Below are 45,121 nucleotides of genomic sequence, written 5' to 3'. Positions count from 1 at the left end.
GATACTTTGTTCAGTTTTCAAAGATCTACTGAAGTTGTCCTCTAAGTGACAACTTAATTAGTTTACCACGTTCAAGCAATTTGTCAACTACTTTTTTGAATATTTATTCATCTAAGTAATTGTTCATTTCCTGAAGCAGCTTTATTAGTATATCAAGTCATTTCAAGGAAGTCAACTACTTTTTTTAAGCTGTTATTTCCTTGCGACTCAACGTTTACTATAGTACCAAGTAGCAGCCGCTTTGTCAATTCGAATGAAAGCGGCTTAAATGATGAACATTTATTAGTGAATGCCATTTTAATGTTCATTTATCATTGGTGTATGCAACCTGAATATTCATATTTATGCATTTACAACGGCTAAATATGTAAACATTCCCGAATCAGGGCACAAAAAAAGCATGCGAATTCCGCACACTTTTTTTATTTTTTTAATTATAATTCATCTTCGCTCAGTTTCTTTTCTGGACGCATGGTTGGGAAAAGAAGCACATCACGGATCGAAGGTGCATCTGTCAGCAGCATGACCATGCGATCAATTCCGATCCCAAGACCACCTGTCGGCGGCAAACCATATTCCAAAGCTTCAACATAATCTTCATCAATGCCATGTGCTTCGTCGTTGCCTTCTTCACGTTCCTTAGCTTGTGCTTCGAACCGTTCCCGCTGATCGATCGGATCATTTAATTCGGTAAAGGCATTGCCGTATTCGTTGCCATCGATGAATAATTCAAAGCGTTGTACAAAGCGTGGATCTTTCGGGTCCTTCTTTGCCAATGGCGAAATTTCAATTGGATGACCATAGATAAAGGTTGGCTGCTTCAAAGTTGGTTCAACAAATTGTTCAAAGAACGCATTGATGATGTGCCCTGTTTGCCAGAAGTCTTCATAATGAACACCCTTTTCATCGGCCAGTTTCTTGGCATCTTCGGTGGACATCGGTGTCCAGAAATCAATTCCAGTGACACGTTTGATGGCATCGACCATATGTTCACGGGCAAACGGTTTGTCTAAATCGACATCTTGTCCTTGATAAGTGATCTTGCCGGTGCCAAGCACTTTATTCGAAACCGAACGGAATAATTCTTCTGTTTCGGTCATGACATCGCTCAAATCCCAGTAAGCAGCGTAAGTTTCCAGTTCGGTAAACTCTGGATTGTGTTTTGTATCGATTCCTTCATTTCTGAAGACCCGACCAATTTCATAAACACGTTCCATGCCGCCGACGATCAAACGCTTGAGGTGGAGTTCCAACGCAATCCGGAGATAAAGGTCAATATCCAGCGCATTAGAATGGGTAATAAATGGGCGTGCACTCGCACCACCAGCCGAAGTATGCAAAACAGGTGTTTCGACTTCTAAGAAGCCATTGCCGTCCAAATAGGAACGAACGGCTGAAACAATCTGAGTCCGCTTCTTGAACCGGTCCATGCTATCCGGGTTAGAAATCAGATCCAGATAACGCTGACGGTACTTTTGTTCTACATTCGTTAAACCATGGTATTTATCTGGTAACGGACGGAGCGCCTTCGTCAGGAAGGTCACGTGACTGGCCCGGACGGTCAATTCACCCGTATCTGTCATCATCACATCACCATGAATGCCGAGAATATCCCCAATATCAGCTTTCTTGAAAATCAGGTAATTATCATCCCCGACGACATCTTTACGGACGTAGATCTGAATCCGGCCGTCACGGTCCTGCAAATCGGCAAAACCGACCTTGCCCTTGCCACGCTTAGTCATCATCCGGCCAGCGATGGCAACCTCAACGTGTTCTTTTTCGAGCTGTTCCTTGCTCATTTCACCATATTTTTCATGGAGCTGTGCGGTTGTATCGGTCCGGTCAAAACGATGGCCGTAAGGATCGATGCCCTTATCGCGCAGAGCCTGCATTTTATCCCGACGGACCCGCATCTGATCATTCAAGCCATCGTCTTGGCCCTTCTTTTGTCCCTTGTTTGCCAAAAAAATTCCTCCATTTCTGCCGCAAAGGCGCTTTATAGTTAAATCATGCCAATAATGACCGCAAAAAGCAAATCATTTTGTGAATTTTACTTTTGAGCCGCCTTACGTGCTGCCCGTGCTTCGGTCTTAGCGACAAAATCATCGAGCAGACTGTCAACCTCAGCTTCTGTTTCAACTTCATTGACCGCTGCCTTTGTACGAGCAGCGTGCGGAATGCCTTTCAAGTAGTAAGCTGCCTGCTTACGGAATTCACGGACAGCGACATTTTCGTTGCCTTTTAAATCGACTAAGCTGTCTAATTGCTTCTTGGCTATCGCAATTTTTTCACGTGCCGATGGTTCTGGCAGCAATTTCCCGTCATCCAGATATTCGACCATCTGTTTAACGACCCATGGATTGCCTAAAGCAGCCCGTCCGACCATCACAGCATCAGCACCAACATAATCAAGCATTCTTTGTGCATCTTCTGGTGTCCGCACATCCCCATTGCCGATAAACGGCACATGAAGGTTGGCTTTAACTTCTTTTAAAATATCCCAGTTGGCGTGGCCGGCATACATTTGATCACGGGTGCGACCATGCATCGTAATGGCGGCTGCTCCGCCCCGTTCAGCGGCCAAAGCATTTTCAACGGCATAAATATGGTCGTCGTCCCAGCCAGTCCGCATTTTAACGGTAACTGGTTTGTCGACGGCTGCGGTAACCGCACTGACGACATCTTCGATTGCATCCGGATCCAGCAGCCAGTGCGAACCAGAATTCGTCTTAGTGATTTTGTGGACTGGGCAACCCATATTGATATCGATAATATCCGCTGCCGTGTGCTTATCGATGTATTTGGCTGCTTCAACCAGTGTTTCCTTCGAACCGCCGAATAATTGAATACTCATCGGATGTTCAGTCGGATCGACTGTCAGCATGTTCATCGTCTTTTCATTGCGATGCAGAATCGCCCGGTCGCTGACCATTTCACAGACCACAAGCCCGGCGCCGAATTGTTTGCAAATAACCCGAAACGCTGCATTGGTAATTCCGGCCATCGGTGCTACGACCACCTGGTTGGGAATCGTTACATCGCCTATCTGCCACTTCATATCCACATTTCTCCTTTAATCATAAACCTGTTATTTTATTCTGAAATATCATAGCACAAAAACAGCGTGTGAGAAAGAACCTCTAAACTATGAGCATGAACGCTGCTTTGCAAAACGGTTCGTTTTCTGAAACAATTTCAAAACACGTTAACCGGAATTCACAATTTTTTGGAGCGCCATCAAAAGAAGGACTCCCCTCTAAACGACGGCGAGTCCTTCTCGTTTTAATCTTGCTGAGTATCTTTGCTGCTCAGAATGTCCTTTAATTCAGCTTCTGTGAATTCATATTTGTTGCCGCAGAATTTGCAGACCGTTTCAGCCCCATGATCTTCATCAATCATACTGTGCAGTTCTTTATCTGACAAAGTGGCCAAGCCCTTGGCAAACCGGTCTTTCGAACAGTCGCACTGGAAGGAAACGGGCTCTTTGGCAATCACCTTGACCTCACCGGCACCGAAAATCCGGTCCAATAACTGTTCGGGTGTCGTGCCGTCCCGTAACAAGTCAGAGACTTGCGGCAGTTTCTTTAAATTGGCTTCCAACCGGCTGATTGTGGCGTCATCGGCACCGGGCATGACTTGAATCATGAACCCGCCGGCCACGCCGATTGAACCGTCAGCATTGACGTAGACGGACACTCCGACGGCGGATGGAATCTGTTCGGACGAAGCTAGATAATAGGTAAAATCATCGCCGATCTCGCCTGAGGCCAATTCAACGGTGCCGCTATACGGTTCCTTCAAGCCGAGGTCTTTGGTCACCGTCAGTGTCCCGTTTTTTCCGACAGCACCGCCGACATCGATATGGCCGTTTTCTTTCAGCGGCAAATCAACGTGTGGCACCTGAATGTAGCCTTTAACATGTCCGTGTGCATCAGCATCGGCAACGATTCCGCCGACGGGACCATCGCCTAAGACACGGACGGTCATTTTTTCGTCGCCCTTCATTTCGGCAGCACTCAGTAGCAAAGTGGCGACCAAGGTACGCCCTAATGCTGCTGAAGCAGTCGGAAAGGTATCGTGCCGTTTTTGGGCTTCACGGACAACATCGGTAGCGTCGATTGCAAAGGCACGCAGCTGATCGTTATCAGCCATGGCCCGGACTAAATAATCACTCATTTTCGCAACTCCTTTATGCTATAAAGAAAGAGGCCGGTTTGCACCGGACCTCTTTCCAATCTTTAACGTTCAGAAAAACAACTTAATCATCATGTTCCTGGTCGTCTTTTTTAGCTTCACTTTGTGGATTTACCGTTTCATCCGGTTTCTCCGCCAAATCATCATCACTTGCTGCAGAAGATGCAGCTGATGCGGCCCGTGAATCAGCAATCGACATTTCACTTGATTCAGCTGCTGAATCAGTTGCGTCGCTTGCTTCAGACTTCAGCATGGCATCGTCGCTGTTTTCTTCTTGCTGCTTCTGACGATCTTTTTCTTCTAAGGCACGCTTGGATTCTTCGTAAGTAGCCGCCTTTTCGCTTGGAAATTGCGACTTGTCGTTGTCTGGCATCTTGCCAGTGTTGAACAAGCTCAAGATTTCCTTTTCGTTCAAGGTTTCGTACTTCAACAGCATCTCAGCGATCAATTTATGCTGAGCACGGTGCGCTTCGATAATATCATGCGCCTGTTTGTGCGCATCATCAATAATCCGCCGTACTTCATCATCGATCGCCGCCGCTGTCCGTTCGGAATAGCTTGGCATTTGCCCATATTGCTGCTGGCCGGCTTTTTCAAGCTGGACAGTGCCCAAACGATCGCTCATCCCATATTGGGTGACCATACTCCGAGCCAGCTGTGTGGCCTGCTCGAAATCGTTTGAAGCACCGGTGGATTCGACACCGAAGATAATTTCTTCGGCAGTCCGGCCACCCATCAGCCCAACGATCTGTTCCATCATATCCTTCTTAGATAATAAGAACTGATCGCTCTTCGGCAATGTGATCGCATAACCGCCGGCCCGGCCACGCGGAACAATCGTAACCTTCCGCACGACACGTGAATCGTTTAAGACTAACCCAATCAAAGCATGTCCGGCTTCATGGTAAGCCACCATATTCCGTTCCTTCGGACTGATGACTTGATCCTTCTTAGCTGGCCCAGCAATGACACGGTCTTCGGCTTCATCAATATCGGAAGCATCAATTTTAGTCTTGCCACGACGGGCAGCAACTAAGGCTGCTTCGTTCAGCAGGTTTTCCAAATCGGCCCCAACGAATCCTGGTGTCTGTTGTGCAATCATCTTTAAATCAACATCATCGGCTAACGGCTTGTTCTTGGCATGAACCTTCAGAATTGCTTCACGGCCCTTAACGTCCGGACGACCGACTAAAATCTTCCGGTCGAAACGGCCTGGACGTAGCAAGGCTGGATCGAGGACATCGGCACGGTTTGTCGCCGCCATGACGATGACCCCTTCGTTACCCGTGAACCCATCCATTTCAACCAGCAACTGGTTTAAGGTTTGTTCACGTTCATCATGTCCGCCGCCCATTCCAGCGCCACGCTGACGCCCAACGGCATCAATTTCATCGATGAAGATGATTGCTGGAGCATTCTTCTTCGCCGTGTCGAACAAATCACGAACACGTGAAGCACCAACCCCAACGAACATTTCAACGAAGTCTGGCCCTGAAATGGAATAGAACGGCACACCAGCTTCACCGGCAACCGCTTTGGCTAACAATGTTTTCCCAGTACCAGGCGGGCCCTCTAGCAATACCCCAGATGGGATACGGGCACCCAGCGCTGAAAACTTACGTGGATCTTTTAAGAATTCAACAACTTCGACTAATTCCTGTTTTTCTTCCTCTTCACCAGCAACATCGGAGAAACGAACTTTGTTAGCTTTTTTATCAGCCTTTTGGGCTTTCGACTTCCCAAAGTTCATCACTCGGCCATTGCCGCCGCCTTGACCAGCTTGACCCATCATCATGTAGAAGAATACAAAGATGATGATCATCGGCAAGAATAAGGAGAGGATCTGGATCCACCAGCCGGACTGCGATTCCTGCTGAGTCTCCATCGGCACTTTTTCATCGGCTGCTGCCTTAGTGATCTGTGCAACAGTAGAGTCGCTTGCTAAGACAGATGTCGTAAAGGTCTTCACCTTCGAGGTGTTTCCAGAAATCAGGCCAAAGCCTGCATTATTGGAAGTTTTATCAGCCGCTTGGGCGGTCTTATAATCCCCAGTAATCTTGTAAACACCATTAGAAGGTTGGATTGAAAAGCTCTTTACTTTGTCATCTTTCAGCTCGGTAATAAAAGTACTCGATTTGATTGTCTTTGTTTGTTGACTGCTATTGCCGCTATTCATAAAGAATGTGACCACACCTAACAGTGCCACAAAGATAATCACGTAAAACAGACCGTTGTTGAATAGTCCGTTCTTTTTGTTCTTCATACGCGACCTCCTGAACCTCGATATACAGAATCAATGACACTCACTCGGCGTATCATCTTTTAAATCATACCATATTTGACTTTCATTGACCAATTATTTATTTTCATAAATTTCAGGCTTCAAAACGCCGATATACGGGAGATTCCGATAGTGCTGTGCGTAGTCCAAACCATAGCCGACGACAAATTCATTCGGAACTTCAAAACCAATGTAATCAGCCTTGACATTCATGACCCGCCGATCCTGTTTGTCCATTAACGTACAAATCTTAATTGACTTGGCTTCACGGGTCTTGAGCAGCTTCATCAAGTAGCTCAGTGTCCGGCCAGTATCGACGATATCTTCAACGATCAGCACGTTCCGCTGGAAAACACTCGTATCCAAATCCTTCAAAATCCGGACTTCACCAGACGAAACGGTCCCATCGCCATAACTGGAGACATCCATAAAGTCGATTTCCAATGGAATGTCCATTTCCCGCACCAAATCGGTCATAAATAAAATCGCGCCCTTCAGGACACAAATGACTAATGGATTTTTGTCGGCATAATCGACGGAAAGCTGCTTGCCTAAACGCTGTGCTACTTTATGCAAGTCTTCTTCGGAAAATAAAACACGTTCAATATCGGGTTTCATACTCATTTTCTCTTCTGCTCCTCTTGATTGTTCCAAACACGAATGATTTTTTAATATCAGGTGTCAGCGACGGTCTAGTAATATGTATGGTATTTTACCGCTTTGCGGGCGAATAAACAACCGTGCAACCGCGATTTCCGGCACCCAAATGACCGTTTGTGAAGTGCGGACGACCCACAAAGCCTGCCGTTTTCCGTTCGGTATTTTACGATCAATTAAGATTTTTTTTAGTTTTTGTTCGTGTTGAGCATCCATTTTGAGCCGATCCCCTGTTTGGCGATGGGTTATTTGCAGCGGCAAGTCGTCCGCCGCCAGATAAACGGTCACTTGCTGATCGTCCGCCTGCGGAACGGGTGCCTGTTGAAAAAGACCGATTTGACGGCCATCCGGCAGTCCCACCCATTGGCCTGGTTGCAATGAAAAACGTTGTGGTTCCGGCTGTGGCCGTGTCATCGTCCGGACCCATTCAAACGTTTGATACTGCTTGCGAACCACAAAATGAGCACCAATTGTAAGGGTTCCTTGCGGTTTAGCCGGATTCAGCAATAAATGCAGAATTTCCTGCTGCTGGCTAGTCGTCGGCAGCGGCCGCAAGTCAGACTGCCGAAACAGTTGTTCCAAAGTCAGACGCTGCAAAATCGGTGCCAGAGCTGCGAGCGGCTGCCATTCAGCTTGATAGCCATTGGCAATTGCAGTCACGTTCATCGCTGTAACGACCGGCTGCAATTGTCGCTGTGTCACATCCAGCAGCTCCGTCAAATCCTGCGTGAATTGGTCCGCATGACTCACAACCTGCGGATTTTCCTGCTTAAGCTGCGGCACAATCAAATGGCGAATGCGATTACGGGTCATCGCTAACGAGGAATTGGTCGCATCTTCAAAATACTGAATACTGTGCTGCTGGGCATACTGACGGATTTCTGCCTTCGTAAACGGCAGCAGCGGCCGCAATAACCAGCCCGTTCCGAATTGCTGTTTGGCTAAGATGCCCCGCATTTCGGCCAAATCGCCGCTGCGCGCCAGCTTCATCAAAACGGTTTCCAATTGATCGTCGCCATGATGAGCCGTCACAATCGCATCGGCTTGCTGCTGGGCCAAGGTTGTTTTGAAAAAAGCGTACCGAAATTGGCGAGCCGCCGCTTCGGTCCCAGTCTGAGGATGCTGGTCCTGCGGCCACGTTTTGACAAAAAACGGCAGCCGGTGCTGGTCGCAATAATTGTTCAAATAAGTAGTTTCAACCGCACTTTCGGCCCGCAGCTGATGATCGACATAGACTACGCCTAAATGGAGCCGCAATTCTGGTGCGATTCGCTGCAGCAGTTCCAGCAACACCATCGAATCGACGCCGGTCGAAACGGCGATGAGCAATTTGGCCTGTGGGACGATGAGTCCTGTTGTCAAAATGTGCTGGCGAAAACGTTGATAAAGTGCCATGGTTATCCTCCTGCTATGTACAAAAAAAGACGGTTTACCCCGTCTTCTTATGCGCTTACTGATTAGCTGCGCCGGCCGCCACGGCCGCCGCGTTTGCCTTCTGTATTGTGCTTGATCACTGCTAAGCGTTCATCGCTTTCCTTTAAGAAACCAGAGAGCAATTGATCAAAGTCTTCTTTGCCACCTTTATTGTTATGGTGGGCGCCCCCATGACCGTGGTTGTTGCCGCCACGATGATCATAGCTGCCACCGTTGCTGTGGTGGTTGCTGCTGCTATGACTGTTATTGCCGCCATGGTTGTTGCCGTGAAAACTGTGATTGCTAGGACCATGACTGGAATGATGGTGCTGTTGAGCTGGCTTATCTTGTGCCGCACGAATCGACAAACCGATTTTGCCATCCTTGATGGATAATACTTTGACGGTGACTTCATCACCGACCGAAAGGACATCATGAATATCCTTCACATAGCTATCCGAGATCTGACTGATATGGACCAATCCAGTTTGATGATTGCCAATATCAACGAACGCACCAAAATTTGTGATCCCTGTTACCTTACCATTCACCTTTTCGCCAACTTCAATCGACATAGAAAAAAGAGTCCTCCTTGAATATTTCACCGACTTGTCCGGTCGTTATTACAATAAAACGAGGTCATGCAACCTCGTTTTTTAAAAGTTAATTTTAGTATAGCACTCAAAATAACGGTCGTAAAGTATCAGCCCTGACTTATTTTGCCTTCTGATTCAGGACCGGCGTGTTGTCTTGCGGCAAACTATAAACTTTCTCACCCTTCTTCGAGTAATAATATTTATAGCGAATCAGCTTGCCGACATAATCGTCATTTTTTAATTCTTTGACTTCAATTTTCAGATCGTCTTGCTTGCCTTTAATGTTATTCAGTTTCTTTTTTTGAACGACCACCTGCTGATTGGTTGTAGCCAGGGTCTGGTGGCTCCGAATCAATTGGAATCCGCCGATGAGGAAAATCACCAGCAAAATACCAGTCAGCAGCCAGATGCGGCGCTTGTGAACGCTGCGCACGTAGTCAGTCCGCTGCGCATGCTGCTGCTGATCCTGAAATTGCTCCGTGTACGCATTACGCAGGGAAGCAACTTTCCCCGATGAACTTTTTTTGGTCACTGTGATCGCCCCTAATTTGTTATTTTTCCGCTTTCATTATAACAAGTTAACGCTTGAGCGTCCATTGAAAGCTGAACAATCTTAATCTTTTTTCGGGTAATCTTCGCTGACGATTTCATACATCTGATCAGCATCCGCCTTTTTAGTCGTTTCAACGATGGCGGTCACTTTGACCGTCAAAGTTTTGTTGCCGAAACCGATGACCAGCACATCGCCGACTGTGACGTCGCTCGATGATTTTGCCACCCGGCCGTTGATCGTGATGCGGCCTTTATCAGCAATTTCTTTGGCGACAGAACGCCGTTTGATGATTCGTGATACTTTCAAATATTTATCTAAACGCATATTGCTTCTCCTTTTATTTTTGATTCCGTTTTGAGAGCCATTTCAAGAAACGCCGTCCATATGGGATCGACAGCCATTCCCGAATGGTAAATAAATGCCACCGCAGTGCCAAAAAGATAAACGTGCCGGCCCCAATCGCCGCCACAAAGACGGTCACGACGCCTGCTTTCAGCCGTCCCAATGTCACTGGATTGAATCCGAACACACTCGTCGTCAATCCGACCACAAAACTCATAATCAGACAGATAATCAGCAGTTTGAAAATAAAGCCCTTCTCGAACAACGCTTTTTTCATCGGTTCTGATGACTTGGCATAAATAATCAGGAACACTGCCAGTAAGCTGAGGGCGGTGATGAAGCTCGAGCCGGTCGTCCCGAAATGGCGGACGAACCACTCATTAAAGATAATTTTGACAAGCAGGCCGCCGAATAAGGCAACCGTCGTCAGCCGGAATTCGTTCTGACTCTGCAGCACACTATTATACGAATTGATTAATGCGACTAAAATGATGCTTAGCATGTACATACATAATGCTGTGTTGCCGCTCGTATCGCCGAACAGCAGCCGGTTGATGAACGGCATCAGGGCAATCAAACCGCTGGTAGCTGCCACTGACAGTGCCGAGCTTGTGTGCACCATTTCTTGAGCGATTCGATAGAACTCATAATGACGCCGCTGCTGGTACGCATGCGTCAGGCTGGGGAGCAACGCCGACGAAAAGGCCGTTGAAATCACCAGTCCCAACTGGACCAGCGGCTGGCCCCGGTCGTAAATCCCTTTTAAGCCTTTGGCCAGATTCTCCGGTACACCGCTTTGGACGAGTCCCCGTTTGACGGTGAAGGAATCGACCAGCTGCAGCAAGACAATCATCGAGGCAAACAGACAGATGGAGCCGCCTTCGATGAAAAACCGTTTCAGCAGCCGTCCGTAAACTTCGAATTTTCGGGTCCAGCTTTCATGGATTACTTCCCGACTATCAGGGGCGTAGAAAAATTGTTTGTGAAACGCACGTGCTAGGACCAGCGTCCCGCCGATTGCCCCAAACGTTGCGCCGCTCATCGCCCAAGTCCCCATTTTGTAAACACCCCAAGGCACTTTGATTGATAAATAGGCGGCCACCAGAATAACCCCGACTCGAATCAGCTGTTCCGTCACCTGCGATACCGCTGTCGGCACCATGTTGAATGTCCCCTGAAAATAACCGCGTGTCGTCGCCAGAAACGGCATCGTCAAAAACATAAATGAAACTGACCGAATAATCGGGGCCAGCTGGACATCGGACATCATGGCAGCGATCGGCACGGCTCCGATTTGCAGAAATCCGAAAATTAGCACGCCAAAAAAGGCCAGCAGAACAAACGAACGTTTCGTCACTTCCCGTTGGGCGGGCATCCCGTCCTGTTCGGCGATCAGCTTCGAAATAAAAACCGGAAAGCCGCTCAGGGCAAAGGTCATGCCGATTCCATAAATCGGATAGATCTGCTGATAGACATAAAAGCCGGTGTTGCCGACCATATTTTGAAACGGCACTCGGTAAACGGCACTTAAAATTTTGGCAATCAATGATGATAACGACAAAATCAAAGCGCCCTTCATCAAATGCTGCATCCACTTGTTTTTCATCCCATGACCCCTTTGAAACACATTACGACGTTTTATTCAGAACCCCCATTATGCCACAAATTCGGTTTTAAATAACATTTCGGCCAAATCCTAACCAAATTTTAAGCTTGTGGCTGTTTTTCGGAGTCGCCGGTTTGGCCCTGCAAAATATCTTTGAGACCGCTCAAAAAGGCACCGAGTTCTTTCAGCCAATCGGCCGTGTCCATCTTGGGCTGGATGACCAAGGTCACGACGAATTCATTTTGATCGGTGACCACAGTTGCTTTCAGCTTCGTCTTCGACAGTGCACTAAATAATTCATCGCCTTGCAGCTTCTGAGTACCTTCCTTCGACATCCGCACGATGATTTGATTGGCCTTGCGTTCGACCTTCTTGACCAGCGCTCGGTCGGCAATCATCTTCAGCCGGCTGATTTCAAGCAGGTTGGTCACCTCCTGCGGATAATCTCCAAACCGGTCCATCAAATCGTCTTGGACTTCATGGAAGGCTTCGACAGAGCTGACCTGCCGAATCTGTTTGTACATCTCGATTTTCTGGCGTGAGTCGCTGATATACGAACTCGGCAGAAAGGCTTCGACTTTGAGATCGACTTCGGCATTTGTCTTCGGTTCGACTTTGTGCCCCCGTTTTTTGGCAATCGCATCGTTCAGCATCTGCGAATAGAGGTCGAACCCGACTGAGTCGATGAAACCATGCTGCTGCTTGCCCAGCAAATTACCGGCTCCCCGAATCGACAGGTCCCGCATTGCAATTTTGAACCCAGACCCTAATTCGGTGAAGTCTTTAATTGCCTTCAACCGGCTCTCGCCAACTTCAGTCAGCACTTTATCCTGCTGATACATCAAGTAAGCATACGCCACCCGATTGCTGCGGCCGATGCGGCCCCGCAGCTGATACAGCTGGGATAAGCCGTACCGATCGGCATCTTCGATAATCATAGTATTGACGTTCGGCATATCGACCCCAGTTTCGATAATCGTGGTCGTCACTAGCACATCATAGTCGCCATGAATAAAGTCATATAGAATACTTTCGAGCTGCGTTTCGCTCATCTGCCCATGTGCATAGGCAATGCGGGCATTTGGTACCAGCGCCTGCAGCTCATCGACAGTACGTTCGATGTCGCTAACCCGATTATGCAGATAGAACGTCTGCCCGTTGCGATCCATTTCGCGTTCGATTGCTTCACGAATGGCGCCGGCATTTTGTTCCATGACATACGTCTGGATTGGATAACGATTGGTCGGCGGCGTTTCGATGACGGATAAATCACGCACGCCCAGCATCGACATATGCAAGGTACGGGGAATCGGGGTCGCCGTCAGTGTCAGCACATCGATGTTGGCCTTGAGTTTCTTCAGCCGTTCCTTGTGTTTGACCCCAAACCGCTGCTCCTCATCAACAATCAGGAAGCCGAGATCGTGAAAATGAACGTCTTTCGACAAGAGCCGATGGGTGCCGACGACAATATCGATCGACCCGTCGGCCAATCCCTTCAGCGATTCATGAATCTGCTTTGTCGTCCTGAACCGGGACAAAATTGCAATGTTGACGGGAAAATCGGCAAACCGTTCGACCATTGTATCGTAATGCTGCTGGGCCAAAATCGTGGTCGGCACTAAGAAGGCAACCTGCTTGCCGTCCTGTACCGCTTTAAATGCGGCTCGCAAGGCCACTTCGGTCTTCCCGAAGCCGACATCGCCGACCAATAGCCGGTCCATCGGCTTCGGCTGTTCCATATCGTGTTTAACTTCAGCAATGCTCCGCAATTGATCATCCGTTTCCGGATAAGGGAATTCATCGTCGAACTCACGCTGATAATCATTGTCCTTCGAAAAGGCAAATCCTTTTTGACTTTCACGTGCCGCATATAAATCGACCAGATCATCGGCGATATCTTCGACCTTCGAAGCTACCTTGTTTTTTGTCTTCTGCCACTCGCTGCCGCCCAATTTGTTGACGTGCGGCGTTTTGCCTTCTGCTGAAACGTACTTCTGAATCAGATTCAGCTGTGTAACTGGAATAAATAATTTATCAGTGCCCCGATATTGAATCGTAATGTAATCCTGATGAACGCCATCGACTGTCAGTGTCTGCATCCCGACATACTTACCAATCCCATGATTGACATGGACGACATAATCGCCCGGCTTCAATTCAGTATAGCTCTTCAAACGTTCCGCATTTTCAATCGTCTGGCGGCGTGCCTTTTTTTTGGGAACCTTATTGAAAAGTTCCTTTTCAGTCACCACAACCAAGTGCAGACGGGGCAGTTCAAAGCCGTTTTGCAACGACGCCACCATAATCTGAACTTGGTCTTTCGCCAGTGCATCGGGTGCGACAACATTCGCAGTGATGCCGAAGTCTTGGAACGTTTGGGCCACCTTATGCACCCGCATCTGGTCGCTAATCATAACGACAATCGTTTGTTTTTGCTTTCGCCAGCGCTGAACTTCTGATTTTAATAACGGCATCTGGCTGAAAAACTGCTGCATATCCCGTGTCTGTAAGTCATGGATGCCATTCAGACGCAGATTGCCCATTCCTTTGCGGAATAAGGCCAGATACAACTGGGCATGTTCGTCCTTGTGCAGTTTTTGGGCCGCATCGCCCGTCAGATGCTGTTTGCGTAAAATTCGATGCTGGCGCCGCATATCGTTGAGCCAATCTTCATTCTCACGGGTCAGATTTTTGCCGGTTTCCAGAATACGGGGATAGTCATCCAGAACGACCAGCCCTGATTCAGGCAGATAATCAATCAGACTCGTTTCCGCTGGGTAGTAATAATCGGCCAGATAGGCAGACTGGTCATTGGTATCGCCCTGCTCCATCAACGCAATCGTGTCTTCAAAATGAGTCTTGAGCAGTTTCTGCTCGTCAGGATCTTCCAGCTGTTTCAATTCGACTTGATAATCCTTTTTCAGAATCTTAACGGTCCGCTGCACATTCGCCTTGGTCAGCACCATATCCGTTACCGGTAACAAATGAAACGACTGGATATTTTCGATGCTGCGCTGATTGCTGGGGTCGAAATAACGAATCGCATCGACTTCGGTGTCGAACAGTTCGATCCGCAGCGGATATTGCGTATCAAGCGGATAAACATCGATGATATCCCCACGCATCGCAAATTCGCCAGGTTTGCCGACCATTTGCTCCCGCTGGTAGCCCATTTCAACGAGCATCCGTTTCAAATCTTCAAGTTCGATGTCGGCACCGACTTTGATTTCGAGCTGACTCTGCTCCCATTCGGCCTGTGTCGGCAATAACCGCCGCAATCCGGCGACTGAGGTCAGCACAATGCCCGGCTGCCCGCTGCTTAGAAAATGCAGAGCATCGACTCGAGAACTGCGGGCTTCCGGCGAACTGGTCGCCACTTCGGCCGCCAGCACTTCTTCAACTGGAAAAGTGTGAATCTGGTCGGCAGAAACGAGCCCGGTCAAATCATCGGCCAGCTGATTGGCATGGAACATACTGTTTTCGACAATCAGCAGCGGCTGCTGTTTTTGGGCATAAACGGCCGCCAGCATCAGTGTTTTAGCCGAACCAGACAGTCCGGTCGCCAGTTGATGCGTATGCGGCTGTAAGTCCGTCAATAAAGTTTTCATTGCGGGTGCCTGCTGTACGATTGACACTAAATCCATGCTGAAACGCTCCCTTCATGCATATTTAATAAATCTGATTTAATGGTTGAAACGATTCATTGTGGCTTGGAAATCGCCATGTTCAATCCAATCACTGGCCGCATCGGTCGCCTGATCGAGTCCGCTTTCTGCCAGCGGCTGATCTTGTTTCGAAAACGGCGTCAGGACCCAATCGACGACCGTTGCTTTATCAGGATGCTGAATCCCGATTCGGCAGCGTTTGAAGTCTTGTGTTCCCAACACACTGATAATACTCTTAATGCCGTTGTGTCCGCCGGCTGAGCCCTTCTCTCGCAGCTTAATCTTGCCAAGCTTGATGTCCATATCGTCATGAATGACCAGAATCTCATCCGGCTGAATCTGGTAGTACCCCATCAAAGGTCCCACTGCACGTCCAGAATCGTTCATATAAGTCAGTGGTTTAACGAGTAAGATTTTTTCACCTTGATAACGGAACGAACCCGTCATCGCTTCAAACTCGTGCTTGGTTAATTCAGTATTGTACCGGTCGGCGAGACGTGCGATCGTCATAAAGCCCATGTTATGTTTTGTTTTTTCGTATTTGCGACCAGGATTACCCAGTCCAACGATCATTTTCATCGTAATTTTCCTCCATGAAACGCAAAAAACCCGGGAGAATAAATTTCCCCCAGTTACACGTTATTTGTGGCTTTTATTATACCACATTCCGTCTAGCTAATTTCTATCGTTGCTAGGGGACATATGCTATACTGAAGCTGATTTAAATAAACTCTTAAGGAGATGTTTTGTTTGGCATTTACTACAGAAAAGCACCAAAAAGTTATTCTTTGTGGTGACGGTGCAGTTGGCTCAACATTCGCCTATGCAACAGTTTTGGAAGGTATCGCACAAGAACTTGGGATCATCGATATTTACAAAGATAAGACCCAAGGCGACGCAATCGATTTATCCGATGCATTAGCTTTAACATCACCAAAGAAGATCTATTCTGCTGAATACTCTGACTGCAAGGATGCCGATGTGGTTGTTATCACAGCCGGTGCCCCGCAAAAGAAGGGTGAAACTCGTTTAGACCTCGTTGGGAAAAACCTGAAGATTTTGGAATCCGTTGTCAACCCTGTCGTTGAATCTGGTTTCCAAGGCATCTTCGTTGTTGCTTCCAACCCTGTCGACATTTTAACTTACGCAACATGGAAATTATCTGGCTTCCCTAAGGAACGGGTCATTGGTTCAGGAACATCTTTGGATACAGCTCGTTTCCGTAAGGATATTGCCGAACTCGTCGGTGTCGACGCTCGTTCTGTTCATGGCTACATCATGGGCGAACACGGCGATACAGAATTCCCAGTCTGGTCCCACACAACAATCGGTGGTGTCACAGCTGCTGAATGGATGAAGCAGAACCCAGCAATTACGGATAAGAAGTTAGACGATTTGTTTGTCGGCGTTCGTGACGCTGCCTACAAGATCATCAACTTGAAGGGTGCTACCTTCTATGGCATTGGGACAGCTTTGGCACGTATCGTCAAAGCCATCTTCAACGACGAAAATGCGGTGCTGCCACTTTCAGTTTACATGGATGGCCAATACGGCTTGAATGATGTTTACATCGGTACACCAGCCGTTTTAGGCCGCAATGGTTTGAAGCAGATTGTTGAAATCCCATTGGACGACAAAGAACAGCAAGCCATGGATGCCTCCGCATCACAATTGAAAAAAGTCATCAACGACTCCTTCAAGGACGCAGACGTCAAATTCCGGCAATAAAAACAACGCATGCGAAGACATGAGTGATTCCGGCGGCTTAAACTTTGACGAAGTGGCTTTTGCCACTAGGAAAAGTTTGTCACACGCAAGGACTCAGTGTCTTTGAACGCATTTAATAAGAATGACAACAGCCTTCCGTTTTGTTGGAGGCTGTTTTTATTTGTCCTCATTTCTGTTCAAAGCTGTTCGTGACTTTTTTACTTTCTTATCAAAAATAGGTATACTTTATCCAGCTAGACAGAAATATCAGAGGAGGAGTTGCTTTGTGAAGCATAGCTCAAAAAAAGCGAACCACTCGCGTACTTACGGCATTATTGCCGGAGTGATCGTTTTGTTGGTCGCATTCGGCGGCTGGCACGTCAGCCATTATCGAACCCACTTTTTACCTGGCACAAAAATAGCTGGGGTGGCACTCGGTGGTCAGACCGTTGCCGCAGCCGACAAAACACTGACTCAACATTTCAAGACCAAAACATATTCACTTGTTGAAAATAAGAAGACGCTCGCACAGTTCTCTGGTCAGAAAATCGGCGTTGAACATCATTTTACCGCCGAACTCAAGCAGCAAATGAAACAGCAAAAAGCTTGGCAGCTCACCGGCCATGTGCAAGCGGCAACTACCAAAGATGCCGTTCAGTTTAATCAGGCTGCGTTAAAACAATACTGCGCAAATTTAGCCGCAAAACTGAATGTGAACCGGACCAAGCCACGCAACGCAACCCTCGTTAAGAAAAACAATTCCTACGTAACTGTTAAAGGGCAAAAGGGAAATACAATCAGCCCCGCTACTTTAAAAACACTGATTGTTGCCGCCGTTTCACAGGACAAAGGAAAAATCGCCGCTAAACAAGCGTACGCAGAACCGTCCGTCACAACGTCCAGCAAGTCATTGACGGATGCTAAACAGCTGTTGAAGGACATCCAGAATGAGGATGCCAAATACTCGATTGCTGGTTCAACGGTGACGATTCCAAAAGCTGACTTGTATGACTGGACGACTTATACCAACGATCAAGTTCAGCTCGACCAAAGCAAGGTCAAAGCGTATGTTGCTGCTTTAGGGGCTAAATACAGTACTTACAAGCGCAAGATGAGCTTCAATTCGACTAAGCAAGGCACCGTCAGTGTCAAAGCCAAGACTTACGGCTGGAGCATCAAGGAAGGCGCTGAAACAAAGGGCCTTACGGCTGAGATCCTGAAGGGCAAGAGCTTCACCCGAACACCAATCACTGAAGGCGTCGGCTATAACAATGGCGAAGGAATCGGCAACACTTATGTCGAGGTCGATAAAAAGAACCAGCATGAATGGTATTACAAGGACGGCAAACTGGTCATGGATTCCGATGTGGTCACTGGGAAACCTGGCGAAGATACCCCGAGTGGTGTTTTCTTCATTTGGAACAAACAGCGCAATGCAACTCTGACTGGCAAGAATGATGACGGTTCCGACTATTCATCCGCTGTCAGTTATTGGATGCCAATCGACTATACGGGTGTCGGCCTGCATGATTCCCCATGGCAGCCGGAATACGGCGGCACATGGTACAAGGAACACGGTTCACATGGTTGTGTCAACAATCCGCCGAGCTTCATTGCGAAACTCTATCCGGCCGTTGCGTTAGATACACCAGTCGTGATCATTTAGAAAATCAAAAAGACTGTTTTGACATCGAATCTGATGTTAAAACAGTCTTTTTTTATGTGCGCATTGCAATACACGCTCATTCATGTTTGGCGTTCAATTGTTCATCTTCATCATCCCGAATGACTTCTTCGGTCTGCATATCGTCGATTTCGGAAACACGGAAGTTGCGGCGCTCGAGCCGAGCCACAATTGTCTTCAATTGCTTCGGCGTGATACCTGTCGGCAGTGTAAATAAAGTCCGGCGCACATAACTATCCTGCTTGGCATCCAGTGTGATACAGCTGGCAATGGTCGTTGTTTTCGAAATGATCTTCGACATAATGGTTAAGTCGCCCCGATCGCCATTTGACAAAACGGTCAAGACATAACTGCCGACTTTGACGTTCCAGGAATCGGACAGCATATCCAATAACTTGCTGTGGGTCAGAATGCCATAGAAGGTGCTGTCCTCATCTAACACCGCAATGTAAGGTAAATCTTTGATATTAAAAAAGACCTTAAAGAACGGTGCGTTAATCGGAATCGTTTTGGTGGCGTTTTTCAGCAGATACGTGACGGGCAAGTTCATATCGCCGCCCCGTGATTTGTGCCGATAGATATGCATTTTGTAGATATTGCCCCGAAAAATCTGGCCGGTCTCATCTAAAATCGGCACACAGCGATAGCCGGAATCCTCCAGAATCTTCAAGGCTTCCGTCAGTGTGCATGTCTCACTTACGGTCGTCAAAAACTTTTTTTTCAAAACGATTGATTTTATCAGCATCTCATTTCTCCTCTGCATGCACATTAAATTTTTCTCATAATTTATTTCTATATTATCATAATTTAGCGGCACAAAAAAGAGGCACGATCGAAATGAGCCGATCGGTGCCCCCTGCGTATGTAATTACTTCGTAATCGGTTTTAAGCCAATACTAATGGCCGCTGCCTCATCGACCTGTTTCATGCGACTCGGCGTCAAATGCGTGACCTTATCCTTTAACCGCTGTTTGTCAATCGTCCGAATCTGTTCCAGCAAGATGACCGAATTTTTTTCGACGCCATCTTCCTTCGGCGTAATCCCGACATGGGTCGGCATCTTCGGCTTTTGAATCTTCGCCGTAATTGCCGCCACGATCACCGTTGGACTGTAATGGTTCCCGACGTTATTTTGGATGATCAGAACCGGACGCATTCCGCCTTGTTCTGACCCAACGACGGGCGACAAATCCGCATAAAAAACATCCCCACGCTTCACCACAACGCTCATGTGTTTCATCCCTTTCACATGACCTCTTCATTTAAATTAGTGCATAAGCTTCTGACTCGCACTGTGAAAATTCTTGTGCAATTTCTCGATTCAGCTGCGCCATGTCAACGTAGCCCTGTGCAAACTCCTCTAATTGCTGCTGACGAGGCTGCAAATAGCTCCGCACAGCCTGTTCGATCAATTCATCCGTCTCCAGCGCAGAAAGCTCACAATAGTCACTGACCTGTTTAAAAAGGGCCGCATCCATTGAAAAGGCGCCTTTTTTATTTTCAGTTGCCACAGTTTCTTACCTCCACAAATCAGCTGTGTGTGCGTTTTGAAAAATCAATCAAATGATGGCCCAACGTAATGGCGTGGGACCCGTTCCTGCAGATCGCAGGCAATTTCATAATGAATCGTATGCGAGTAATCGGCAACATCCTGCAGTGAAAGTGTCTGTGAGCCGCTCTTCCCGACTAAGACAACATCCGTCCCAGGGACATACTCCTTCGGCAACCGCACCATTAACTGATCCATGCAGATTCGGCCGACAATTGGACATTTCTGCCCATCGACCAGCACATAAAAGCCTTGCAACCGGCGGAGCCAGCCATCGGCATATCCAATCGGAACCGTGCCAATCCATTGATCGTCATCGGCTTCATAAGTCGCCCCATACCCAATATGATCGCCTGCATGGACTTGTTTGACGAAGACCAATTGCGAAACCAGCGATAAAGCCGGTTCAAGCGGATACGGCGGTTCTAAAGCGCCGCCCGACGGATTGAGACCATACATGGCGACCCCGAAACGAATCACATTACCATTGCAGGCTTGATGCCACAAACTCGTCGCCGAATTGGAGACATGAACATAACGAGGCTGCTCCGGCAAAGCAGCCAGCAGTTCTTTGAAGGCAGCCACTTGCTGGTTGAAATAAGTCGTATCGGCTTCATCAGCCGTCGCAAAATGAGTCCATACACCTTCCAATGAGAAATATTCCGGATGAGCTGCCACAAAATCAGCGGCGGCCTTAATCTCATCAGTCGTCCGAAAGCCGATTCGGCCCATGCCGGTATCCAAAGCAAACTGAATCCGCAGCGGCGGTAATTGATGTGCCTGCCGTTCCAAAATCGGTTCGGTCCGTTGCAGCCATTCCAAAGAACCGACTGGAACGGCAATATTATTGGCTGCTGCAATCGGTGCCGTCTGTGGGGCAATGATGCCTAAGACTAGAATCGGTTCTACTAAATGTGCTTCACGGAGCGACATTGCTTCATCTAAAATTGCGACACAAAACCCGGTCGCACCGGCTGCTTTCGCTGTTTTAGCCACTTGGATCAGGCCATGCCCATAAGCATTAGCCTTCACGACGGCCCACAGTTCGGTGCCTTTATCGAGTCGTTTTATTTCCTGTTGAACGTTATCATAGATGGCTTGACGATCAATAATCGCCTTTGTTGGCCGTAAATTACCAACAGTCGTCATTCTTGTTCACTTCTTTCTAACAACACTTGTGTCACAACATAATCAGCTGTATGTGAAATGGAAACCAAAGCACGGCCGGCAAACGGCTGCTTGGTAATGACCGGTTTGCCCAAATCATCCATCAGCGTTTCGACATCATGGAGCTGCACCGTGCCTAAACCAGTCCCATAAGCTTTACTATATGCCTCTTTGACCGAAAAACGCCCCGCCAGAAATTCATCCTGACGCTTGCCCTGGTAGCTCTTAAAAATTTCGAGTTCACCCGCCGTTAAGACTTTTTCGGCAAAATGCGCATTTTTAGCTTGTGCAGCGTGAATCCGGCCGATTTCTGTCATATCAATGCCAATTCCAAAAATCATTTTACAGCTCCTGTCCTGAAAAACAGAAGGAGGCCTTCCTTCTTCATAATACTTCCATTTTAACAAATCTCGTTACACAACGCACAGATTCTTGCCGGGTGTGACAAAACTGTTATCGTGACCATTTTATGTACGACAAAGGGTCAGAACGACATTGTCCCGACCCCCTGATAATTGTTAATCTTTGTTATTGCGAATGGTATAGTTGCGTTTGCCGATATAGTTTTTACCGCCACCGTTGCGATGGTCGCTACTCCGGTGATCGTTGTCACGATTGTTGTGACGGCGGTCCCGATCGTAACGATTGCCGCCACGACCATGGTTATTATTGCGGCCGCCACGATGGTTTTCGTAATGACGACCGCCATGACCATGTCCGCCGTTGCGATTGCCGCCACGACGACCACGATTCGGCAATGGCCGTTCTGGTGTGATTTTGACTGGTACAGTCGAAGAATCAGCCTTGGTCATGCTCTTCAGCAAACCAGCGACCAGTTCAACCGAATCATGTTCAGCCAATAATTTCTTAGCAGCCCCGGTGTAGTCTTCCAAAGCATCGGTTTGATCGGCTGCGACGAGTTTTTCAACTTCGCCTAAGGCAGCCGACAAACGGCCATGGAAAGCTTCTTCAGCCGTCGGCGGCTTCAACGGTGTCATGCGCACCTTCGTCAGATGCTCAATCGTCCGCAAGTAGCCCATTTCATTCGGTGTCACGAAGGTAACGGAAACACCGGATTTCCCGGCTCGACCAGTCCGACCGATACGATGAACGTAACTGTCGGGATCTTGAGGAATGTCGTAATTGTAAACATGGGTTACACCGGAAATATCCAACCCACGAGCTGCGACATCCGTTGCAACCAAGATATCAAGGTCGCCGTTCTTGAATGACCGTAAAACGCTCATCCGTTTCTGCTGAGAAAGATCGCCATGGATTCCTTCAGCATTGTAACCACGAGCCTGCAAGCCACGTGTCAATTCATCGACACGTCGTTTGGTCCGGCCGAACACCAACGTTAATTCTGGGTGCTGCACATCAAATAAACGGGTCATCAAATTGAATTTTTCGTATTCCTTGCTGCGGACATAGTACTGGTCGATCAAATCAGCCGTCAATTCTTTGGATTCAATCTTAACGGTATCAGGATTATGCATAAACTTCTTCCCGATCTTCAAGATGGCTGCCGGAATGGTTGCTGAGAATAATAAAGTTTGCCGATCTTCTGGCGTGTTTTTAATAATACTTTCAATATCTTCGACAAAGCCCATGTCTAACATTTCATCGGCTTCATCAAGGACTAATGTCTTAATGTGATCCAGCTTAACAGTGTGACGGTTCACATGGTCAAGCAGACGACCTGGTGTCCCTACCAGGATTTGGGGATGGTCCTTCAAATTCCGGATTTGGCGACGAATATCAGCGCCCCCATACACAACTTGCACCTTAGCTTTTTTAAAACGACCTAAACGATAGAGTTCTTCTTGTGTCTGAACTGCAAGTTCACGTGTTGGTGAAATAATGAGGGCCTGGATGTGGTCATCGTTCATATCCAAATTCTGGATGATCGGAATCCCAAAAGCGGCGGTTTTACCGGTCCCAGTCTGTGCCTGGCCGATCACGTCTTTTCCTTGTAAGGTCAACGGGATAGTCTGGGCTTGGATTGGCGTTGCTTCCTTGAAGCCGGCTTTTTGCACGGCCTCTAAAATGTCTGTATCTAATCCGAGTTCTTCAAACTTCAAATAATGTTCCTCCTTGATTTTGCAAAAACATCTCAATTACAAAACAGGTGGGAAACGTTTAGGTCTTTTCTCGGTTATTCTGCCCTGTAATTCATGTTTTCATCGCTTTTTTCCTAAAAAGCGTCCCTAACACTTTACCATGCCACAACTAATAAAGCAAACTTGTTTTTCAATTAAAAAAGCCGTCCGAATAAAATTTTCAGACGGTTTTTCATAAATTACTGCAGGGCTGCTAAGACATTTTCGAGGTGCATCCCATGGCTGGCCTTGAGGACGACTAAGTCACCAGGCTGGATTGTTTTCAATAAGCTTTCAATCATCACACCCTGCTGCCCTTCTGGATAATAACGAACATTTTCAGGCGCATATAAGTTGGCAAGCTTATCGGCGAGAGCCTTCATTTCAGTCCCGTATAAATAAACAATTTGAATTTTTTCGGGGTCGAGGACACGGGCAATACTTTCATGGAGCGGCTTGCTTTCGTCGCCCAATTCGAGCATGTCGCCTAAAACGGCAATTCGTTTGCCGTCAGTCGGCATTTGGCTGAACGTCCGCAAAACTTCCCGCATGGCAGTTGGATTGGCGTTGTATACGTCGCTGAGAATATCAGCATCATTTTTGCCATGATACCATTCGGTGCGATTTTCGGTGAGCGCAAAATGCGCCAATGCCGATTGCATGTCACTTTGTTTCACGTGAAAATGTTTGGCGACCAGCATGGCGGCGAGGGCGTTGTTGACGTTATAGGCACCCATCATCGGAATCGAAAATTCCGTGTCCGGCCATAAGTTGACCTTGAAGTTTGTTGCGGTCTTGCCGCTTTCAATCTGTGTCGGATACAACGTATTCGTCTGCAAAGAACCGAATGTCCGCTGCTGCTGTTTCAGATCAGTTACTCGTTCATTCAGCAACGGTTCATCGCCGTTATAAACAAGTTCGCCGTCTTCTTTCAAGCCATGCGTGATTTCCATCTTGGCATCAGCAATCTTGGCACGTGTGCCGAAGAATTCGATATGGGCTTCGCCAATCATTGTAATGACAGCAACGTCGGGCTGAACTAGCTTGCTGAGAAAGTCGAGCTGACCCGGACGGTCCATCCCCATTTCAACGACTAGCACTTCGGTATTGGTTTCCATGCCGAGAATCGTCATCGGAACGCCGATTTCATTGTTGAAATTTTCCTGCGTTTTATGTACGTTGAATTGTGTCTTTAAAATGGCCGCCGTCATATCTTTGGTCGTCGTCTTGCCATTGCTCCCAGTGATTGCAACGACTTTCGGATTGACCTTTAATAAATAATAACGCGCCAATTTTTGGAAGGCCTTTAACGGATCAGCAACAACCACAACGGGAATGTTGGTCGGCAAATCCGCATGGCCAGTTTGCCATAAGGTGGCCGCAGCCCCTTTTTGAACGGCATTTTGCACAAAATCGTGACCATCGCGTGTTCCTTCGAGCGGCACAAATAAAGCGCCTGGTTCCAGCTTTCGTGTATCGAACTCGACACTTGAGATCTCGACTTCTGCCCATTGGGAAACATCATTTTCTGCATCGACGGCACGGGCAATTTCTGCAAGTTGCATTTTCATTGTTTCTACGACCCCTTAGTTTCTATCCTTCATTTAGAGGCAGGAACAACGGCTCATTCCTGCCTCTAGTTACCGATTCAATCGGTCTCTTTGCAAATCAAAAATTGAATGTTTCCATTATACCACGTTTTAAACAAAATTAAGCCTGCCAGCGAATATGCCACTGCCGAGCATGCCGGTCAAAAACTAAGAAACCCAGCATTTCAGACTGGCTGCGAGTCCAGTCATCATCATTGACAACAAACCGTTTCTTCATCCGGAAAAATGGAATCTGCAGTTCGCCTGGTTTGAACTGGACATCAGTAAACGGTAAGAGAAGTCCTTCCTCCATGACCGGCACCAGTTCAACCAGATTTTCATGACTGAGCGGCTGCAAATGATCCTGCCGGAGCCGCATCCAGAACCGCATTTCAATTTCACGCGTGCGCAGATGATGCAGCAAGGCCGTGTTAAAGACGGTCTCAAACTGGTTGAGATGCCGGTAATAAACTTTGGTCATCCCTTCTGGCAAATCCAGATAGACAAAATCATTTTCCAATTTGTAATAAAACGGCGACTGCAATTGCGTATACATATGACCTAAGTACAGCATTTCGGCAATCTCATTGGGCGTCACTTCGTCTAAATAAAGGGTCCGCCGATAGTCAATCCATTTCTGCTGACGCATATGCCGATTTAATAAGTAGGACCGGATTTCATGGTCGCCTGAAATCACGTTGAAGCCTGTGTGCGAATCCACCATTTGCTCTTCGTCGACTGGTGTCAGGAGCAATAAATGAGCAGGCATTTTTGTCAAACTATTCACAAAATCTAAGTGGGTGATCCCATACGAAGCCACCAAGTGAGAGACATCTTCTAAATGAATATAAATGAGGTTCTCCGCCATCCTGCTCAATCCTTTCTCAAAATGCCTAATCCATGCTATATCTTAGCAGACCCCCACCGCAAATCCTAGCATTTCACCCGTTTTTTCCCAATCGATTTTCATTTTACCGGACCAGTCGCTAAAAGGCTACTTTTACCATTCTATTTGTATTAAAATAAATAACAGTACTTATTTTTAGAAAGCATGTTGGGCCTGCTCACCGGCGGCTCTAACATGATTAAGGAGGGCGTCATGTTTCATCAAAATCACACCAAGCGCCCAGAATGGCAGCAGAATCTCTTTGTGTTATGGTTCGGCAATTTCATGGTCGGCATGGGCTTCAGTTTATTCATGCCGTTCATGTCCCTTTACATCGATACGTTAGGTCACTTTACCAATCTCGAGCTCAACTTTTGGAGCGGCATCGCCTTCTCAGCCACATTCCTGGTCGTTGCGATCGTGTCGCCCATGTGGGGCCGGCTGGCCGATTCGAAAGGCCGCAAGCTGATGCTGCTGCGAGCGTCGCTGGGAATGGCGATTGTAATTGGTTCAATGGGTTTTGTCACCAACGTCTACGAATTGGTCGGGCTGCGGATGCTGCAAGGTGTTTTTTCCGGCTACATCAGCAATGCTAATGCTTTAATTGCTACCGAAGCACCTCGCGCCAAAAGCGGCCAGGCTTTAGGTACGCTGACGACTGGGAACGTTTCTGGAACCTTGTTAGGCCCGTTATTGGGCGGCGTTATCGCCGATATTTTCGGTTATCGAATCCCGTTTTTCATTACTGGGACGTTGCTCATGCTGGTCTTTTTCTTGACCCTGTTTTTCATCCATGAGCGCAACTTCACACCGATTCCAAAACAAGCACAGGTTTCGATGCGCAAACTATTCTCAACTCTGAAATACCCGCACATTATCATCGGCATGTTTGTCACCACGATGATCATTCAGGCTTCAAATTATTCGATCAGCCCTATTTTAAGTTTGTATGTCCGGCAGCTGATGCATGGTTCCGGCCGAGTCGCACTCGTCAGCGGAATCGTTGCTTCGATTCCTGGCATCGCCACTTTGGTCGCTGCACCTCGTTTTGGGGCGCTCGGCGACCGCATCGGCACCGAACGTGTTTTACTAGCTGGACTGGTTTTCGCCATGCTTGTCTATATTCCGCAGGCATTTGTCCAAAATGTCTGGCAGCTAGGCATTCTCCGTTTCTTAGTCGGTGTTTCCGATGCTGCGCTGCTGCCGCAAGTTCAGGCACTGTTAGCCAAGTATTCGCCGGCGCAGGCAACGGGCCGTATTTTCAGTTACAATCAATCGTTTCAATCGATGGGCAATGTCATGGGCCCCTTAATCGGGTCGAGCGTGTCCGGCGCCTTCGGATATGGTTCGGTCTTCCTATCGACCGCCCTGCTGGTCGTCGTCAATTTCTTCTGGGTCCTGTCCAGTACCAAACGATTACGAGCAACGCATCAAAAATAGGTTTCAGGCCAATGCCTGAAACCTATTTTTTTTACTTCGTTGCTTTAAATAAGAATTTGTCCAGCCAGGCCCGATTATGTTTGATGCACAGATAGCCGATTATGGCAATCAATAACGACCCGCCGGCATCGCAGAGCAAGTCGCCCATCGTGTCCATCAGTGCGGCCCGTCCCGGCAGCAATCTGCCTGCATTCGTCATATACCGCTGCAGGTTCATGCCGAATAAACCATCGACGGTAAATTCATAAAATTCCCAGCAGGTTCCAATTGCCGTGCCGAACGTAAAGGCAAATAAACTCATCAGAAACGGCGAGGTCGTTTCAAGCCGTGATTTAGGTTTGGTCAACGCGCCGAACACCCCATAAGCTAAACCAGCTTCCATCATCGAACTCAATGCATGTTCATATTTATCCCAATACGGCACGCTGTAAAAACCCATTCCTGAGCCTAGCAAGATCGCCATTAAAATAAAAATCAGAAAAATGAACACTTCAACGTCCGGAAACTGAAAATGAAAGATTCTTTCTAAGAGAAAGGGCACTGAGGCCAGCACCAGACCAGAGGCCACTTCACCGCTTAATAATGGCGAACTGGCCCAAGGCGTGTGCCCAATCAGTCCCCACACAATGTAAATCACCATTGCAGTCATCAATAATCCGTAGATCCAATATAAAAGACTCGTCTTCGAACGCATCTCGTGTCACATCCCTCCGCAGTTTCTTTTCTTCAGTGTACCATTTTCAGAAAGGCGATGTGCACCTTGCGGCCTGTAAAAACCGCACAAAAAAAGAACGAGCCGCAACTCGTTCTTTGTTCAAAGACATTATTTGCTTTCTTCGTCTTTCTTGGCGCCTTTGTCGGCAAAACCATACTTCTTGTTGAAGCGGTCAACCGCACCATCGGCCTGTGTGAACTTCTGCTTGCCCGTGTAGAATGGGTGTGAGTCAGAAGTAACTTCGACACGGATTAAAGGATATGTCTTTCCTTCGTAGTCCGTTGTATCTTTTGAAGTTGCAGTTGAACCAGCCAAGAACTTCTTGCCTGTGGCTGTATCCATGAAGACAACTTCGTGATAATCTGGATGAATTCCTTGTTTCATTTTTTAATACGCTCCTTCGCCCTGAATTCTAGCCGAAAACAGAGATTATTCTGTAACATAACCCCTAAATATTATCATGAATCGGCGGGGTTTGCAAACCGACTTTATTCATCGATAATTTCCACATCAGCGCCTAAGCCATGCAGTTTATCGACCACACGGTCATAGCCACGCAAAATATTTTCCACTTGTGAAATCGTTGTGATTCCACTGGCCATCAAACCAGCAATCATCAAACATGCACCGCCACGAATTTCACCAGCTGTCACTTCGGCCCCTTGCAGCTGGTCGGAATGATGCAGAATGATGACATCGTTTTGAACGGTAATGTCAGCGCCCATTCGAGTCAATTCAGGAATATGCCGGGTTCGTTTCGGATAGATCGTATCGACGATAATTCCTTCGCCTTGGCCCTTCAGCATCAGCGGCGTGATCGGCTGCTGCAGATCCGTCGCAAAGCCCGGATAGGGTGCCGTCTTAACTTGCACCATCTTCAGGTCGCCGGACGGATAAACGAAAATGCTGTCATCTTTGACATCCATCTGCACACCCATTTCTTCTAACTTAGCTAAGAAGGCATCCAAATGTTCGCTGATGATATTTTTGACATTGATGCCGTCCCCGACAGCTGCTGCCATAGATAAGTATGTGCCGGCTTCGATACGGTCTGGAATGATCGTGTGGACATTGTGTGCCTGCAGGTGTTCAGCCCCTTCAATCCGGATCACATCGGTCCCAGCCCCACGAATATTGGCGCCCATGTTGTTTAAAAACGTCGCCAAATCGATAATTTCGGGTTCTTTGGCCGCATTCTCGATCGTGGTCTTGCCATGTGCTCGAACCGCTGCCAAGATCACGTTAATCGTGGCACCGACTGAAACCATGTCTAAGAAAATTCGCGCTCCATGCAGGCCTTCATCAGGCGCCTGAATGTACATGGCCCCGTGTTCATTGGTCACACGTGCCCCCAAAGCCTGAAATCCTTTGATATGCTGGTCGATCGGACGTGGACCGATATCATCGCCGCCGGGCAGACCGACAACGGCCCGTCCGAAACGTCCTAATAAAGCTCCCATAAAATAATAGGAAGCCCGTAAACTTTTAATTTTTCCGTTTGGTAATGGTTTGGAAACAATATGGGTCGGGTCGATCTTCAGGACACTGCCCTTCAGATCCGTTGTCACATTCATGTCGGAAAGAATATCCATCAGATTATTGACGTCACTAATGCGTGGAACACTATCCAAAGTAACGGGTGTCTCTGATAAAATCGATGCTGGGATCAAAGCAACGGTGCTATTCTTAGCGCCTCCAATGACTACTTCACCAGATAGTTTTTTACCACCACGGATTCGCATTTTCTTCATTTAAAAATTCCTCACTTACGTTATCAAAAATCGTGACCACACGACAGGACACCGCAAAAAAGACGCCCTGTTATTTCTAGATCACCTGTCCCTATTCCGTTCAATCGTAGATTTATCTATTTCTAGTATAAAGAACTCGCGTCATTTTGTCAGGAATCGTATACTGAACAGTTTTGAGTCGCTTATTGAAAATCATCTAAACATAAAATTTATTTCTCTATTCAGTCCATGTTCTTTAAAGAAAGAAAATTTTCATTGCAAAACATGTTATCTAACCGCATCAAAAAGCCGGTCTGAAAGATTTTTTAAAGGTGAAATGAGTTTTCGTTAAAAATGATATAATTCAATAACCATGATAAAGAAAAATCGCCTAAAAAACAAGCGTATCCGACCACATCGCCAATATTCTGTGAATAATCTCATCAAAAAGCGGCTTTTTGAAAGCCGTTTTAGCTCCCGAAACAATCTTTTTGTGAATTTAGTTATTTTATTCTAAAAAAACTGGCACCTGCGAAATGCAGGTGCCAGTTTTACATTTTAATTCTGTTTAAATCGCATTAAATAATCGTTAGCTTGTGCCAGAGCAAACCGTTTTGAAACTTAAATTTCAAAAATCAAGGCACCTAAAAACATCTCAACCACGTTCAAAAAGCCTGACGGCCTCATTTAGCAAACTTTTCCTTGAACTGGAGCAAATAAAAAGTGTCCCATCAAATTAGGGACACTTTTTGTTCATATCAAACGCGTTCAAAGGCACTGATCACTTGCGTTTAACAGCTTTTCCTAGTGGCTCACGCCACCATGTCAAAGCTTTGTTAAGCCGCCGTGATCAAACCGGCTTTTTTCACGCTCTAGTTATTTGTGGCTGCTTTCATGAATGCCTTGAAGAGGCCTTCTGGACGCTGCGGACGGGACAAGAATTCTGGATGATACTGGCTGGCAACGAAGAACTTCTTTTCTGGCAGTTCGATGACTTCGACCAGGCGGTTATCAGGTGAGACGCCAGAGAAGACCATCCCATGGTCCGCCAAGACTTGGCGATACTTGTTGTTGAATTCGTAACGATGACGATGACGTTCTTCGATTTCAGGTTTGTTGTCATAAGCAGCTGCGGCAACTGTTCCTGGCTTCAGAACACATGGGTATAAGCCTAAGCGCTGTGTTCCACCCATGTTTTCAACGTCTTCCTGATCTGGCATCAATGAGATAATCGGATCATTTGTGGTTGGATCTGTTTCGCTGGAAGCCGCATCCTTGATGCCGACCACATCACGTGCAAATTCAACACAGGCCATCTGCATCCCTAAACAAATGCCTAAGAACGGCACATCGTTTTCACGAGCATACTTGATGGCTGCAATCTTGCCTTCTAGACCACGGTCCCCAAAACCGCCAGGAACCAAAATCCCATCGGCGTCGCCTAATAATTCTTCAGCATTTTCGTTGGTAACATCTTCAGCCTGAATACTGTTGATTTCAACGTTCGTATCCCAGTAATAACCGGCATGGCGTAACGCTTCATCAACGGAAATGTAAGCATCCTTCAGTTCGACGTACTTGCCGACCAAAGCAATCTTGACATGGCCTTTCAAGTTCTTAATCCGATCAACCAGCTTTTGCCATTCAGTCATATCAGCTTCTGGTGTCTTCAAACCTAACTTGTCGCAGACTAATTGGTCCATGCCCTGATCCCGTAACATCAATGGAATTGCGTACAATGACGGCAAATCACGGGATTCGATGACCGCTTCCGGCTTAACATCGCAGAATAAGGCAATCTTATTGCGCATTTCTTCGGTGATCGGCTTTTCAGTCCGCACCACCAAAATGTTCGGCTGGATGCCAAGGCCACGTAATTCTTTGACACTGTGCTGAGTCGGCTTCGTCTTCATTTCACCGGCAGCCCGTAAATAAGGAATCAAAGTGGTATGGATGTAGCAGACATTTTCTTCACCGACATCGGCCTTCATCTGCCGAATAGCTTCCATGAAGGGAACCGATTCAATATCGCCGACAGTCCCGCCGATTTCAGTAATGATGACATCGGAATTGGTCGTCGTTGCGGCCCGCATGATTTTTTCCTTAATCATGTTGGTAATATGCGGAATGACCTGAACGGTTGCGCCCAGATATTCCCCTTTACGTTCGCGTTCCAGCACTTCTGAATAAATCTTCCCAGTCGTGACGTTGGAATACTTATTTAAATCATTATCAATAAAGCGTTCGTAATGGCCAAGGTCAAGATCCGTTTCTGTTCCGTCATCGGTAACGAAAACTTCACCGTGCTGATAGGGATTCATTGTTCCTGGATCGACGTTGATATATGGATCAAATTTTTGAATCGTGATTTTCAAACCGCGATTTTTAAGTAAACGACCTAACGAAGCCGCTACAATACCTTTTCCGAGTGATGAAACAACGCCACCTGTTACAAAAATATACTTGGTCATGTAAAAACTCCTTTTTTAAATTCTGTTGCAATCGCAACGGGTTCTGAGCATGCGGGGATTGAAGCAACAACAAAAAATATGCTCCCTATTCGTTTCGAACAGGGAGCATATTACCGATTTGGCTTTACATACTTGTAAAGCGCCCAGACAATATAATACCCAAATTGAGCAATTCAGTCAAGGTCTTTTTATTAAATTATTGTTCGTTGTCGAGGTCGCCATTGGTGGTGTCGTCATTATCGTCGTTGCCTTCGATATGATCATCCGAATCGTCGGCTTCGTCGTTATCGTCGTCGCCGAATTCTTCTAATTGACCATGCATGCCTTCAACGAGCCCTGAATCGGGATCGTCGTCATCGGTATCGGCATCCTGGTCATCGACATCATGCAAATCTTGATCGTTTTAATGGCCGAGATCGCTCTCGTCATCTTCGGCCACCCCTTCATTATCGACGTATTCGTTGTCCTGATCTTCATCAGCCACAAAGTCGTCGTCTTCAGGATCGTCGTCATCGTAGTCAATCACGTCATCGTCATCGCTGACGTCGGCCAAGAAGGCATTGACCTTCTTGCGTTTCTTCTTGCGTGGTTGTTCCTCTTCGTCTTCCGGATGGTTGACCTCTTCGTCGACGGAGTCATATGGATACCAAGTACGAAGGCCCCATACATTGTCGCCTAAAGAAATAAAGTCCCCTACCGTATTCAGATCTGTGTAGAACTGAGGTAATCGTTCCCGAATTTCTTCATCACTTTTACCTAAGTAGCTCTGAATTTCATTCACGATATCTACGAATGGCATCACATCGCCATTTTCCTTTAAAATTGCACGTGCGACTTCGATCATGGACAACTCGTTTTTGTCTGCATCCTTAAAAACTTCCAGCTTCAAATCGGTACACGTCCTTTCAACAGTCTAGCCTTCAGTATACGCATCTAGGCCGTAAAAATCAAGCTCAGTTGGTAGTCGCCTAAGTGCTGTCCTTCGGCAAATAATTGATATTCGACATAAATTTCACCCGAAACAGGCTGGTTCTTAATGCGAATCCGCATATTCGGTGTCACCGTTTCGACGGGAATGATTCCATACGGTGTCCGGTAACGAGTCAAAACCTTTTTGCCCTGTGCGAAGAAGAGTTTCATATGGGTCGACCCGTTAGTATCGCCACGTGATAACTGAATATCGCCGTTTTGTTCGATTTTTAACGTGACGGGAATCAGACTGCCGTCATCTTCGCTTGTTTCTTTATACCGGATATACAAAGATTGTCCGATCTGCACCAATTGGCCTTTTTCATCAAAAACATGCTTTTCAGTTTCACCATTCTGAGTCACATGTGTCTCCAGATGGATTGCGATCGGAGTGCCTGTTGTCATTGCCATTCTTTGCATCACCTTTCTTTATTTCAGTTTGGTTTAATTATAATGCATTTTAGGGGAAACCCCAAAAAGAACCTGCTGGCGCCTGATGACGTTGCTGCTTGTTTTCGCTATAATAGAAGGGATTACAGAAATTGAAACCGATTTTAACTTTGGAGGTGTCAACTTGCAAGAAGCTGAATTACTGCCGCGTGAAAAAGTTTTTCGCGACCCGGTTCATAATTATATCCATGTGCAATACAAAGTCATTCTTGATCTGATCGACACACCTGAGTTTCAGCGTTTGCGCCGGATTCACCAGCTGGGCACTTCGATGTATACCTTCGATGGGGCTGAACATTCCCGTTTCTCCCATTCATTAGGCGTTTATGAAACGACTCGTGAAATCATCGAAAACTTCGAACGAAATTATCCCACTAAGACCCCAGGTGACGGCTTATGGGATGACTCCCAGAAACTCGTGGCTCTGTGTGCGGCCTTGCTCCACGATATCGGTCATGGCCCTTATTCGCACACGTTTGAACACATTTTCCACACCAATCATGAGGCGATCACTCAGGAAATCATCACCTCGCCCGCAACCGCAGTCAATAAAATCCTCCGGCAAATCAGCCCTGAATTTCCGCAGCAAGTGGCCAGTGTCATCGACCATACTTATCCAAATCCACAAGTCGTCCAGATGATTTCCAGCCAAATCGACGCCGATCGAATGGATTATCTGCTGCGGGATGCTTATTTCACTGGCACCAAGTACGGTGTTTTCGATCTGACCCGCATTCTTAGAGTGATGCGGACGTATAAAGACGGCATTGCCTTCGATCAGCAAGGCATGCATGCCGTCGAAGATTACATTGTCAGCCGTTTCCAGATGTACCAGCAGGTTTACTTCCACCCCGTTTCACGGAGTATGGAAGTGATTTTAATGCATTTGCTGCAGCGAGGCAAGGAGTTATATGAAAGCGGCCAGCTTGAAGATACACAGGCCCCGAAACTATTGATTCCCTTCTTCGAAAAAGATTTTACTTTGCAGGATTATCTCAAACTCGATGACGGTGTCTTAAATACCTACTTTATTTATTGGCGTGATTATCAAGACGATATTTTACGAGACCTAGCCGGACGTTTCTTGTTCCGGCGGCCGTTAAAATCAGCGCAATTCAACGACCAGACCAAGCATTTGATTCCGCACCTGCGAGAACTGGTCGAAGAAGCTGGGTATGACCCGAAATATTATACCGCTATCAACGACAGTTATGATCTGCCGTATGATGCGTACACCCCTGATTCGGAAGAATCGAAGACGCAGATCGAGATCATGCAGCCGGATGGTTCGCTCGAAGAATTATCGACGCTGAGTCCGATCGTCGCCGCCATCACAGGCCGGGAAACCGGTGATGAACGGTTCTATTTTCCAAAGGAAATGCTGCAAAAACCAAGTGATTCGATCGATCTGTTCAATCCTGTCTACGCTGAATTCCAGCAATACTTGCGGAACGGCGCCTTGATCGATCCCCAAAAGGAGTAAAACAATGACTATTAAACTGATTGCAACCGATATGGATGAAACTTTACTGAACGAACACAGTGCTTTGAATCCATTGACGATCGAAACGATCAAACAAGCACGGCAACAAGGCGTTTACGTCGTCCTAGCGACTGGCCGGCCTTTAGCCGGTGTCGCCAAATCTTTACAAGAATTAGGCTTAACAACCGAAAATGATTTTGTCATTACCTATAATGGGGCGCTGGTCCAAAACAGTGCCAGCGGCAAAGTCATTGTGAAGCACACTCTCAATTACGACGACTATTTAGATATTACGTATATGGCACGCAAAGTCGGCGTCCATCTGCATGCCGAAGATGAAGAAGCCATTTATACGAGCGACCAGAACATCAGCCGCTACACCGTCAATGAATGCCAGTTAGTCGATGCCCCATTGCGCTATCGGGCCATCGACCAGATTCCAAAGGATAAAATCTGGTCGAAACTGATGATGATCGATGAGCCAAAGATCCTCAAAGCTGGCGCCGCTAAATTGCCGGATTCCTTCAAAGAAAAGTATAATCTCGTCAACAGCCAGCCTTATTATTTGGAAGTCCTCAATAAAAAAGCCAGCAAGGGCAACGGGCTCCGCGACCTGGCAGCTTACTTGAACATTCCGATGACGGACGTCATGGCGCTTGGCGATCAAGCCAACGACCTCAGTATGATTGAAGCCGCCGGGTTGGGCGTTGCCATGGGGAATGCTATTCCGGCCGTCAAACAGATTGCGCAAGCCGAAACGGCCACTAATGTTGATGACGGTGTGGCGCGTGCGATTCAAAAATACGTTTTGAAATAGAGGCGGTTGCCGATGACAAATGAAATCATCCATTGGCTGACGCTCCACTGGCACCTTTTTTACAGTGCCCCAGTGATTTTTCTGGCGATCTTCCTCTTCGCCTATTATCGTGAACGACGACGGCTCGTCGATGGGGTCTGGTTCAATTTGTTCTTCTTTTCATCACTGTTCTTTCTGGCAGTCGCCATTCTCAATTCGCATAACGAGCCGCTGATTCTGGTGGCTGGAATCGGCTTCATCCTGGTCTTCTTTGTAATCACCTTCGGCTACGTTTTCAGCTTTGCCTTCCTGCTGTGGAATGCGTTCATCGTCTGGCGGCGTGAAAGCCACACACTGGGGAATATGCTGACGCTGCTGCTGGGGGCCGGTATTCTGGCACTCGATGCAGCGACAATCTGGCTGCCCCGCAAACTGCCGACGTCGGTCAACGTTTTCTTCCAGATTGCCGTCAACGGCTCAATCTTGTACTTATTGCTGTCGCTGTATAATTTCCTGACGGTGCTTGTTTTGTACCGGCTCTATTTTCCTTGGCACAATAAGAATTACATCATCGTGCTTGGCAGCGGGCTAATCAACGGCGATACCGTTCCACCGCTGCTCGCTGCCCGTATCAATCGGGGCATTCATTTTTACAAACGCCAAGTTAAAAAAGGCAAACCGCATCCGATTCTCCTCTTTTCAGGCGGACAGGGTGGCGATGAAAAGCTGCCCGAAAGTCATGCGATGCGGGACTACGCTCTAGCAGAAGGCATTCCGAAGGCGGACACTTTAGTCGAAGATCGGTCGCTGAATACCTTGCAGAATATGGCCTATTCCAAAGCCATTATTGAGCAGCGGTCCCAAGGTCAGGCCACCAAACAAATTTTTGTGACGAGTGATTATCACACCTTCCGAGCCAGTTTATTTGCCCGTGAGGTCGGTTTGAAAGCAAATGGAATCGGCGCCAAGACGTCCTTCTACTTTCTGCCGAATGCAATTATCCGGGAATACATTGCGATTTTCATGCTGCATAAGAAACGCCATGCCGTGATGATTGCCTTGATTATTCTGTTCGGATTGGCAATGGGACTCGTCGACCATTTCGCCGTTTATTAAAAAAAGCTTGAAGTCGCAAGGCTTCAAGCTTTTTTGTGTGTGCGAATCAGATGAATCGCAATCGTAATCAATACAGCACCGACCACGATACCGGCAAATAAAGCATCCGGCATCTTCCAATTCAACGGCGGCACCGAAACGAGTAATTTAAAGGCAATAAACGCAATCAGAATATACGCCATCGTCTCCAGTTCGGGAATCTTCTGCATCAGTTTGATGATTACTTCGGCGACGCCCCGCATGCACAGGATTCCAATCATCCCGCCGATTAAAACGACAACGGGATTATTCGAAATCGCCAACGACGCCAAAACGGAATCGAGTGAAAAGACGATATCCATCGCTTCGATTGAAATAACGACCCGCCAAAACAGCGAAATGCGATGGTGCCGCTTTGGGTCCGTCAAACGGGATTGGTGCGGCTTGCGTGTGCCGGACGACTGCCCATGCGCCCAAAAATACTGAAACGACAAGTAAAAGAGGTACAACGCCCCTAACACTTTGATTTCCCAAAGGTGGATTAGATAGACGCCGATTCCGATGACGATGAACCTGAATAAATAAGCGCCCCACAGCCCATAAACAAGCGACTTGCGCTGCTGGGTGTGGTCAGGCAGAATCTGGGTCTGAGCGGCCAGAACGATTGCGTTATCGACGGACAGCAGACATTCCATCAGGACCAGCGACAAAATCACCGCCCAATCGCTGCCAGAGGTAATCACGTGCTGCCAATTGCTTAATTTAAAAAAAGGCGCATACAGCTGCCAGAGCCAATTCATTTATTTCATCACTTTTCTAATTGATTTCATCATTATTTTCATCTATTCAAGACAATAACACAAGTCGCTCAAATTTTTCAGATTAAATCGTTTCCAATTTGATTTTGACACTCAAAAGCGCTCCCATTTCCGGTATACTGGAGAAGAAAAGAATTGAAGGAGGAATTTATTGTGCTGAAAGAATTTCGAAATTTCTTAATGCAGGGGAATGTTTTAGACATGGCAGTCGGCATCATCGTTGGGGCTGCTTTCAGCGGAATCGTCAAGGCACTGACCGATGATCTGATCAATCCGATCATCGCCATCTTCACTCGCAGCGCCAATTTGAGCAGTATCACCTTTAAGATTGGACCGGCCGTTTTCAAGATTGGGACCTTCTTAAATGCAATCATCAACTTCCTGATTATCATGTTCGTGGTCTTCCTGATTGTCAAGGGGGCCAATAAGGTCCGTGAAATGACCCATCATGATAAAGACGCCGAAACACCGGCACCTACTCAGGATGAAGTTTACTTAAAAGAAATCCGTGATTTGCTGAAAGAGCAAAATAAAGAAAACGTGGAATAAACACGAGTGTGACACAAGTCGGGTTGTTCATGTGGAACTGATTTAAACGTCCCTACTTGCACTTGAGAACACGTTTCAATATCCGACCTAAAAATTGTGCTTGAATCGAATTCAAGCACAATTTTTTATTGCATCAATAACCACACCAAAACGCCCCAGACAACGGCACCAATCACGTAGGCCGGCCATTTCAGCAGCACAATGCCGGCATCGTCACGAATCATGGCAGTCATCAATCGGTTTAACGGCGTATCAGCGCCACAACCACGCCACGACAACTTTTGCTTGCGGGCCATCATAGTCGCCCGCAGGACATGAAAATTACTGGTAACGACCACTGGCCGCTGAAATTGTCGTTGCTGAATGATTTTTTCTGAAAACTGGAGATTTTGGAAAGTCGAACGTGCCTGGTTTTCTAAAATAATTTGTCCCTGCGGAATTTGATGGGCCAGCAAATAGGCCTGCATTGCTTCAGCTTCCGTTCCCTTTTGACCTGGGTCACGGCCGCCGCTGACAATTAAATAGGCCTGGTTGTTCTGCTGTGCAACAACGATTCCTTTTTGCAACCGTTTTTCGAGTGTAATAGTCGGCTGTCCATTCGGCTTTAGTGCCGCTCCTAAAATAACAACGACATCAAACGGACCATGCGGCGGAAACAGCAGCATCAGCCCAGTACTGAGCCAATAAGCCGCAATTCCCAGCGCCGAATAGCTGACTAGAATCACCCCTAACTTATTCAGAACGTTCCAGAGGCCTGAGTCAAAAAACGGTCCCCAAGTCAAAATCAGAAAAGCGGTTAAAATGACGATCTCCGTTAACAGAAATTTAACCCGATGACTCCACCGCTCATGCTTGAAATACTGGGCATTGGTGCGGATTAGGGCAATGATGCCCAGCAGCAGGATGATTCGAATGAGCCACCGATTCTGAAGCCATGGCGTAATGACAGGTGCGGCAATCAACAGGATTCCTAGTGCACCGAAATAGCCGCTTATGATCTGACGGGGATCACGCCAGAATAGATAACCGGCAACGACCAATAACAGCCATCCCATTCAAACACCCCCTTTTCTATTAGGATAACAAAAAGCCGCAGCAATTCGGTTGCTGGGGCTTCTTTTTTGACAAATTATGGACGGGCATACTGATTCCCACGACTAGCTTGGGTGGCGCCAGAGTTTTGGGCATCCGTTATCGACATCAACGAATAATTACTTGGATTGGTGACCTGCGAATAATATTTATGACTCTGCGACACATAAACCTGTCCAGCTGGTGCCGTCGTCCAGCCCCCTTGTGTCGAGGCAGGAGCGGTGGCCGTGCTCTGCTGTGTCGTTGTCGAAGCAGCCGTCTGCCGCTGTGAGCGTGCCGGCTTGACGTACGGCGTCGCATTGCTGGAAGCATCCGTATAGTTCAATTTGATGCCTTCCACAGAATTGATGACGACGACCTGCCGATTCAAAGTGCCATCCGACGATTTAACGTTGACGATTGAGCCACGTGGCATCGTTTCTTGCTTATGATAGATGGGCACGGTCTTGTATTCAATCGTAGCTGTTGAATTGGGATGTGCTTTCCAATAATCTTCAGCCAATTCCTCTGGATACCGCATCCCGCCGTCTTGATCGGCACCGACGTTCTGCGGGCGGGTCCCAGTCGTAAAGTTGGCCGCCGACGTATAAGACTTGGCGCCTAATAAACTATCGGCGATCGAGTGGCTGCGATTGTATAAATACCCATGATAGGTCCGGCCAGTCAAATGATAGGTAATGGCGACGATCGGATTGGAAGCCGGCCAGCCAGTCGGCTCCAGCGGCGTTCCCTGCCGGCCGCCGATCGAATCCGAATATTCCTGATAGGTCAAAACGGCTTTGGCAGTGGCAGCTCGGCCATACTGATCAGTTTTAAACTGATAATCGCCAGCATTCATGCCCTTGAAGCCCTTTGTATCGGCCTTGCCATTCGTAAAATAATAATTCTGCGTTGGTCCAGCCGATTGTTGATTCGTATATTTGACTAATTCCTTGCGGATTTTTTTGATGTTCGTTGTTTTGGCTTGCGCCGGCTGTGCGCCCACTAGCACAAACGACACGAATGCACCCAACGACACCAATAAACGTGTTGCTTTTTTCATGCTTCAAACTCCTCCAATAAATGCGCTAATGTCATTATAACAGTCCCATTCAGCGAATTTAAGCACTAAAAAGCGGACTGCGTCGAAACACAGTCCGCTTTTAAAATCATTTTTACTTCTTTGTATACCGGTTATTGAATAAGGAGCTGACTGGCCGGTTTTCGTGGACACGTTTGATGGCATCGCCAATCAGGTTGCCGACGGAAACTTGGACCATTTTGTCAATTCGTTTGTCTTCTGGAATGTTGATCGAGTCGGTCACAACGAGTTGTTTAATGACAGAATCATTCAGCCGCTTGGTGGCAGGACCTGAAAGAACGGCATGCGTGGCACACGCATAAACTTCGGTGGCACCAGCGTCTTTCAAAGCTTGTGCAGCTAACGTGATTGTCCCAGCGGTATCGATCATATCATCGATGATAATCGCACGTTTACCATCGACATTTCCAATGATATTCATGATCTCGGCCACGTTTGGACGTGGACGGCGCTTATCGATAATTGCGATCGGAGCATGCAAAAATTCAGCTAACTTACGAGCACGGGTCACACCACCATGATCAGGTGAAACCACAACGGCATCTTCTTCAAGATGGTTGGACAGGAAGTAATCGGCTAACAACGGTGCCCCCATCAAATGATCGACCGGAATATCGAAGAAGCCCTGGATTTGTGCGGCATGCAAGTCGAGTGCTAACACACGATCTACCCCAGCACGTTCCAGCATGTTCGCAACTAATTTAGCGGTAATTGGTTCACGGGAACGCGTCTTGCGGTCCTGACGGGCATAACCATAATAAGGAATGACCGCATTGATCGTATTGGCACTCGCACGCCGTAAAGCATCGATCATAATCAGCAATTCCATTAAATTATCATTAACGGGATCTGATGTGGACTGAACCAGATAGATATCGTCGCCACGAATACTTTCTTCAATGTTAATTTGAATTTCACCATCGCTAAAACGAGTGATGGATGACTTTCCGAGCTGGACACCGACCGCTTTCGCAATTTTTTCTGCTAACGGTTTATTCGAGTTCAGTGCAAAGATCTTAAGCTTCGGATCAGAATAATGTTCAGACATATTTTCCTCCATTGGTTGTCAATCAGCAATAAATACTCCAGTAAAATTTTAGAGATTTTCTGACAATAAATCAACCCCTTTTAGGAATCTATTTTCTATTCATTCCAATCTTTATCTTTGGCGATCGGTAATTTTTCCCAATAACCGTCTTTATTGACCTGACGTGCACGGGCAATCGCCATGGCATGATACGGAATACCATCGGTGATGGTCGAGCCGGCAGCGATGAAGGAATGATCAGCAACATCAACAGGTGCAACGATGTTGGAGTTGCTGCCGATGAAGGCATGGTCGCCGACATTGGTATGCCACTTCTTGACACCGTCGTAGTTGACGAAAACGACGCCGCAGCCGACATTGATGTCGGACCCAAGTGTCGCATCGCCGACATAGCTCAAATGTCCAACTTTAGTGCGTGCCCCGATAGTCGCCTTCTTGACTTCGCAGAAGTTGCCGATATGAACGGATTCGCCGATATCGGATTGTGGACGCAGATGGCTGTTCGGCCCAATATCACTGTGACTGTGCATGATTGAATCTTCAATCGTCGAACTTGTTACCGTGACATGGTCTTCCAAAGTCGAATCTGAAATCGTGGAGTTGGCCCCGATGTAGCAATCTGAGCCGATCACCGTTTTGCCCTTTAGCTGGACATCTGCTTCAATCGTCGTGTCATTGCCAATCTTAACGCCGACATCGATATAAGTCGATTCAGGATTGATCATCGAGACCCCATCCCGCATGTGAGCTTCATTGATACGCCGACGCATCACTTTGTTAGCAGCGGCTAAAGCAATCCGATCGTTGCAGCCCATTGCTTCATCAAAGTCAGCCATCTTATAAGCAGCGATGACTTCGCCTTCATGCTTCATAATTTCGATAACATCCGTCAGATAATACTCGCCCTGAGCGTTGTTATTCTTGACTTTGTGCAAAGCGGCAAATAATTTCTGGTTATCGAAACAGAAAACACCAGTATTGATTTCATGAATCTTCTTTTCGGTTTGAGAAGCATCTTTTTGTTCGACGATTTTTTCGACGGTGCCCAAATCATTGCGGACAATCCGGCCGTAACCGAATGGGTCTGGGGCTTGCGCCGTTAAAATGGTTGCAGCGGCTTTTTTATCCTGATGATAGGCAAATAATTTTTCAAAGGTTTCTGATGTCAGCAATGGCGTATCCCCGCTGACAACGAGCGTCATGCCTTCCTTGTCGCCTAACACTTTTTCGGCCTGCAAAACGGCATTGGCCGTGCCAAGCTGCTTTTCCTGCAGGGCATATTCGGTCCGGTCGCCTAAAGCTTTTTCAACCTGTTCGGCACCATGGCCGACGACTGTGACGATTTCCTCAGGGTGGACGGCTTCAGCCTGGGTCAAAACCAGGTCGACCATTGGCTTGCCGCACACCTTATGCAGCACCTTGTAAAGTTTCGATTTCATCCGTGTTCCCTGGCCAGCTGCCAGGATTACCGTGTATCTAGCTGTCATGCTTGCGTCCTCATTTCCTTAGGTATACCCATTTTTTGTATTTACTCATTTATCATAGCTTAAGCCCTGCTGAACCGCAAGCGGAGAGCCGGTCCTGTTTAAGGCCAATTACAAATCGCAAAAAGGGCACCGGCTTTTGCCGATGCCCTTTAAAACTTCATTAAGATTACTGCGGGTCGCGTTTCCCTAATTCGGGATTATTTTCGAAATAGTTTCCGGTCGTGACATGCAGGGTTTTGTCGAGTGTATTGATTTGGTCGACTTTCAGCAAAGATGTGTAATCTTCCACTAAATGCTGGCCCTCAAAGGCAGCTTCGGCAAAAACGGTAATGCCGACTGTTTCGGCATCGAATTCTTCAATCAGGCTCTTCATCCCGTTGACCGTGCCGCCGCCCTTCATAAAGTCATCAACGATTAGGACACGGGCCCCGCTCTTCAGGCTGCGTTTGGACAATTCCATTTTTTCGATTCGTGACGACGAACCAGAAACGTAATTGACACTGATTGTCGAACCCTCAGTGATTTTCGAATCACGCCGCACAATGACAAACGGCACATTTAAGAATTCAGCGGTCGATTGGGCGATCGGAATTCCCTTTGTGGCCACTGTCATAACGGCATCGACCCGTTCATTGACGTATTGTGTCGAAATGGCCCGGCCAATCTGTTCCAAAATCATCGGATCGCCCAGCAAGTCGGATAAGTAGACGTAGCCGCCTGGCAATAACCGATCGCTGGTCGACATTTTTTTAGCCATCGCATCGATAAATTTAGCGGCATCTTCCTTCGTAATCGTCGGAATATAACGGACCCCGCCGGCGGCACCAGGAATTGTCTCTAAAATCCCGGTCCCACGCTGTTTGAAGGTTCGACGTATGATTCCCAGGTCTTCACTGATTGAAGATTTGGCCGATTCATAGCGTGCCGCAAAAAAAGTCAACGGCACCAATGTTCGTGGACGAGCCAATAAATACCGTGTCATGTCGATCAATCGTTCGCTTCTTCTTACTTTCATATTTACACCTCATACTTCTTTGAACCACACAAAAACCGTGACGATACTCTGACCGCCACTCACCTATGTTTTTCCTTACCGTACGCACCATTTGTCCGTACGCTCTAATCAGACTTTTCAATTATATAGATATTCTAGTAAAAAAGGTAGCCTTTTTCTGTTTTTTTGCGAAAACGTTCCGTTTTTAATCCATTTTATTTCCGATTTAATTTAAAATTCCTGATTTTGTCCGGAAATCAGGCCTTTTTAACAGGTTCTAAACGGAGAATGTTGTATAATGAAAGTTAGAGCTAGATTATAATCATTTTAAAGAAGGAAGGAATTGTCGTGGGCACAATTTTACAACTCGATCATGTGAGCTACACCGCTGACAAGAGTCAGATTCTCTCCGACATCAGCTTTTCAGTCGCCGAACAGGAATATTTGACGATCAGCGGCCCGTCTGGGAGCGGGAAAAGTACCTTGCTGCGGGTGATTTCGTCACTGATTACCCAAACAAGCGGTACCGTCAATTTTAAAGGAAAAAGCAGTCTCGATTACGATCCGACCGAATACCGGCGTCACGTTTCTTATTGTTTCCAGCAGCCGCAATTATTCGGCAACACGGTGAAGGATAATCTTACCTTTCCATTTGAAATTCGGAATCAGCCGTTCGATCAGAAGAAGGCGACCGACTCATTGCAATACGTCGGACTTTCTGCTGGCGATCTCGATAAAAACATCAATGCCCTCTCTGGTGGGGAAAAACAGCGGGTCGCATTGATTCGGAACGTCCTCTTCCCGCCCGACATCCTCCTAGCCGATGAAGTCACTGCCGGCTTGGATGATACCAGTAAGGAGATTGTCCACAAGCTGCTCAAGCATCTGAATCAAGATCGCAAGATGACGCTG

At 47.2% G+C, this 45,121-nt stretch carries 39 protein-coding genes and 1 pseudogene (1 of these 40 only partly in view); 8 read left to right on the top strand and 32 right to left on the bottom strand.

Annotated features, from left to right (window positions below; translation table 11 throughout):
- Window positions 1-434 precede the first annotated feature (434 nt).
- The 12 genes from lysS to pth form a co-directional block, all read right to left on the bottom strand.
- Window positions 435-1,916: a lysine--tRNA ligase gene (gene lysS / locus IV40_RS08690; protein WP_057770682.1), complete on the bottom strand. Its 1,482-nt coding sequence runs from the start codon at window positions 1,914-1,916 to the stop codon at window positions 435-437.
- A gap of 137 nt (window positions 1,917-2,053) precedes the next feature.
- Entirely contained in the window at window positions 2,054-3,061 is a 1,008-nt protein-coding gene (gene dusB, locus IV40_RS08685; RefSeq protein ID WP_057770666.1) for a tRNA dihydrouridine synthase DusB, read from the bottom strand.
- A 224-nt stretch (window positions 3,062-3,285) separates the two neighbouring features.
- Window positions 3,286-4,179: an Hsp33 family molecular chaperone HslO gene (hslO, locus tag IV40_RS08680; protein WP_057770665.1), complete on the bottom strand. Its 894-nt coding sequence runs from the start codon at window positions 4,177-4,179 to the stop codon at window positions 3,286-3,288.
- Window positions 4,180-4,261: 82 nt separating this feature from the next.
- Complete coding sequence (gene ftsH / locus IV40_RS08675) at window positions 4,262-6,460, bottom strand: ATP-dependent zinc metalloprotease FtsH (protein WP_057770663.1); 2,199 nt, start codon at window positions 6,458-6,460, stop codon at window positions 4,262-4,264.
- A 93-nt stretch (window positions 6,461-6,553) separates the two neighbouring features.
- A complete protein-coding gene (gene hpt, locus IV40_RS08670; RefSeq protein ID WP_057770680.1) occupies window positions 6,554-7,096 on the bottom strand; it encodes a hypoxanthine phosphoribosyltransferase in 543 nt (180 codons plus the stop codon).
- 63 nt (window positions 7,097-7,159) lie between these two features.
- Window positions 7,160-8,530 (bottom strand): tRNA lysidine(34) synthetase TilS, encoded by a 1,371-nt coding sequence (gene tilS / locus IV40_RS08665; protein WP_057770661.1) that lies wholly within the window; start codon window positions 8,528-8,530, stop codon window positions 7,160-7,162.
- A 62-nt stretch (window positions 8,531-8,592) separates the two neighbouring features.
- A complete protein-coding gene (locus tag IV40_RS08660; RefSeq protein WP_057770660.1) occupies window positions 8,593-9,123 on the bottom strand; it encodes a S1 domain-containing RNA-binding protein in 531 nt (176 codons plus the stop codon).
- 139 nt (window positions 9,124-9,262) lie between these two features.
- Window positions 9,263-9,676 (bottom strand): FtsB family cell division protein, encoded by a 414-nt coding sequence (locus tag IV40_RS08655; protein WP_057770658.1) that lies wholly within the window; start codon window positions 9,674-9,676, stop codon window positions 9,263-9,265.
- Between the two features lie 81 nt (window positions 9,677-9,757).
- The gene (locus IV40_RS08650) at window positions 9,758-10,021 is read right to left on the bottom strand and encodes an RNA-binding S4 domain-containing protein (protein WP_057770656.1); all 264 of its coding nucleotides are present in this window, start codon (window positions 10,019-10,021) and stop codon (window positions 9,758-9,760) included.
- Between the two features lie 13 nt (window positions 10,022-10,034).
- Window positions 10,035-11,645: a putative polysaccharide biosynthesis protein gene (locus IV40_RS08645; RefSeq protein WP_057770654.1), complete on the bottom strand. Its 1,611-nt coding sequence runs from the start codon at window positions 11,643-11,645 to the stop codon at window positions 10,035-10,037.
- A 101-nt stretch (window positions 11,646-11,746) separates the two neighbouring features.
- Window positions 11,747-15,289: a transcription-repair coupling factor gene (gene mfd, locus IV40_RS08640; RefSeq protein WP_057770652.1), complete on the bottom strand. Its 3,543-nt coding sequence runs from the start codon at window positions 15,287-15,289 to the stop codon at window positions 11,747-11,749.
- Window positions 15,290-15,328: 39 nt separating this feature from the next.
- Window positions 15,329-15,889 (bottom strand): aminoacyl-tRNA hydrolase, encoded by a 561-nt coding sequence (gene pth, locus IV40_RS08635; RefSeq protein WP_057770650.1) that lies wholly within the window; start codon window positions 15,887-15,889, stop codon window positions 15,329-15,331.
- A 171-nt stretch (window positions 15,890-16,060) separates the two neighbouring features.
- On the opposite strand from pth, the gene IV40_RS08630 reads away from it, so the two are divergent.
- Together IV40_RS08630 and IV40_RS08625 are read left to right on the top strand one after the other, a co-directional pair.
- Window positions 16,061-17,038 carry an L-lactate dehydrogenase gene (locus IV40_RS08630; RefSeq protein ID WP_057770648.1) on the top strand — a complete coding sequence of 326 codons (978 nt, stop codon included), beginning with the start codon at window positions 16,061-16,063 and terminating at the stop codon, window positions 17,036-17,038.
- Between the two features lie 265 nt (window positions 17,039-17,303).
- Complete coding sequence (locus IV40_RS08625) at window positions 17,304-18,683, top strand: L,D-transpeptidase family protein (protein WP_057770646.1); 1,380 nt, start codon at window positions 17,304-17,306, stop codon at window positions 18,681-18,683.
- Window positions 18,684-18,759: 76 nt separating this feature from the next.
- On the opposite strand, the gene cbpA is transcribed toward IV40_RS08625, so the two are convergent.
- The 8 genes from cbpA to IV40_RS08585 all read right to left on the bottom strand — a co-directional run bounded on the left by cbpA (window position 18,760) and on the right by IV40_RS08585 (window position 25,973).
- Window positions 18,760-19,446, bottom strand: a complete 687-nt coding sequence (gene cbpA / locus IV40_RS08620) for a cyclic di-AMP binding protein CbpA (RefSeq protein ID WP_057770643.1) — start codon at window positions 19,444-19,446, stop codon at window positions 18,760-18,762.
- A 123-nt stretch (window positions 19,447-19,569) separates the two neighbouring features.
- Window positions 19,570-19,932, bottom strand: a complete 363-nt coding sequence (locus tag IV40_RS08615; RefSeq protein ID WP_057770677.1) for a type II toxin-antitoxin system PemK/MazF family toxin — start codon at window positions 19,930-19,932, stop codon at window positions 19,570-19,572.
- 31 nt (window positions 19,933-19,963) lie between these two features.
- A complete protein-coding gene (locus tag IV40_RS08610) occupies window positions 19,964-20,212 on the bottom strand; it encodes a hypothetical protein (protein ID WP_057770641.1) in 249 nt (82 codons plus the stop codon).
- Window positions 20,213-20,256: 44 nt separating this feature from the next.
- Window positions 20,257-21,399, bottom strand: a complete 1,143-nt coding sequence (alr, locus tag IV40_RS08605) for an alanine racemase (protein ID WP_057770639.1) — start codon at window positions 21,397-21,399, stop codon at window positions 20,257-20,259.
- The gene (gene acpS / locus IV40_RS08600) at window positions 21,396-21,758 is read right to left on the bottom strand and encodes a holo-ACP synthase (RefSeq protein ID WP_057770637.1); all 363 of its coding nucleotides are present in this window, start codon (window positions 21,756-21,758) and stop codon (window positions 21,396-21,398) included. The genes alr and acpS overlap by 4 nt, the downstream gene beginning before the upstream one ends.
- Before the next feature lie 177 nt (window positions 21,759-21,935).
- The gene (gene cshA / locus IV40_RS08595) at window positions 21,936-23,498 is read right to left on the bottom strand and encodes a degradosome RNA helicase CshA (protein ID WP_057770635.1); all 1,563 of its coding nucleotides are present in this window, start codon (window positions 23,496-23,498) and stop codon (window positions 21,936-21,938) included.
- A gap of 218 nt (window positions 23,499-23,716) precedes the next feature.
- A complete protein-coding gene (locus IV40_RS08590; RefSeq protein WP_057770633.1) occupies window positions 23,717-25,087 on the bottom strand; it encodes a UDP-N-acetylmuramoyl-tripeptide--D-alanyl-D-alanine ligase in 1,371 nt (456 codons plus the stop codon).
- Between the two features lie 139 nt (window positions 25,088-25,226).
- Window positions 25,227-25,973 carry a hypothetical protein gene (locus tag IV40_RS08585; protein WP_057770631.1) on the bottom strand — a complete coding sequence of 249 codons (747 nt, stop codon included), beginning with the start codon at window positions 25,971-25,973 and terminating at the stop codon, window positions 25,227-25,229.
- Window positions 25,974-26,204: 231 nt separating this feature from the next.
- On the opposite strand from IV40_RS08585, the gene IV40_RS08580 reads away from it, so the two are divergent.
- Window positions 26,205-27,431 carry a multidrug efflux MFS transporter gene (locus IV40_RS08580; protein ID WP_057770628.1) on the top strand — a complete coding sequence of 409 codons (1,227 nt, stop codon included), beginning with the start codon at window positions 26,205-26,207 and terminating at the stop codon, window positions 27,429-27,431.
- 31 nt (window positions 27,432-27,462) lie between these two features.
- Here the strand turns inward: IV40_RS08580 and IV40_RS08575 are convergent, their stop codons facing one another.
- The 6 genes and pseudogenes from IV40_RS08575 to IV40_RS08550 all read right to left on the bottom strand — a co-directional run bounded on the left by IV40_RS08575 (window position 27,463) and on the right by IV40_RS08550 (window position 33,727).
- Window positions 27,463-28,125 carry a DUF2238 domain-containing protein gene (locus IV40_RS08575; protein WP_057770626.1) on the bottom strand — a complete coding sequence of 221 codons (663 nt, stop codon included), beginning with the start codon at window positions 28,123-28,125 and terminating at the stop codon, window positions 27,463-27,465.
- Window positions 28,126-28,254: 129 nt separating this feature from the next.
- The gene (locus IV40_RS08570) at window positions 28,255-28,530 is read right to left on the bottom strand and encodes a type B 50S ribosomal protein L31 (RefSeq protein WP_057770623.1); all 276 of its coding nucleotides are present in this window, start codon (window positions 28,528-28,530) and stop codon (window positions 28,255-28,257) included.
- Window positions 28,531-28,634: 104 nt separating this feature from the next.
- Complete coding sequence (locus IV40_RS08565) at window positions 28,635-29,897, bottom strand: UDP-N-acetylglucosamine 1-carboxyvinyltransferase (protein ID WP_057770621.1); 1,263 nt, start codon at window positions 29,895-29,897, stop codon at window positions 28,635-28,637.
- 851 nt (window positions 29,898-30,748) lie between these two features.
- Complete coding sequence (locus tag IV40_RS08560; protein ID WP_057770619.1) at window positions 30,749-32,347, bottom strand: CTP synthase; 1,599 nt, start codon at window positions 32,345-32,347, stop codon at window positions 30,749-30,751.
- 196 nt (window positions 32,348-32,543) lie between these two features.
- Window positions 32,544-33,236, bottom strand: a pseudogene (gene rpoE / locus IV40_RS08555) (DNA-directed RNA polymerase subunit delta).
- Between the two features lie 44 nt (window positions 33,237-33,280).
- Complete coding sequence (locus IV40_RS08550; RefSeq protein ID WP_057770617.1) at window positions 33,281-33,727, bottom strand: YwiB family protein; 447 nt, start codon at window positions 33,725-33,727, stop codon at window positions 33,281-33,283.
- 163 nt (window positions 33,728-33,890) lie between these two features.
- Here IV40_RS08550 and IV40_RS08545 point away from each other — a divergent pair, with 163 nt between their 5' ends.
- The 3 genes from IV40_RS08545 to IV40_RS08535 are packed head-to-tail and all read left to right on the top strand — an operon-like array spanning window position 33,891 to window position 37,161.
- Window positions 33,891-35,249, top strand: a complete 1,359-nt coding sequence (locus IV40_RS08545) for an HD domain-containing protein (RefSeq protein WP_057770615.1) — start codon at window positions 33,891-33,893, stop codon at window positions 35,247-35,249.
- 4 nt (window positions 35,250-35,253) lie between these two features.
- Window positions 35,254-36,066 carry a sugar-phosphatase gene (yidA, locus tag IV40_RS08540; RefSeq protein WP_057770613.1) on the top strand — a complete coding sequence of 271 codons (813 nt, stop codon included), beginning with the start codon at window positions 35,254-35,256 and terminating at the stop codon, window positions 36,064-36,066.
- Between the two features lie 12 nt (window positions 36,067-36,078).
- On the top strand, window positions 36,079-37,161 hold the full coding sequence (locus IV40_RS08535) for a YdcF family protein (RefSeq protein WP_057770611.1): 1,083 nt from the start codon (window positions 36,079-36,081) through the stop codon (window positions 37,159-37,161).
- Window positions 37,162-37,184: 23 nt separating this feature from the next.
- On the opposite strand, the gene IV40_RS08530 is transcribed toward IV40_RS08535, so the two are convergent.
- Entirely contained in the window at window positions 37,185-37,940 is a 756-nt protein-coding gene (locus IV40_RS08530; RefSeq protein ID WP_057770609.1) for a TerC family protein, read from the bottom strand.
- A gap of 171 nt (window positions 37,941-38,111) precedes the next feature.
- Here IV40_RS08530 and mscL point away from each other — a divergent pair, with 171 nt between their 5' ends.
- The gene (gene mscL / locus IV40_RS08525) at window positions 38,112-38,507 is read left to right on the top strand and encodes a large conductance mechanosensitive channel protein MscL (protein ID WP_057770607.1); all 396 of its coding nucleotides are present in this window, start codon (window positions 38,112-38,114) and stop codon (window positions 38,505-38,507) included.
- Between the two features lie 125 nt (window positions 38,508-38,632).
- On the opposite strand, the gene IV40_RS08520 is transcribed toward mscL, so the two are convergent.
- From IV40_RS08520 to purR, 5 genes are all read right to left on the bottom strand, one after another.
- On the bottom strand, window positions 38,633-39,562 hold the full coding sequence (locus IV40_RS08520; RefSeq protein WP_057770605.1) for a YdcF family protein: 930 nt from the start codon (window positions 39,560-39,562) through the stop codon (window positions 38,633-38,635).
- 74 nt (window positions 39,563-39,636) lie between these two features.
- The gene (locus IV40_RS08515) at window positions 39,637-40,641 is read right to left on the bottom strand and encodes a DNA/RNA non-specific endonuclease (RefSeq protein WP_057770604.1); all 1,005 of its coding nucleotides are present in this window, start codon (window positions 40,639-40,641) and stop codon (window positions 39,637-39,639) included.
- A gap of 112 nt (window positions 40,642-40,753) precedes the next feature.
- Entirely contained in the window at window positions 40,754-41,728 is a 975-nt protein-coding gene (locus IV40_RS08510) for a ribose-phosphate diphosphokinase (protein WP_057770602.1), read from the bottom strand.
- Between the two features lie 95 nt (window positions 41,729-41,823).
- The gene (gene glmU, locus IV40_RS08505) at window positions 41,824-43,215 is read right to left on the bottom strand and encodes a bifunctional UDP-N-acetylglucosamine diphosphorylase/glucosamine-1-phosphate N-acetyltransferase GlmU (RefSeq protein ID WP_057770599.1); all 1,392 of its coding nucleotides are present in this window, start codon (window positions 43,213-43,215) and stop codon (window positions 41,824-41,826) included.
- Between the two features lie 166 nt (window positions 43,216-43,381).
- Window positions 43,382-44,230, bottom strand: coding sequence for a pur operon repressor (gene purR / locus IV40_RS08500; RefSeq protein WP_057770597.1), 849 nt, complete (start codon window positions 44,228-44,230; stop codon window positions 43,382-43,384).
- Window positions 44,231-44,557: 327 nt separating this feature from the next.
- Here purR and IV40_RS08495 point away from each other — a divergent pair, with 327 nt between their 5' ends.
- On the top strand, window positions 44,558-45,121 hold the 5' portion of the coding sequence (locus IV40_RS08495; RefSeq protein WP_057770595.1) for an ABC transporter ATP-binding protein. It continues 102 nt past the right edge of the window; only the first 564 of its 666 coding nucleotides appear in the window; its start codon is at window positions 44,558-44,560; the stop codon falls past the right edge of the window.

It is taken from the genome of Lactobacillus selangorensis (assembly GCF_001437205.1).
Taxonomy (GTDB): domain Bacteria; phylum Bacillota; class Bacilli; order Lactobacillales; family Lactobacillaceae; genus Paralactobacillus; species Paralactobacillus selangorensis.
This window is presented reverse-complemented; position numbering and strand designations above follow the sequence as displayed.

Excerpts from the sequence above, each read along its gene's own strand:
- IV40_RS08645 (WP_057770654.1), bottom strand. The coding sequence starts at position 11,645 with ATGAAAAACAAGTGGATGCAGCATTTGATGAAGGGCGCTTTGATTTTG.
- pth (WP_057770650.1), bottom strand. The coding sequence starts at position 15,889 with ATGAAAATGATCGTTGGACTGGGTAATCCTGGTCGCAAATACGAAAAA.
- ftsH (WP_057770663.1), bottom strand. The coding sequence starts at position 6,460 with ATGAAGAACAAAAAGAACGGACTATTCAACAACGGTCTGTTTTACGTG.
- glmU (WP_057770599.1), bottom strand. The coding sequence starts at position 43,215 with ATGACAGCTAGATACACGGTAATCCTGGCAGCTGGCCAGGGAACACGG.
- IV40_RS08660 (WP_057770660.1), bottom strand. The coding sequence starts at position 9,123 with ATGTCGATTGAAGTTGGCGAAAAGGTGAATGGTAAGGTAACAGGGATC.
- IV40_RS08650 (WP_057770656.1), bottom strand. The coding sequence starts at position 10,021 with ATGCGTTTAGATAAATATTTGAAAGTATCACGAATCATCAAACGGCGT.
- lysS (WP_057770682.1), bottom strand. The coding sequence starts at position 1,916 with ATGCGGGTCCGTCGGGATAAAATGCAGGCTCTGCGCGATAAGGGCATC.
- IV40_RS08615 (WP_057770677.1), bottom strand. The coding sequence starts at position 19,932 with ATGAGCGTTGTGGTGAAGCGTGGGGATGTTTTTTATGCGGATTTGTCG.
- hslO (WP_057770665.1), bottom strand. The coding sequence starts at position 4,179 with ATGAGTGATTATTTAGTCCGGGCCATGGCTGATAACGATCAGCTGCGT.
- hpt (WP_057770680.1), bottom strand. The coding sequence starts at position 7,096 with ATGAAACCCGATATTGAACGTGTTTTATTTTCCGAAGAAGACTTGCAT.
- acpS (WP_057770637.1), bottom strand. The coding sequence starts at position 21,758 with ATGATTTTTGGAATTGGCATTGATATGACAGAAATCGGCCGGATTCAC.
- IV40_RS08515 (WP_057770604.1), bottom strand. The coding sequence starts at position 40,641 with ATGAAAAAAGCAACACGTTTATTGGTGTCGTTGGGTGCATTCGTGTCG.
- IV40_RS08565 (WP_057770621.1), bottom strand. The coding sequence starts at position 29,897 with ATGAAGAAAATGCGAATCCGTGGTGGTAAAAAACTATCTGGTGAAGTA.
- cbpA (WP_057770643.1), bottom strand. The coding sequence starts at position 19,446 with ATGCTGATAAAATCAATCGTTTTGAAAAAAAAGTTTTTGACGACCGTA.
- tilS (WP_057770661.1), bottom strand. The coding sequence starts at position 8,530 with ATGGCACTTTATCAACGTTTTCGCCAGCACATTTTGACAACAGGACTC.
- mfd (WP_057770652.1), bottom strand. The coding sequence starts at position 15,289 with ATGGATTTAGTGTCAATCGTACAGCAGGCACCCGCAATGAAAACTTTA.
- IV40_RS08510 (WP_057770602.1), bottom strand. The coding sequence starts at position 41,728 with ATGTCTGAACATTATTCTGATCCGAAGCTTAAGATCTTTGCACTGAAC.
- IV40_RS08550 (WP_057770617.1), bottom strand. The coding sequence starts at position 33,727 with ATGGCAATGACAACAGGCACTCCGATCGCAATCCATCTGGAGACACAT.
- IV40_RS08575 (WP_057770626.1), bottom strand. The coding sequence starts at position 28,125 with ATGCGTTCGAAGACGAGTCTTTTATATTGGATCTACGGATTATTGATG.
- IV40_RS08560 (WP_057770619.1), bottom strand. The coding sequence starts at position 32,347 with ATGACCAAGTATATTTTTGTAACAGGTGGCGTTGTTTCATCACTCGGA.
- alr (WP_057770639.1), bottom strand. The coding sequence starts at position 21,399 with ATGACGACTGTTGGTAATTTACGGCCAACAAAGGCGATTATTGATCGT.
- dusB (WP_057770666.1), bottom strand. The coding sequence starts at position 3,061 with ATGAAGTGGCAGATAGGCGATGTAACGATTCCCAACCAGGTGGTCGTA.
- purR (WP_057770597.1), bottom strand. The coding sequence starts at position 44,230 with ATGAAAGTAAGAAGAAGCGAACGATTGATCGACATGACACGGTATTTA.
- IV40_RS08520 (WP_057770605.1), bottom strand. The coding sequence starts at position 39,562 with ATGGGATGGCTGTTATTGGTCGTTGCCGGTTATCTATTCTGGCGTGAT.
- IV40_RS08570 (WP_057770623.1), bottom strand. The coding sequence starts at position 28,530 with ATGAAACAAGGAATTCATCCAGATTATCACGAAGTTGTCTTCATGGAT.
- IV40_RS08585 (WP_057770631.1), bottom strand. The coding sequence starts at position 25,973 with ATGGCGGAGAACCTCATTTATATTCATTTAGAAGATGTCTCTCACTTG.
- yidA (WP_057770613.1), top strand. The coding sequence starts at position 35,254 with ATGACTATTAAACTGATTGCAACCGATATGGATGAAACTTTACTGAAC.
- IV40_RS08530 (WP_057770609.1), bottom strand. The coding sequence starts at position 37,940 with ATGAATTGGCTCTGGCAGCTGTATGCGCCTTTTTTTAAATTAAGCAAT.
- IV40_RS08580 (WP_057770628.1), top strand. The coding sequence starts at position 26,205 with ATGTTTCATCAAAATCACACCAAGCGCCCAGAATGGCAGCAGAATCTC.
- IV40_RS08590 (WP_057770633.1), bottom strand. The coding sequence starts at position 25,087 with ATGAAAATGCAACTTGCAGAAATTGCCCGTGCCGTCGATGCAGAAAAT.
- IV40_RS08535 (WP_057770611.1), top strand. The coding sequence starts at position 36,079 with ATGACAAATGAAATCATCCATTGGCTGACGCTCCACTGGCACCTTTTT.